This window comes from Micromonospora sp. NPDC047527, from assembly GCF_040643015.1.
GTDB lineage: Bacteria > Actinomycetota > Actinomycetes > Mycobacteriales > Micromonosporaceae > Micromonospora.
In genome coordinates, this window is record NZ_JBEYTK010000006.1 from 1 (window position 1) to 56697 (window position 56697).

Sequence of the window (56697 nt, forward strand, 5' to 3'; positions counted from 1 at the left end):
CCGGTTACATTCCGAACCCGGAAGCTAAGCCCTCCAGCGCCGATGGTACTGCACTCGTGAGGGTGTGGGAGAGTAGGACACCGCCGGACAATCTTCCAGTTAAGGCCACCCCATATGGGGTGGCCTTAACTGCGTTCACCGGTATGCCTGCGGGCGGGAACGCGGGCGGCGGCCTGCCTGCGGCGCCCGACGCACAATCCCGCTCACGCCCGCCCAGCCGGCGATAACCCCCCAGGTCCAAACGTTGCTGGACCAGATTCGAGTCAACGAGACCAGATCCGGGTCAACGAGCTCGGACCTGGTCAGGCTCGTGCACGCCCCGGCGTGCTTGATCGCGGATAAGGGCTACGCCCACGACTCCATTGCAGCGGCACCGAGCGGTGGCGGTGCCGAGGTCGCTCACGCGCCCAAGGACAGCGCGACGCACGGCCCGGAGCGCCCAGCCGGGGAGATGCATTCGCACGATCGACACGACCTGCAGGCGGCGGCGGACGAGGCGAAGCAGGAGGCCGAACGCCCAGGCGAAGTGGCTTCGGTGAAAGAGTTCCCGAGACGTCCGGGCCCCTTATCCGTTGAGGACCGCCGGGCCGGTGGCCATGGCGGTCCTCAACGTTCGGGTCGGGCGGCGGATAGCCGCGGCTCAGGAGGGCTTCGGCCCGCAGACGTAGCGGGGCTCGGCGTCGTAGCGCCAGGTGAACTTCTCCCGCTTGACCACCTTGCCGTCCTTCTTGATGACCCGGAAGGCGTCCTGGGTGAAGCCGTTGATGCCGTTCGTCGCGATGCACGTGGGCCCAGGCTCCAGATGGATCAGCTTCGGCGTGGTGATGTTGCGGCGCGGCCCGTACTCCGTCTTCACGCTGTCGTAGATCTTGGTGCTCCAGATCGACACGGTGATCGTGCTCGACGTGTACGAGGTGTCGATGAGCACGCCGTACTCGGTGTTGTTGCGGAACTTGAAGTCCAGGTTCGGCCAGAAGATGGTCGACTCGATGACCGCCGGGTACCGGTCGAACCAGTACGAGTGCGGCTTGTGCTCGACGTCCTCCAACCCGGCGTAGTAGGTGGCGTTGAACAGCGTGGTGGTGAACTGCGAGGTGCCACCGCCCACGCCCGGCACCAGCTTGCCGTCGAGGATGACCGGCGCGTCCCGGTAGCCCTGTTTGTAGCTGCGCTCCCCGGTGTGCCCGTTCAGCGAGAACGTCTTGCCGGGAAGCACGACTGTGCCGTCCACCTTCTTCGCGATGGTGACGATGTTCTGGCTGCGCGAGGAGGCCAGGCCCCCGGTGAACTTGGTGGTGAAGGTGGACACCCGCTCCTTGATGCCCAGGCCGGCGAGCTTCTCCGCGGTCAGTTCCGGCGGCGTCGCCTTCACCTCGCCGGTCACCTCACGGCCGTCCGACTTCGGCAGCACGGCCAGCAGGTCGCGGCTCAGGGCGGCGCTGTCCAGCTGCTGGCCGTCGCGTCCGTCGCTGACCGTGGGCCGCCCTCCGGCGATGGTCATCGTCGCGTCCTTCGGCGGCACCTCGATCGCGTTCAGGCTGTCGCCGAGGGCCGTGCGCAGCCGCTTCACGTCCACCGTCGGCGTGAGCTTGCCGGCGTCGTCGGCGGTGAACCGCAGGCTCTTCGCGATGGCGGCGGGAGGTACCTTCACCGAACCCTTGTCAGTGCGCAGGGTGACCGGTGCGGCGACGGCCGGCTTCGCCAGGTCGGCGACCAGCCGGTCCAACTCCTCGGCGGTGGTCGCGGGGTGGCTCTCCACCAGCGGCACGGTGACCGGGGCGCCGGCCAGCCAACCGGCGCGCACGGCGTCGGCGGAGCGCTCCGGGTCGAACGCCAGCCCCGGCTTGGGCTGCACCACCTTCGGCGTGGTGCCCTGATAGGTGATCGCCGGCTTGGTCATCGGGCGGGCCTGGTCGCCGAGCACCTTGCGGAGCGCGCCGTCCAGCCGGTCGGCGTCGACGGTGACCACCGGATCGACGGTGCGGGAGCCGACCAACCGGCTGACCGCGTGCGCGTCGGCGTCGGCCGCCGCCGCCACGGTCGCCGCCACGTCGACGGTCAACCCGACGTCGGCGGGGTTGATCTCGGCGGTGCGCTCCCCGACGGTGACCTTCAGCGGTGCGGCGAGGGCCGCCGCACGCCGGTCCAGTTCGGCCCGCAGCTCACGGTCGGCGGCGGTGAGGCTCCGGCCGCCCAGTTCGGTGCCGAGCACGCTGGTGCCCCGGGGTACGTCCCCGGCGTACGCCCAGGCGCCGGCACCCGCACCGGCCGCGAGCACGCCTCCGGTGATGCCGGCCGCGAGCAGCATCCGCACCCGCCGGGGGCGGCGCCCACCGCCCGCCGGCTCACCGGCCGGGGTGGGGACGGGCGGTGTGACCGCCGTCGGCCCGTCGTCCGGCCAGGTGACCGCGGTGACCTGCACGGTGGGCCGGTCGTCGGCGGGTGGACGTTTTTCGCCGTACAGCGTCACTACAACCTCGATCGCCAGGTGCCACGGGAGGTCTCCCCTCCCGGAGACCACCTACGGTAACGAATGGTCGGCCGTACCTGCGGGCTGCGCCCACCCGCGTCGCCGCCGCGTGTCGCACCGGCGTGTCGCGGGAGCCGGGTCGGTGTGGGTCCTTGTCCGCCGCCGTGGCACGGTGGCGGAGTGGACGCTGAGGAGCGGGTGCTGGCGTACGGCGGCGGCTGGTTGGACCGGGCAGGGCCCCTGCGCACCGACCCCCATCGACTGGACGCGCTGCTGACCGAGCCGACCACGGTCGTGCTGCCGCTGTGGCGGGACCGCTGCCTGGTCGACGGGGACGGCCCGGTGCGGCTCACGGCGGACCGGGCGGCCCTCGTCCGGTCCGCCGCCGACGAAACCGTCTTTCTGGGGCTCGACGGGGACGTCGCCGTGTTCGCCGTGGACCTCTCCGCGCTCAGCGAGCGGTCGGCCGTCGAGATGACCGGTGCGGCACGGGCCGTCGACGTGCGGGCCCTGGTGGGGCGGCTCGACCCGTCCGGCGCGGCCGTCCAGGCGTACGCCCGGGGGTTGCTGCACTGGCACCGGCAGTCACGGTACTGCGGCGGATGCGGTTCGCCGGCCGTCGCCGGCGGTGGCGGGCACGTCCGGACCTGCGGCGGCGGGGACTGCGGGCGGCTCCTGTTCCCCCGCATCGAGCCGGCGATCATCGTGCTGGTGGAGGCGCCCGGCTCGCCGGAGCGCTGCCTGCTGGCCCGGCACGCCGGCGCTCCCGAGGGGGCGTACTCGACGTTGGCCGGCTTCGTCGAGGTCGGCGAGAGCCTGGAGGACGCGGTCCGTCGGGAGATGGCCGAGGAGGCGGGCGTGACAGTCACCGACGTGACCTACCAGGGGTCGCAGGGGTGGCCGTTCCCCGCCGGCCTGATGGTGGGCTTCCGGGCCACCGCCACGTCCGAGGAGGTACGCGTCGACGGCGTGGAGTTGCTGGAGGCACGCTGGTTCACCCGGGCTGAGTTGCGGGAGAGGGTCGCGGCCGGTCGTCCGCTCGGTCGGGTGGACTCGATCGATCACCAGTTGCTCGATCGGTGGCTGACGGCAGGCTGAGGACCATCACCAGCGCGGTCGCCGCAGCGGTGGCGAGAGCACACCACATGATTCCCTGGAACGTCCGTGGCGCGACGGCCATGGTCAGGATGGCCAGGACGCCCGCGGCCACCCAGAGCGGCGCGGAGGGCCAGCGCGCCCCCGCCGCGATCTTGGCGTTGACGGCCGCGAAGACCAGCGCGTAGAGCGCGCCGGTGGCGGCGAAGAACGGGGCGTACTCACCCAGGGACGCGTAGTCCTCGCCGCCCACCAGCCGGAACGCGAAACCGCCGGCCAGGGCCGAGGCGGCGACGAGCACGGCACCGCAGCCGGCGACGATCGCGAGCACGACGGTGCGGACCCGGTTGTCCCCCACGGCCAGTCGGGGCAGTGCCAGCACCACGATCACCTGGGGTGCCCAGAGCGCACCCTTGGTGAGCACGGTTCCGACGGCGTACGCCCCGGAGTCCGCAGGTGACAGCAGTTGGCGGGCGAAGATCAGGTCGGCGTACGACACGGCGAGCATCGCCAGCGCGGCCGTGCCGGCACTCGTCACCTGCCGGATGCGCAGGGCGGCGCTCTCCCGGCCCGAGGTGGCCCGGCGGGCCGGTCGGGCGACCCAGGCCAGCACGGGCAGCACCAGGTACGAGGTCACCATGCCGGCCACGAGGGTGTCGACGACGTCGGCGCCGAGGACGAGCGCGACGATCATGCCGCCGTACCGTCCGACCGCGACCACCCCCATCGCCCAGGCGAGGCGGAGGAAGCGCTGCTCACCCTGCAACTCGCCGAGCCACCGGGCGGCCAGGACGACCGCGACGGTGGTGGCGGCGACCAGCGCCGCGACCGTCAACGACAGCCGTAGCGCGGTCATCATCAGCGGCGCGGCCACGACGACGGCGCCACCGGCGACGGCTGTGGTGACGAGGGTGACCCGGTTGGTCGGTGCGCCCGGGTGCCGGGCCCGGTGCACGGCGATCGCCATCTGCAGGCCCACACCGGCGACGCCGGCTATCGCGACGAGGGCCAGCACCGTGGCCAGCACACTCAACTCCTCCACCGCGAGGTGCCGGGCACCGAGCATCGGGAGCAGGTAGGCCAGCCCGTTCGTCACCATCGCGGCGCCCGCCACCGCCGCGCCCGCCGCTCCCATGCGGCCCGCGCCAGGCCCAGCCGTCGTCTCTGTCATCGCGCCTCATGTCGGTTCGCCGGGGGAAACGGGTTCGTCCCGAAGCCTCGCGTCGTCGTCGCGGGCCGCTCGTCGATGTCGTCTGGCAAGCTACCGTCCGCGCTTCCCCTGTGCCTAGAGTGCTGTCCGGAGCCCCGGGCGCGATGTCGGGCCCGCGTCCCGTCCAGGTCCATGGGGGTCCGTGTGCGTCGACCGTCACCGGAGATCGGTCCGGCGCTGCTGCGGGCTGCCGTCGTACTCCGTCGGTGGTGGCCGGAGGCCGCGCTCGGATTCGGCGTGGTCATCGCGATTCTCGGCCCGGTGCTCCGTCGTGGCTACGTCCTCCGTTACGACCTGGTGTTCGTGCCGGACCCGCCGTTCGGCGCCACGGTCTGGGGCAGCGGCTCCGAGCTGCCCCGTGCGGTGCCCAGCGAACTGCTCGCGGTCGGCCTGTCCCAGCTGATCCCCGCCGACATGGCCCAGAAGGTGCTCCTCGCCGGCTGCCTCGCCCTGGCCGCGGTGGGTGCCGCCCGGTTGGCTCCCGTCGGCCACCCGATGGCGCGGATCGCGGCCGGGCTCGCGTACGTCTGGAATCCCTGGGTGTACGGCCGGCTGCACCTCGGGCAGTGGGCGGTCATCGCGGGGTACGCCGCGTTGCCCTGGGCGTACGCCTGGGTGCTGGGCGTGGTGCGGCCACCGTCCGACGGCACCGGTCCGGGTCGGCGTTCCGCCGTGGCAGGTGGGGTCACGGTGGTGCTGGGCGGCCCGGCGATGGTGTTGGCGGCCGTCCTCGCCTGCGCTCCGGCGTTGGCCCTGGCGCGGCGGTGGCGGGCGTTGGTAGCAGGTGCCGCGGCGCTGGTCGGCCTCACCGCACCGTGGTGGTTGGCGTTGATGAGCCGGGGTGGTGCCGTCGATCTCGACGAGCGGGGGGTCGCCGCCTTCGCTGTCCGCCCGGACACTCCGCTGGGCGTGCTCGGCAGCGTCGGCACGCTCGGTGGCATCTGGAGCCGCCATGCCGTACCGGTCGGCCGGGACCAGTGGCCGGTCGCCCTGCTCGCGCTGGTGCTCGCCGCGGCGGCGTTCTGGGGGTACGTGCTGATCCGTCGTCGCTGGCCGTCGACGGCGTGGTGGGGCCTGCTCGTCAGCGCGGTCCTGGGCACCGTGATCGCCGTACTGCCGGCCTGGTCGGTGGGTGCGCAGTGGATGGTCGCGCTCGTCGAGCACGTTCCGCTGGCCGGCGCGGTCCGGGACGGCACCCGGCTGCTCGCACCGCTGGCGTTGGTGCAGGCGGTGGGTCTCGGGATGCTGGTGGAGTCGCTGACGACGGCGAGGGCCCGGGCGTGGGCACCGCTGGTGGTGGCCGCTCCGGTGTTGCTGCTGCCTGGCCTGGCGTGGGGTCTCAGCGGTCAGCTCGACACGGTGCGGTACCCGGCGGAGTGGTCGGCGGTGCGCGCCGAGGTGAACCGGGATCCGGCCGGCGGCAGCCTCGTCTCACTGCCCTGGTCCTCGTTCCGGGCCTACCGGTGGGCGGGCAACGTGCCGGTGCTCGATCCGGCGTCGCGGGCGTTCCGGCGGCCGGTGATCGGCGACCAGGACGTGTTGGTCGGTCGGGACCGGATTCGGGGGGAGAGCCGTGAGGCCGATCGGGTGGCGGCAGCGCTGGCCGTGCCCGGCGACCCTGGGCCGGCCCTGCGTCGGCTCGGCGTGCGGTATGTGCTCATTCAGACCGATCAACCCGACGGTGCCCAGGCGGAGAGCCGTTTCGCGGACGCCGAGCTGGTGCGGCGAGACGGGTCGTTAACCCTGTTACGCCTGCCTGGTGCCGATTTCTCCGAGTCGGCAGGGCGTATCGGCATAGTTCCGTTGCTGGGGTATTCGGTACTCGGGGCCACCCTGTTGATCGCCCTTTTGCACCGGCCCGCACAGCAGTGACGCATGTTACTCTTCGGTACCTTTCCCCGAAGGGATCATCAATGAAGGCATCCTTCAATCCCCTCCTGACCGCGGTCGTCGCCGCGGCGGTGGGTGCTGTGCTCGGAATCCTGGCCGTCTCGATCGGGACGTCCACTATCACCAACACCAACAGCAAGCCTGCGAACGTGGAGCAGCCCATCATCGTGTACGGCGAGCGTTGACGGCCCTCCATGGAGGTCCTTCCTCCTGACGTGTCGTCAGATGTGGTCGTACTCGACGTCGTGGTGCCCGCGTTCAACGAGGCACTCCGGCTGCCCGACACCCTGATCCTGCTCCGGGCGGCGCTGGCCGACCTCGGTGTGCCCTGCCGGGTCACCGTGGTGGACAACGCCAGCACCGACGGGACCGCTGAGGTGGTGACGGGCGCACCCGCCGGTCCGGTTCCCGTTCGACTGCTCTGGTGCGGCAAACCGGGCAAGGGTTTCGCGGTGCGTACCGGCGTGCTGGCAAGCGACGCGCGCTACGTCGGCTTCTGTGACGCGGACCTGGCCACCGCGCCAGCCATTCTCGGGCGGGTGCTCAGTCTCCTGACCGAGGGGGCCGACGCGGTGGTCGGGTCGCGGGCCCACCCCGAGTCGGTTGTCCAGGAGCGGCACAGCTTGCTGCGACGGTGGGGCGCGGTGGCGTTCCGTGGCGCTGTCCGGCAGGTGGTGCGCGGCGTGAGTGAGACGCAGTGCGGGTTCAAGTTCTTCGGCAACGACGTCGCACGGCGGGCCTTCGCGCCACTTCGGTGCGGTGGGTTCGCGTTCGACGTCGAGGTGCTGGGCCGCGCCGAGCGGGCCGGTGCCCGTTTGGTGGAGGTCCCGGTGAACTGGGTGGATATGCCCGGCTCCCGCTTCTCACCGCTCCGACACGGCTGGCAGAGTTTCGTTGACGTCGCGAAGATCCAGTGGCGGCTCCGTGGCGCCGGCGTCGCCCCGGCGATGCCGATGCCGATGCCGGTCGTCACCCTTCCGGTCGCCCCGGACGTGACAAGTGGCACCGCCACCGTTGGAATGCGGCCGTGAGTGTCAGATCATCCCGGACCACCGCGGCGCCCACCACCGACGCCACGGTCGTGGGCCGCCGGGTCGCGGTGCTCAACTGGAAGGACCTCTGGCATCCGGACGCCGGGGGAGCCGAGGTCTACGCCTGGCAGGTCGCCCGCGACCTGGTGAGCGCCGGGGCGGAGGTCACCTTCGTCACCGCGCGCCCGCCGGGTCAGCGCGGCGACGAGGTCCGGGACGGCATCAGGATCGTCCGTGTCGGCGGCCGGTGGAGCATCTACCCCCGGGTGCTGGGCTGGCTGGCGCGACGACGGCGTCAGTTCGACGCGGTCGTGGACTGTCAGAACGGCATCCCGTTCTTCAGCCCGGCGGTCCTGCCGGCGGACGTGCCGGTGATCTGCGTGATCCACCACGTGCACGACCGCCAGTTCCGGCTGTACTTCGGCCCGGTCGTGGGTCGCTTCGGGGCGTGGCTGGAAGGGCCGGTCGCCCGACGGGTCTACCGCCGTGCGGTGACCCTCGCGGTCTCACCCTCGACGGCCGTGGCCATCCGGGACCGGCTGCGCTGGGCCGGTCCGGTGGTCGTGGTGCCCAACGGCGCGGACGCGACGTCGCCGCCGGCAGCCGCTGGCGTGGCCCGGGACAGCCGACCCCGTGTCGTCTGCGTCGGCCGGGTGACCCGGCACAAGCGGGTGGATCTGGTGCTCGACGCCGTCCACCAGCTCCGAGCGGATCGGCCCGACCTGCGCCTGGACATCGTCGGTGGCGGGCCGGACGTGACGACCATCCGCCGGCTGGTCGACGAGCGTGGGCTGAGCGACACGGTCACGGTCCACGGGCACCTGCCCTCCGCCGAGCGGGACGCACTGCTGGCCGCCGCCTGGTTGCACGTCTCCGGCTCGTGGGGTGAGGGCTGGGGTCTCGTGGTGGTGGAGGCCGCCGCCGCCGGGCTGCCCACTGTCGCGTTCGACGTGGACGGGCTGCGCGACGCCGTCCGACCGGGCCGCACCGGGTGGCTGGTCAGCGAGGGCGAGAACCCCGCGCAGAGTCTCGCCGCCGGTCTCGACCGCGCGTTGGACTCCCTCGCGGTGCCGGCCGAGGCGGACCGGATGGCCGCTGAGTGTCGACAGTGGAGCGATTCGTTCGGCTGGGCCGACACCGGCCGGCGGGTCCGAGCGGTCCTCGGTGATCTGCTCGAGCCACGTGCGGTGCCGTGGGCTGCGGGGAACGCGTCTCTCGTGGTCCGGACCGACCAGCCGGAGAGCCTCCTCGCCCGGCTGGCCCCACTCCTCCCGTACACCCGACATGTCGCGGTCGACGAACACGGTCTGTGGATCCTGGTGCCGGGCGCGGACCCAGCCGCGATCCGGCAGGTGCTGCTCGGGGCGGGCATCGGCGCCGAAGACATCAGCGAGCGGAACGCCAGTGGGGACGAACTGCTCACCGGAGTTCCGGTACGGCAGTGCTGACCGCCTGGTCGACCGCTCGTCGCGCCCCCGGAATACCGACCGCCACGGTGTCCCTGGCGGTGTGGCGCCTGCGTGAGCTGCTGGTCTGCCTCGCGCTGATCGGTCTCTGCATCACCCAGGAGCCCGGGCTCATCGTGCCCGACACGAAGCTGGACATGGCCCTGGACCCGGGCGGGTTCCTCGCCCGGGCCACCCACCTGTGGACCGCGGACTGGCAGTTCGGCACCCTCCAGAACCAGGCCGTCGGCTACTTCTTCCCGATGGGGCCGTTCTTCCTGCTCGGTGAGGCGGTGGGGCTGCCGGCCTGGCTCGTCCAGCGGCTCTGGATGGCGGCCCTGCTCTGTGTGGCCCTCACCGGTGTGGTGCGGCTGGCTCGCGCCCTCGACCTGGGTGGACCGGCGTCACGCCTGGTGGCCGGCGCGGTGTTCGCGCTCTCGCCCCGAGCCCTCTCCCTGGTCGGCACCGTGTCGCTGGAACTGCTGCCGTACTGCGTCGCCCCGTGGGTGCTGCTGCCCCTGGTCAAGGGAGCTGCGGGTGGCTCGCTGCGGCGGGCGGCCGCGCTCAGCGGCTTGGCGGTGGTCTGCATGGGCGGAGCGAACGGGGCCGCCGCCGCGTGCGCCGTACTCCCGGCGTTCCTCTTCGTGGTGACCCGCGCGCCGGGCTGGCGACGGATCCGCCTGCTGGCCTGGTGGACGGTGGCGATGGTCGTGGCCACCTTCTGGTGGCTGGTGCCGCTGCTGCTCCTACAGCGGTACGGGTTCCCGTTCCTGCCGTACACCGAGAGTGCGGCGGTCACGACGAGCGTGACGTCGCTCCCGTCGGCCGTGCGGGGCGCCACCCACTGGGTGGGTTACCTGGCCGTCGACGGTGTGCCCTGGTGGCGCTCGGGATGGGCGTTGGTCACGACGCTCTGGATGATCGTGCTCACCGGCCTTATCGCGTGCATCGGCCTGGCCGGACTGGCCCGTCGGGATCTGCCGGAGCGGCGGTTCCTGTTCATCGGGGCCCTGGTCGGGTTGCTGACCCTGACCGCGGGAAACCTGTCGGACGGGGGCGCCGCCTTCGCCTCGACGGTGCGCGAGGCCCTCGACGGCCCGCTCGCCGCGCTGCGCAACCTGCACAAGTTCGACGTCGTACTTCGCCTGCCGCTGGCCCTGGCCACCGCGCACATGCTGCACACCGCCGGCCGGATCGCTGTCATCCGCCGGGTCACGCGTCCCACCAACATGGCACCCCGGCGGGTCGCGTTGGGCGTCACCGCCGTCGCGCTCCTCGCGGTCACCAGCGGCGCGGGGAATGCGGGGCTCGCGGCGGGCGGCGGATTCTGGACGGTGCCCGACCACTGGCGGCAGGCGACCGGATGGCTCGACCGGAACGCCGGCCCGGGCACCACGCTGCTGGTCCCCGGTTCCAACTTCGCCGAGTACAACTGGGGGCGATCGTTGGACGAGCCGGTCCAGCCCTTGCTGGACTCGCCGTGGGCGGTGCGGTCGCTGGTGCCGGCCGGGTCGGCGGGCAACGCCCGGCTGCTCTCCGCGATCGACGATCGACTCGCCTCCGGCACCGCCTCGCCAGGGCTGGCCGACGTGCTCGGTCGACTCGGCGTGCGATACCTGCTCGTCCGCAACGACCTCCGCCAGCCTGTCGGCGGCATCGCGTGGCCGGTTCTCGTGCACCGCACGCTGGACAGCGCTCCGGGGTTGTTCCGGGTCGCCGCGTTCGGCCCGAACAGCGGGGCGACGCCGGACTTCACCGGAGCGTGGGACTACGGGCTGCACGTGCCGTATCCGGCGGTGGAGATCTACGAGGTGGACCGGCCGACCCCTCGGGCCACGCTGACCGACGCGACGCAGCCGCTCAACCTGGTCGGCGCACCGGAGACGTTGCTGGACCTCAGCGACGCCGGTGTGCTCGGCAACCGGCCGGTGATCCTCGACGGCGACGCCCCGTCGACGACCGGCGGGGGCACGGTGCTCGCCGACAGCCTGCGCAACCGGGAGATCGACTTCGGCCTCGTCCGTGGCAACACCTCGCGGACACTGACCCCCGAGGAGCGGCCCCGGCTGTCGCGCATGGAACACGACATCATCGATCCCGCGTGGACCTCGTCGGTCACCTCGTCGGGACATGCCGGGGTGACCAGCGTCGAGGCGTCCTCCAGCGCGGCCGACGTCGCGGGGCCGGCCGGGTTGCGCGACCCCTCGGCCACCCCGTTCGCGGCCATCGACGGCGACAGCGGCACCTCGTGGCTGTCGGACGGTGCGCGTAAACCCGTGGGCCAGTGGGTGGAGATCCGGTTCCAGGACAAGGTCCAAGCCGGGTCGGTGGAGTTGCAGGTGGTCGGCGACGAGGTTGTCGGCGCACCGGTCACCCGGGTCGAGGTCAGCACCGAGGGCGGCTCGTACGTGCACTCGGTGGTCGACGCCGGGTCGGCGCCGCTGCGACTGTCGCTGCCGTCGGGGCGTACCACCTGGCTTCGGGTGACGATCGACGGTGTCGCGGGTGCCGACGTGCCGGGTCGCCGCGCGGGCATCCGGGAGGTACGCGTTGCCGGGGTGAGCCCACAGCGGTACCTGCAACTGCCGGCGATGCCCGATGCCACCAGCGCGCCGGAGGTCGTCGCGCTGACCCGCAAGGCCGTGGACCGGCCGGCCTGCGCGGTCGCCGGTGTCCACTACCTGTGCTCTCCCGACCTCATCCGGCAGGGCGAGGAGACGGGACTGGTGCCCCGCCGCTTCGACCTGCCGGCGTCCACCAACTACCACCTCACCGGCCTGGCCCGCGCCACACCCGCCACCGCGCGAGCGGTGTACGACGACATGACGGGCGGCGAAACCTTCACCACGTCGAGCTCGTGGTTCGACGATCCGGTCGCCTCATCGAGGTCGCTGGGCGACGGGGACGACGGCACGGCCTGGTGGGCGGACCCGTACGACCCGCAGCCGACCGTGAAGGTGCGCTGGGCCAAGCTTCGGACGGTGAGCTGGGTGCGCCTGCGGTTCGCGGAGAGCCTGGTCGCGGCTCCGCCCAGGACGGTCCGGATCACCGGCGACGACGGCATCCGGGAGGTGACGGTCGACCTGGACGGTGTTGCCCGCTTCCCGGCCCTGCGTACCCGCGGCCTCGCCGTGGCCGTGACCTCGACGGTGCCAAGGATCAACCAGTCGACCGCGCTGTTCGAGCCGCAACCGCTGCCCGTCGGCCTCAGCGGCATGGACGTGCAGGGCGTGCCCGAAGCCAACCAGCCCCGTGGCCTCGACCGTGAGGTGACGTTGCCGTGCGGCGCGGGCCCGACGATCGTGATCAACGGGGCGCCAATGCCGACGACTGCCTCGGGCACGTTGCGGGACCTGAGGGATCTGCGGCCACTGCGGTACCGCGCGTGCCTCCCCGAAACCAAGCCGGCGGGCCGAGCCAAGGCCACCCCGAAGGCGGATGCCGACGAGGTCTCGCTGCGGGGCGGCCCGAACGAGGTCTCCGCGCCGCCGGATCGGTTCGTCGTGGACAGCGTGATTCTGACCGGTGAGCCGGCGGTGCGACCCGCTGTGGCAGCGGGCGCCGAGTCGCCCCGCCAGGCCGTTGCGGTCCTCGACTGGGACGACCAGCGTCGGTCGGTCGAGGTCGGGGCGGGTGGCGGCAGCTACCTGGTCGTCCCGGAGAACGCCAACCCCGGCTGGCGGGCAACCCTCGACGGTGTCCAGCTCGTACCGACGCGCCTGGACGGGTGGAAGCAGGCGTGGTTCGTGCCGGCCGGGGCCGCCGGCCGCGTCGACCTGGTCTTCACGCCCGGGGAGCAGTACGTCCTCATTCTGCGCGTCGGCGTGGGTCTGCTGCTGCTGTTGGTCGTCGCAGCGCTGATCCCCGCGCGTCGCCATCGGCCGTCGTACCCGGTGGTGCCGTCGACGATGCCGACGGCGCCGCTGCTCGCGGTGGGTGTGCCGGCGCTGCTCGGGGGCTGGATCGGGCTCGGCTGCGCCGCCGTGGTCCTGGCCCTGCACCGGCGACGGACGCCCAGCCCTGGCTGGATCTGGGTGCCGGCCGCCCTGGGGCTCGCGGCCTACGGGACCCAGCGGTGGTGGCTGCCGCGGGTCGGCTCGGAACGGCTGGCGGATCTACTGGTCGTGCTTCCGACCGGGCTGCTCCTCGTCGCGATCGCCGCTCTGGTGCTGCGTTTCCGCCGGGTGCGCGGGCGGTACGAGTTGCGCCGCGAGGGTCGGGTGCCCGCCGGGGACCGACGACGCGGCCTGCAGCGCTGGCACCGGCGTCGGCACCTGGACCAGGGAGCCGGGTTCGACGACCTCGGGCCCGGGGCGGTCGCGCCGCCGCTGCCCGACCCGCCGGAATCGCCGCGACGGCCGCTCGATGAGGTAGTAGCTGGCCGTCGCGACCGGGATCGTGAGGGCCAGCGTGAGCGCGAGGAGAACCCAGAAGGAGCTGTCCATCCGGGTGAATCCGAGCAGGCGGAAGCAGGCCTCGAGGGCGAGGAGGTGCCACAGGAAGATGCCGTAGGAGATCCGGCCGAGAAACAGGACCACCCGATGGCCGAGGAGCGCTCGCGGCACCCCGCCGGAGCCCGGGCCAACGAGCGGGGCGATCACGCACCAGGCGATGAGCAGGAACACCAGGTGCTCGACGATCGACTCGATCGCCTTGGCGGGTTCGACCCCGCGCGGGCCGGCGATCGGGGTGCTGGCGATCCACAGCAGCGCGCCGGCGATGAGCCACGACGTTCCCGGGGCGAACGTGAAGACGCGCAGACCGCGCGGCGTGGCGGACCACAGGTCGTCGTCGCCTCGGCCGGACCCGCTGCCGGCCAGGCCCGCGAGGAACGGGGACGAGGTCGTGCTGGCGGGCCACGAGGCGAGCACGGCCAGCATGATGCCGATGCCGAACCAGTCCAGAAAGGCGGGCAGCCAGAGCACCCCAAGTCCCGGTAGTGGCGAGTCGGGACCGTGCGCGTACGCATTCCAGGTTAGGCCGGCAAGGACGAGTATGGCGCCGAGTGCCAGTTGGCGTCGGGCTCGGCCCAGCGGAGTTCGACCGCCCATTCGGCGGCCGAGCATCGCTATCACCGGCAGTGCCAGGTAGAAAGTCGCCTCCGTAGCCAGGCTCCAGGTCTGCTCCATGCCGACCGGTAGTCGCAATGGCTCATAAATCTGTGCCAGCAGAAGGGGAATTGCCCAGTCCCAGACTGACCTGAGGTAATCGATGTTGAGCCAGACGAGTCCAACGGCAGCCATTGCCCAGTACCCGGGCAAAATGCGCAGCGCACGATGCCAGAGGTATCTCCGAACAGACGGTCCGGACTGCCCGTGAATGGTGGCGAGCGCGAATGGTCGGTAGAGGAGGAAGCCGGACAGCGCGAAGAAGATTGCCACCCCCACATCCAGCCTGGCCAGCACACCTCCGAGGCGGGCGAACGAGTTTGTGAGTCCGCTGAGGAAGGCGACATGGTGGACGACAACGCCGATCACCGCTATGGCGCGGAGTCCTTCCAAAGCGGGAAGCCAGCTATCCGAACGGCCAGTATTAGGAGCGGACAGGCCCGCCTGTCCGCTGATCGAGCCCGATTTGACAGGTCGGCTCACAGTTCCCTCAACATCCATTTTGATGTCGCAGCCGCGCGGCTGCGTTCCACCGGAGTCGGTACGCCTCGAAGGTCGCCTCGGACCATATCCGAAATCGGCCTCGTCATGTACTGTCAGCCGACTAGTCGAGTCTTTACAAGGGGAGGAGTTACATGCGATCCACGTCGGGTGCCATCTTGGTGGCGGCAGGCGCTTTCCTGATCGTCGGGGCCGTGGCGACGCCGCTGATCGTCGCGCCCGCTCTCGTCAAGGTGCCCCTTGACCAGAGTTCGGTAACGGTTTCAGAAGCCCAGAACGCGACAGTCCTTGACTTCAGCACCCTGTCGGAGCGGAGCGGCGTCAACCTGACCGCCCACCGCGCCGTGCGGGGCGACGTCGACGACGGCAACGCCGACCGGACGGTCTTCAACGTCGGTGTCCGGGTGATCGACGACGCCGGCAAGGAGATCACGGTCAGCACGGACCGGGTTGCCCTCGATCGGCGAACCGCAGAGGCGGTCGCCTGCTGTGCCGAGGACATCAACGGTGCGCCCTTCAAGCACGAGGGCCTGACCTACACCTTCCCGTTCGGCACCGAGAAGAAGACCTACCAGTACTTCGACAACACCGCTCGGAAGGCGTACCCCGCCAAGTACCTGGGCACCGAGCAGCTCCAGGGTTTGACCGTCTACAAGTTCGAGATGACGGCCGAGCCGGTCAAGATCAGCGAGATCGACGTTCCGGGCAACCTGATCGGTTCGACGGAGGCCACGGTGACCGCGGGCCGCTTCTACGCCAACACCCGTACCCTCTGGGTGGAGCCGGACAGCGGTGTGATCGTCAAGGGTCAGGAGAAGCAGCTCCAGACCCTCCGCGACGAAACCGGCGCGGACAAGATCAAGATCATCGACGCTACTCTCGTCTTCAATGAGGAGACCCAGAAGCAGCAGGCCAAGGCTGCCGAGGACGCGCGTGGTCAGATCAACCTGCTGACCACGGTGGTGCCGATCGTGCTCGGTCTCCTCGGCCTCGCTCTGGTCCTGCTCGGTCTGTTCCTCATCATCCGCGCGGGTCGCCGTGGGCCTGACGCGGCGCCGGTGCACGCCGGCGACCAGCCGACGACCGAGCTGCCCTCGCAGAGGGCCTCGGAGCCGGACGAGGACTCCCCGGCACCCGCTGGCGGGCGCCACGCTGTGGAGCGCAGCGAGCCGTAACCAACCCACCATCACACCACCGCACGCCGACCTGACCGGGCCGGCCGACCCCGAGGGTCGGCCGGCCCGATCGTTAGCCAGGCTGCCGGGCGGTGGGTCAGGCGCGCCGCACCGCGTACCGGGTGCACACCCAGTCCTCGGTGTACGGCAGGTCGGGTCGCTGCCCGACGATCTCCCCGCCGTGTGCCGCCACCAGCCGCACCATGTCGGCGTGCGGTACCGCGGTCATGCTCATCGGCGCCGGGTAGTTGAGCAGCCGACGCTGTGCCCAGCTGATCAGGCGGAACGGCGCGACCTTCCAGATCATGCCCTTGGCCGTACGCGCCGGCTCGGTCGGCAGGCCCACGACGGCGATCCCGCCGGGCCGTAGGACACGCAGGAACTCGGCGAGGTACCGGTCGATCGCCGGGCGGGGCAGGTGCTGCAACACCAGCGCGCTGTAGACCAGATCGAAATGGCCGTCGGGGAACTGGCTCAGGTCCGGTGCGTCGTTAAGGACGAAACGGATGTTCCCGGCGCTCCGGTCAAGTTGCCGGGCGGTCTCCAGCATGGATGGAGCGATGTCGACGCCGACGACCTCGTCGGCGTGCGGGGCGAGGCCCTGCGAGAGTCGCCCGGCCCCACAGCCGAAGTCCAGCACCCGTTCCCACCGGGTTGGCAGGCCGAGTTGCCCCAGCCAAGCGGCCGTCTCCTCGACGTCGGCGCGGCCGGTGGCGAGGAACTCGTCGACGTCCCACCGCCCGCCGCGCTTGCCGGGCTGGACAAGCACGGCCCACAGCGGATCCTCGGCGCCCAGCTTGGTCCAGTCGCGCCGTACGTCGTTCAGATTCACGCCGAAACCCTAGGGCATCCGGGGGCCGCCGGGATCGACCGGACGCTCGGATGTTCGGTCGGGGGCGACGACCTGAGCAGGCGGTCTGGCCCGCGCGCTTTACATCCGTTACCTGATTGTAATCCCTCGATGTTTAGTCGCCCTCGGTAGTAGTCGTGAGAATCAGTGCCGGTATTTGTCATTTTTTTTGGCCTATGTGCCTCCAGCGAGTTCAACGCTTCGTGGTGATCTCCTGTCGATTGGCCACCCTCGTGTTACCGCCCGGTAATCGGGGGGTTGTGAGCCGCGTCGCAACGGGTGCACCATCAAGCCCGATCGTTACCTGCCGGTAACAGCGACGGGCCCGGCGCGGCCTCCGGTTCGGGACCGGCCCCGCGCACATCCACTCGAGGAGGAACCGGTGCAGGACAATCAGGGTCGTACCCGGTGGCGTCGGTTCGCCGCCATGATGGTGCCCGCCACGGCTGCCGTCGGCGTCATCCTGTTCGGCATGTCGAGCGGCGCGATCGCGTCCGACATCACCGTGTCCGGGCAGACGTTCAAGATCGGCGCGGACCGCCTGGAGGGCGACGGCTTCAAGCAGTACGGCGGGATCGTCCGCGAGAAGGGCAAGGACGGCCAGGTGCACCCGGTCGCGCTCTCCGAGATCAGCAGCGCAGAGCTGTACAACCTCTGCCAGTCCGTCCGCGCCGACCTGCCCGGCCTGCCGGTGGTGCTCACCATCAACGCCGGTGAGGGCAAGGAGCCCGTACGCGCCAAGAACCTGATGATCGCGATGGACTCGCTGAACGGCAACGCGACCTTCTCCAACATCCAGATCGGCCGCGACGCCACCGACCTGAACCCGACGGCGCAGAAGGGTTCGTTCGGCCAGAACTCCGAACACGTCAGCATCCGCAACCTGCAGCAGGTGTCCCGGTACACCACCGCGGCCACCTTCAACCTGGTCGGCCTCCGACTCAAGGTCAACGTGGGCGAGGACGCCAAGGGCAAGGAGTGCTTCTGAGCTGAGCGCCGGCCCGCGATGTCTGCCATCGCGGGCCGCCACCCCCGTCCCCGCTCCGCCAGGAGGAGTACGTGACAACCGCCAACCCGTCCCACGCCCGTCCCAGCAGTGCGGCCCAGGCGTGGCGAAGCTTCCGCCGTTGGCAGCGGAGCCGACCGTTCTGGGGCGGCCTCTTCACCATCCTGGCCGGTGTGGAGATGTTCGCCTCCACGCGCATGACCATCAACGGCCTGAGCTTCCACAGCGGAGCCAGCGGTCTGCTCTCGCTGCTGATCCCGGTCATCCTGGTGACCTGCGGCCTGCTGATCTGGCTCAGCCCCGCGCAGCGGCTGTTCTACTCGATCGTCGCGGCGGTCACGGCGGTCTACTCACTGATCGGGCTCAACCTCGGCGGCTTCTTCGTCGGCCTGTTGCTCGGCATCGTCGGCAGCGCGCTCGCCTTCGCGTGGACGCCCTCCCGCACGGCGGCACCCCCAGCCGACCAGGCCGACGCGGAGGAGCCGACCGCTGAGCAGCCGACCGCTGAGCAGCCGGTCATGGATCCGGCCGACGCGAGCCCTCAGCCCGCGTGGCCCAAGCGATCCGCCGATCCGCGTGCCTTTGGCATCGTGCTGGTGGTGCTCGGTCTCGCCACCGCCGGCCTGGCAACCCAGCCCCGAGCGGTGCAGGCCGCACCGACCCGGCCTGCCGCGAGCGCCTGCCCCACCCCGTCCCAGTCGGTCAGGCCGTCGCCCAGTTCCAGCGCCGCGACGCCGACCCCGAGCGCGAGCCCCGAGCGGAACGGCAACATCATCACGGACATCCTGGACGGGATCGGCGACCTGTTCACCGGTGGACGCCGTAAGGCCACCCCGACGCCGTCGGCGAGCCCGACCGTCACGCCGACCAGCACACCGACGGCCCGGCCCAAGCCCACGGCCTGCCCGTCGCCGGCCCAGCCCGGTAAGCCGGGCACGACGACTCCCGAGAAGCCGGACAAGGTGGAGCCGGGCAAGCCGCTGCCGCGCATCGCCGCCGACCCGGGTCTGCCCAGGGTGGCCCAGAGGCCGTCGAAGCTCACCGGATCCAAGGTCACCATGACCGGGCTCCGGTTCGAGGGGATCACCGACCTGCAGACCGAGAAGGGCGCCCTGAAGGTGCTGAAGTTCAGCATGAAGGAGGCCGTGACCGACGACTTCCTGCTGACCGCGGACGGTCCCCGGGGGCGCACCCAGCGGTACGCGACCGATCGCCTGACGGTCCGCGGCGACGTGGCCTTCTACTCCACCCGATTCGTCGGCAAGCTGGCCGGCATCAAGATCACTCTGACTCCGGACCTGCCGTTCCCCGACGGTCTCCCGGTCACGTTGCCCATCCCGGTCTCGTTCACCGACCCGGTCATCGACCTGGCGTTCGTCACGAGCAACACGCTCACCGCCCGGCCGGCGTTGGCGCTGACCCTCGGCTGAGCGGCACGTCCGCCGACCCGGCCCGGCCGCCGCGCCCCGCTGCGTCGACAACGGACCGCCGTCTCCCGCCGCACCGAAGCGTGACCGCGCTGGTTCCGGGGCGCCGACGGACGTACCGCCGGTGCCCGGGACCGTCGCCGGCTCAGAGCCGGGCCAGCGCCTTGCGTAGCGGGTCGAGGCCCAGCGCGCCCAGGTCCAACGCCTGGCGGTGGAACTCCCGCAGGTCGAACTCAGCGCCCTTGCGGGCCTTCGCGTCCTCGCGCGCCTGCAGCCAGATCCGCTCACCGACCTTGTACGACGGCGCCTGCCCCGGCCAGCCCAGGTAGCGGTTCAGCTCGAAGCGCAGGTTCTCGTCCGGAACCCGGCAGTGCGCCCGCATGAACTCCCAGCCCAGCTCGGGCGTCCACCGCTCACCCGGGTGGAAGTCGAACGGATTGTCCTTCGGGATCTCCAACTCCAGGTGCATGCCGATGTCGACGATGACCCGGGCGGCGCGCATCGCCTGGCCGTCGAGCATTCCCAGCTTGTCGCCCGGGTCCTCCAGGTAGCCGAGCTCGTCCATCAGCCGCTCCGAGTAGAGCGCCCAACCCTCGCCGTGACCGGAGACCCAGCAGAGCAGCCGCTGCCAACGGTTGAGCAGGTCGGCGCGGACGGCGGTCTGCGCCACCTGGAGGTGGTGACCCGGCACGCCCTCGTGGTAGACCGTCGTCACCTCCCGCCAGGTGGAGAAGTCGGTGATCCCCTGCGGCACCGCCCACCACATGCGGCCAGGACGGGAGAAGTCCTCGCTCGGCCCGGTGTAGTAGATGGCGCCGTCGCTGGTCGGGGCGAGGCAGCACTCGATCCGGTGGACCTGCTCGGGGATGTCGAAGTGCGTCCCGTTCAGCTCGGTGATCGCCTTGTCGGCGAGCGCCTGCATCCAGTCGCGGAACGCCTCCTTGCCCCGGATGGTCCGCGCCGGGTCGGCGTCCAGCTTGGCCACGGCCTCGGCGACGGTGGCGCCCGAGCCGGCGATACGTCCGGCGACGACCCGCATCTCCGCCTCCAGGCGGGCCAACTCCGCGAACCCCCAGGCGTACGTCTCGTCCAGGTCGACCTTCGCGCCGAGGAAGTACTGCGAGGCCAGCTCGTAGCGTTCACGGCCGGCGGCCTGCTTGTCCCGCCCGTGCGGCGCCAACTCGGCGCGCAGGAACTGGCCGAACTCGGCGGTCGCCGCAGTGGCCGCCGCCGCGCCCCGACGCAGTTCCGCGCCGAGCGTGCCGTCCGCTCCCAGTCGCTCGACGAGCCCGTGGAAGAAGTTGTCCCCGTTCGGGTCGGTCCAGATGTCGCACTGCTTGGCCACCTCGACCAGCTGCACCTTCGAGCTGACGTGGCCGGCGGAGAGCGCCTCGCGCAGGGTGGTCTTGTAGCCCTCCAGCGCACCGGCGAGGCCGTTGAGCCGGGCGGCGATGTTGGCCTGCGCGTCGGCCGTCGCGGTCGGCATCAGGTCGAACACCATGCGGATCTCGTGCAGCCCACTCGTGATGACGCTGATCTCGCTGGTCGCCTCACCAGCGTCGTACCGGGCCAGGTCGAGGCCGAGTCGTTCCTGCATGGCCTCCTTGGCGGTGCGCTCCGCCTCGGTGTCCGGCTCGGTGACCTCAAGCTCGGTGAGCGTCCGGCGGGTCAGGTCGGCGCGTGCCCGGTAACCCTCGGGGGAGAGGTCGTCGAGCTGGTCGTCATGGCCGGCGATGCCGACATGGGTCGCGCCGGTGGGGCTCAACGGCGCCCACTCGGCTACGTAGCGGTTGGCGAGTTCATCAATTTGTCCCACGCTGCGACACTACGTGACCACCCCTCCCCGCTGTCGATGGCGTTTGGCGTGTTCAAGCGGCAGATCCGGGGTTCGAAAGTCCCGCGACTTTGTCACACCCTTCCGGCAGAGTGTCAGGGGTGACCACCGATATCGCCCCTGACAAGGCGCCACTGCGGACGTGGCTGCCGGGCTTCCTCGCACTCGCCGCCATCTGGGGTTCCAGCTTTCTTTTCATCAAGATCGGGGTGGCCGAGCTGCACCCGGTCCAGCTCACCCTCTATCGGGTCGTCGCGGGCGCGCTGACCCTGTTGGTCGTCCTCGCGGTGCTGCGCGACCGGCTCCCGCACGAGCCTCGGGTGTGGGCACACCTGTTCGTCGTCGCCGCGTTCGGCGTGGCCGTGCCGTTCACCCTCTTCGGCTACGGCGAGCAACGGGTCGAGTCGATGCTGGCCGGCATCTGGAACGCCACCACTCCGCTGATCGTGCTGCCGCTGGCGGTGCTGGTCTTTCGCACCGAGCGGCTGACCGTGCGCCGTGCGGTCGGGCTCGGGTTGGGCTTCCTCGGCGTACTCGTGGTGCTCGGGGTCTGGGAAGGCATCGGCGGCGCGCACTTCGTCGGGCAGTTGATGTGCTTCGGCGCGGCGGCCTGCTACGGCGTCGCCATCCCGTACCAGAAGCGGTTCGTCGCCGGCAGCGCACACTCCGGCCTGTCGCTCTCCACGGCGCAGTTGCTGCTCGCCGCCGGGCAACTGGCCGTCGTCACCCCGTTCGTGGCGGGTGCCCCGCCGCTGCCCACCGACCTGTCGGCGAAGGTGGTGGCCAGCGTGTTGGCTCTCGGTGCCCTCGGCACCGGGCTCGCCTTCGTGATCAACATCCGCAACATCCGGGTGGCGGGCGCGAGCACCGCGTCCACGGTCACCTACCTGATCCCGATCTTCGCGGTGCTGATCGGCGCCGTCGTGCTCGACGAGCGGCTCAACTGGCACCAACCGGTCGGCGCGCTCATCGTGCTGCTGGGTGTCGCGGTCGCGCAGGGTGTCCTCGGCCGCCGGAAGCCCCGCCCGGTGGTCGGTCTCGGTGCGCCCGCCGCGCCCGCCGTTGAGCCCGCCCGCAACTGAGCCCGCCTGCGTCCGGCGGCGCGTCGCCCGGCCGTCCCGAGCGTGATCGACTCGGCTTCATGGAAATCGGGGTGTCCGGCGTACTTGGACACCCCGATTTCAAGGAAAGCGAGTCGATCACGGCCCGAGACCGCGCTGTTGGTCAGGCCCGGTTGTGCGTCCACTCCACGAGTTGCTCGGCCGACCAGGTGTTGACCACCCGGTCGGCCGGGACGCCGCAGCGGGCGGCCCGCTCGCAGCCGAACCGCTGCCAGTCGAGCTGACCGGGCGCGTGCGCGTCCGTGTCGATCGCGAATCGGCAGCCGGCCTCCAGGGCGCGGCGGATCAGCCGCTTCGGCGGGTCCTGCCGCTCCGGCCGGGAGTTGATCTCGACGGCGGTGTCATGCTCCGCGCAGGCGGCGAAGACCGCGTCCGCGTCGAAGTCGCTCTCGCCGCGGGTCCGGGCCCGATGCCCCCGATCACCCGGCCCGGTCACCCCGGCCGGTCGGGACGACACCATCCGCCCGGTGCAGTGACCGAGAATGTCCAGGTGCGGGTTGGCGACCGCGGTCAGCATCCGCCGGGTCATCTTCGCCCGCTCGTCGTTCAGGCCGCTGTGCACCGACCCCACCACCACGTCCAACCGGGCGAGCAACTCGTCATCCTGATCCAACGAGCCGTCGGCGAGGATGTCCACCTCGATCCCGGTCAGGATCCGGAAACCCTCCGGCAGGGCCGCGTTGACCTGCGCCACGTGGTCCAACTGACGACGCAGCCGGTCGGCGGTCAACCCGCGCGCCACCTTCAGCCGGGGCGAATGGTCGGTCAACACCAGGTATTCGTGGCCCAACTCCACCGCGGCCAGCGCCATCTCCTCGATGGGTGAGCCGCCGTCGGACCAGTCGGAGTGCGTGTGGCAGTCGCCGCGCAGGGCGGCGCGCAGCGCCGTGGCCTCGGCATCCAGGTCGCTGCCCTCGGTCGCCACCAGCCGGCGCAGATAGACCGGCTCCTCACCGGCCAGGGACTCCGCCACGCACCGGGCCGTCACGTCGCCCACCCCGGCCAACTCGGTGAGCGTGCCGTTGCCGGCCCGCTCGGCAACCTCGGCCGACGGCAGGCCGGCGAGCGCCTTCGCCGCCGACCGAAACGCCCGCACCCGGTACGTGGCCTCGTTCGCCCGCTCCAACAGGAACGCGATCCGGCGTAGGTCGGCGATGGGGTCCCGGGCGTTCATCCCACCGAACCTAGCGGGTGCGGGGCTCGTCAGGGAGCCTTCGGACAGCCGTGTTCGCGCTGCCACGCGGTCACCTCGGCGGCCGGTTCCCGATTGCCGCCGCGTCGCCACGAGTCCAGGTAGCGCGCCGGCCACAGCACGCCGCGCCGGATCCACCAGCCGTCCTTGCCGGGACACGGCGGTGAGATGCCGAAGTGCACGTGACAGACGTTGTTCGCGTTGCCGGTGCGGCCCACCTTGCCGAGCTGCTGCCCGGCGCGGACCCGCACCCCGGCGTCGATGCCCGTGGCCACGACGCTCAGGTGCGAGCCGTAGTAGCGCACCCCGTCGTCACCGAGCAGGGCCACCGAAAGGCCGCCGTTGTCCGGACCCTGCGGCCCACGCTTGCGGTACTTGTCGACGCGACTCACCTCCAGCACCGTCCCGTCGGTCACCGCGACGAACGGCTCACCGCAGTCGGCGAAGATGTCCGTCGCCGGGTACGCCCCGTGCGTCGGGTGATAGGCGACGTCGTCGGCGCGTACCGGAAAGACGTGCCGCAGCCCCGCGCGGGGCGCGGTCGACGACGGCCCGGCCGACGACGGCGCCGGGCTGGTCGGCCCGCTCGACGACGGCGCCGCCGGCTGCTCGCCGGTCTCCCAGACCGACGGTGCCGTCGGCCCGGCGCCCTCCGGAGGCACTCCCGGCCGGGTGGTTGCGCAGCCGGCGGCCAGCACCGGGGCGAGCAGCAGCAGAATCGGGTACGCCGAACGCACGCGGCGGATCGTCGGCGAGGACATCCGGTCATCCTGGCAGACCGGTACGGTGGGCACGAATGACGAGCGGAGGGGAGGGCAGCGACGGTGACCATCGCCCAGCCCGGCCCCGACCCGGGTCCCGGCTTCGCCGCACCCCCGATGACGCGTACCCCCTCGGGGCTCTTTCCGGCCGGGCCACCGACCAGGCCCACCTACCGCGAACCGCACCCGGTGACCGGCGGCGGTGTCGCGATCGGCGGCGGCGCGGCGGCCAGTTGGCTGGTGCTGTTCGGCCTGCTCGGCACCGACGTGGCCAGCTACGCGTGGTGGACGCTGATCGCCGGTCTGCTGGCCTGGCTGACCGCCCTGGTGTTGGTCCGCCACGGCGATCGGGGGGTGGGCACCGGCGTAGCCATCGTCACCGCCGGTGGCTGGAGCATCGCCGCCGCCGTGGTGGCGGTCCGCTGGGCGGGCACCGGCGACTGGCCGCTGTGGTGAATGGGCCGCACAGACACCCGTAACGGGCGTGGATGACTGCGTCGCGTGCCCGGTTGGCTGCGTAGCGAACGCCGTCTTGACGTGGCCGCCGAGACTCGGCACGCTCGGCGGTATGGCCTGGACCAATCCGCGGCAGGACCCGGATCGAAACCGCCGTCGCCTCCAGTTGCTCGCCGAGTTGGCGGGCGCCCGGTCGGTACGACAGCGCACCCGGCCGCAGCGTTTGCGCACGGAGCGTCTACGCCAGCTCATCGCCACCCGCCGTCGGGTTGCCGGCTGATCCCGATTTTGTCAGGTTTGGCCGGCCTGTCGGGGCGTTGACCGGTCGCCTGCCGACCCGACCGGCTAACGTGCACGCGTAACGAGTCGGCGCTGTGCCGAGGGCTATTGGGGGGACCGTGTCGTACTTCGCTGCGGCCGTGGTGCGCGACGACAGTGGCTGGACCGCCGCTGAGGTCAACCTGCGGGGCGCCACTGACATCGACGAGGTCGCCGACCGGCTGCGCGATGTCGACCAGGAAGCCGACGTGTCGCTGCTCTTCGTCGAGGCCGATGACGCCTATCTGGTGATCCTGCGTCTCGACGAGGGCGAGGACCTGCGGGTCTTCGGGTCGGATTCCGCGTTCGCCGAGGAGTCCCGGCTGGGTCAGTTGCTGGTCGGTGACCTGAAGACCTCGGTCACCGGGCTCGACGGCGACGACGAGCCGCGACCGGCGACCAGCGGCGACGAGGAGAGCGAACAACCCGCCGTCGACCCGGAGGCCGACCCGGTGGGTGAGGCCGACCTGCTGGCCAACCTGGGCATCTCGGCGCAGAAGCTGCTGAACCTCTGCACCCACGAGGGGATGCTGCCGGCGGACGTCACCGCCGAGATCTGCGAGGTGCTCGGCTGCTCCGACGAGGTCGAGGAGCTGCGTGAGGTCTGATCCGCTCGGGTCGGTGCCGACCGGCGGCGCGGAGCCGGCCGACGCCACGGATCCTTTGCTGGAGACGACTGGCGTGCTTGGCCATGCCGGGCCGGGTGCTCACGAAGGGCTGGCCGAGCCGGGGCAGATTGGCCGGCGGCAGCGACACGAACTGTGGATGCGCCGGGCCCTGGAGGTCGCCGTCACCGGCCCCGCCGTCGACGACGTGGGCGCAGTCGACGTCGACGACGTGCCGGTGGGTGCGGTGCTCTACGGGCCGGACGGCACCGAACTCGCGATCGGACGCAACGAGCGGGAGTTGACCGGCGACCCGACCGCCCACGCCGAGGTGCTGGCCCTGCGCCGGGGTGCCGAACGCGCCGGCCGGTGGCGGCTCGACGGCTGCACCCTGGTGGTCACCCTGGAGCCGTGCACCATGTGCGCGGGGGCGCTGGTGCTGGCCAGGATCTCCACCGTCGTCTTCGGTGCCTGGGAACCCAAGACCGGCGCGGCCGGCTCCCTCTGGGACGTGCTGCGCGACCGCCGGCTCAACCACCGACCCGAGGTGTACGGCGGCGTGCTGGAGGCCGAAACCGCCGCCGTCCTGCGGGCGTTCTTCCGCTGATCCCTCCCCCTTGGGACGGGACGCTGCTCAGGTCAGGCCACGGCGTCGGGGCGGAGCAGGGTGGCGGCCACGGCCCGCGCGGCCTCGGTCCACGGCGCCGGCCGCAGCGTCGCCGGGTCGAGGCGAACGATCACCCGTCGTCCCTCGGCGTGCACCGTGCCGCCGTCGACCGAGCGGAACTGGAAGCCGTACTCGGCGCTGCTGGTGCCGAAGTTCTCAAGCCAGAAGTGCACTGCCACCGGCCCGGTGGTGACGATCGGCGCCCGGTAGCTGATGGTGAACTCGCGGACCGCGTGGAACAGGTCCGGCGGGGTGGCGCTGCCCCGGTAGGCCAGCCCTCGCTCGGTCCAGTACGGCGTCAGGGCCCGTTCCAGCAGCACCGCGTACCGGGCGTTGTGCAGGATGCCCATCGCGTCGAGGTCGTCGAAGTGCACCGTGACGTGCTCGACGTGCCCGAAGTCGACGGCGGGTTGGTCGGCGACGGCGTTGCTCATGAGGGGCCTTCCGTTAGCAGGTTCGGGTCGGGGCAGAGCGCCCGCAGGCGGTTCAGCAGGCCGGCGCGGGCGTGCCGGTAGGCGGCGTCCGGGTCGAGCATCCGGGAGTTCATCGCGGCTGCCATCCCGAGCGCGTCGATTTCGTACGCCAGCTGCGGGACGTCCAGGTCGGCGGGGAGTTCGCCGGCGTCGACCGCCTGCTGGACGAGGCGTTCGAGGTACGCCGTCCACTGGCGGTACGTCTCGGCGAGCCGGTCGCGGACCGGGCCGGGACGGGCGTTGAATTCGAACTGGGTGTTGGCGAAGAAGCAGCCACCGGGGAGCACGCCGGTGGCGTAGAAGTCCAGGCGGGCGTCGTGCAGGGCGTGGAGCCGCCGTACGCCCGGTGGGGCGAGCAGCGCCGGTGCGATGACCCGCTCCTGCCAGAGCGTCACCGCGCGGTCGATCGCGGCGAGCTGGAGCGCCTCCTTCGACCGCCAGTGCGCGAAGAGGCCAGACTTGCTCACCCCGAGCGTGTCGGCGAGTTGGGCGAGGCTGAGCCCATCCAGGCCGGCCTCGGTGGCGAGCACCACGGCCGCGTCCAGCGCGGCGTTGCGGCTGCGCTCTCCCCGGGCGAGGCGTCCGTCGGCGGTCATGTCGACACCGTACTCAATAAGCACGACCGGTCGTGTTGTTTTCCTCAGTGACTGTCGTCACCCGTTGGCACGCAGCACGCCGCCCCGCCGTCCGGACGGGACGACGGGGCGGCGGGTAGGGCGAAGGGTCAGGCGATGATCGTGTCGAGGGCGATCTCGACCATCTGGCTGAAGGTCTGCTCCCGCTCCTCCGACGTGGTCTTCTCGCCGGTCTTGATGTGGTCGCTGACGGTCAACACGGTCAGCGCGCGAGCCTTGAACCGGGCGGCGATCGTGTAGAGCGCCGCCGACTCCATCTCCACCGCCAGCACGCCGTAGTCGGCGAGCGTGTCGTAAAGGTCCGGCCGGTCGGTGTAGAAGGCATCCGCCGCCAGGATCGGCCCGACGCGCATGGCGATGCCGCGCCGCTCGGCAACCTCGACCGAGGTACGCAGCAGCCCGAAATCGGCCACCGGCGCGTAGTCGATCAACCCGTCGAAACGCATCCGGTTCATGTTCGAGTCGGTCGACGACCCGATCGCCGCGACCACGTCCCGCAGTTGCAGGTCGGTGCTGAGAGCACCGCAGGAGCCGACCCGGATCAGCGTCTTCACGCCGTACTCGTTGATCAGCTCGTGGGCGTAGATGGAGGCCGACGGCATGCCCATGCCGGAGCCCTGGACGGACACCTCGACGCCGTTCCAGCGGCCGGTGAAGCCCAACATGCCCCGGACCGTCGAGTAGCAGGTGGCACCCTCGAGGTAGGTCTCCGCGATCCACTTGGCCCGCAGCGGGTCGCCCGGCATCAGGACCCGCTCGGCGATCTCGCCCGGCTTCGCGCCGATGTGCGTACTCATGGCAAAGATCCTGCCAGGCCGACTCCGGTGATACCGGTTCGGCGTCGGAACCAGCGGTCCTGTACCCTCGTCGGCGGTGGCGTGTCCGAGCGGCCTAAGGAGCACGCCTCGAAAGCGTGTGAGGGTTTACGCCCTCCGAGGGTTCAAATCCCTCCGCCACCGCTCTGAACAGCTCGAACGCCCGGCAGGTCCGCGAGGATCGGCCGGGCGTTCGAGCTTGTCTGGTCGGGTCAGCAGGGGCCCGCGCCCTCGTCGAAGAGGCGGCGGGCCCAGTCGGCGTACCCGGCGATGGTTTTCCGGACGGTGCGCCCGTCGTGCAGGAAGAGGTACGCGCGGTCGCCGGTGCGGGCGAGCAGCCCGTCGAGCCGGTGCGTCCCCCGTGGAGCGGGCAGTCGGGTGACCCACGGATAGCGGGCCCAGACCTGGTCGACGGGTGAGCCGGCCGTGATGCCCTCGGGTGTCCGCATCGGGTCGCCGGCCCACAGCAGCACCAGTTTGGCCTCGACGAAGACCGGGCTCACCGTGTCGTGGCCGGTCAGCAGCGGGCCGCAGCCGTCCAGGTCGGTACGCAGGATGCCCCGCCGGGTCAGCTCGTCCTCGGTGTCGCCGAACTCGATGTTGCGCAGGCCGTTCAGGTCGACGATCTCGTTGCCGGCGGGCCGGTTCGCCGGGATTGGCCCGGGTGGTGGCGCGCCGCTGCCGGCGATCGAGGCAGCAGCCATCAGCGTGGCAATAAACGTGAATTGTCGCAATTTCATGGAATCCCCCTGGTCCACAACGGGACCAGGGCGTTCAGGTTGCTGCCCGTCGCCGGATTACTGGTTTTCCCACTGCTCGACCAGCTCGTCCCAGTAGTCGGCGCTGAGCCGCCGCCGCCCGTGCGCCAGCCAGCCGTCGGTGTTTCGCTCCAGGTGCAGGCCCACCTCGGCGAACGGGTCGATCCACGTGCCCCGCTCGACGCCGAGCCGAATCAGCGCCGCGTTGATCGGCCACTGCTCGCGCGGCGCGTCCAACACGTCGTCGAACTGCGGACCCCACGACACCGCGCCACCGAGCCACACCGCCGCCGACTGGTAGCCGGCGCCACCGCCAAACTCCGCTTCGACGTACGCCACCGGCCCCGACTGCGACCAGCCGGTCAGCAGCTCGGTCAGCGTTGGCGACAGCACCAGGTCGAACGGGTGCTCGGCGCTGCGGTCCTCGACCGCGAAGTCCGGCAGTGACCCGGTCAGCTCCACCACCAACTGCGGGGTCACCGGCAGCAGCGCGAAGTCCTGGCGCAGCCCTCCGAGGACTGCGTGATCCAGCTCGGCGGTGTGCTCGCGGAGCAGTTCGACGTCCGCGACGACCGCGCTGAGCTGGTAAGCCATCGATCCCTCCGCCGTCCACAGGCTGTGGATAGAACATGTGTACGACGGATTCCGGCCGGCCGGCGTCGATCCCCGGACCGTACCCGTCGAGCGGGTCCCGCTGTACCGTTCTAGCGTGGCTGATCAACTGACCGTCCCCGGTATGCCGTCCCCACTCACGCCCTCGTCCGCGGCGCTCTGGCGGGTCGACGAGGCGAACGGTGCCGTGACGGTGTCGGCGCAGCCGCGTACGGACATCTTCATCGACCCGAGTGGCAGCGTCGAGCCCGTCCTCAACGCGGCGACGCTGCTCGGCGACCTGCCGCCGGAGGGCGACTTCCAGTTCAGCGCACGGGTCACCGTGGCCTTCGGCGCGACCTTCGACGCCGGGGTGCTCATGCTCTGGCGTGACGAGCGCTGCTGGGGCAAGTTGTGCTTCGAGTTCTCGCCCGAGGCAGAGCCCATGATCGTGTCCGTCATCTGCCGGGGCGTTGCCGACGACGCGAACGCCTTCGTCGTGGCCGACCGGTCGGTGTGGCTGCGGGTCTCGCGAATCGGGCGGGTCTACGCGTACCACGCCTCACTCGACGGTCGGACCTGGCAGTTGATCCGCGTGTTCGGCTTCGACGGCGAGACGTCCCGCGACCGGATCGGGTTCGCGGGCCAGTCACCGACCGGCGAGGGGTGCGGCGTGACCTTCGACGAGATCCGCTTCCGGGCCGAACGCCTCGCCGACCTCCGCGACGGCTCCTGACCCAGGCCGCCGCTGTCCACAGCCTGTGGATAGAACATGTGTACGACGGAATCCGCGCGGCGTCAGCGCCGATCCCCGGCTAGCTCGACCTGCGGGTCGGCGGGGACGGTGAACTGACGCGAATCTTGGACAGTTTCCGTCCACCGGTTGAGCCCGCCCACCTGACGGAAACTGTCCAAGATCTCGTGTTGGGCCGCCCGCAGTCAGGCGCGATGGGCGATGTGCGCGACGAACGCGCGCCAGGCCGTCGGCGCGACGGCGAGCACCGGCCCGCTCGGGTCCTTCGAATCCCGTACGCCGATCACGCCGGGCAGATTGTCGGCGACCTCGACACACGCGCCGCCGTTGCCGCTGCTGCGGCTGCTCTTGCGCCACCTCGCGCCGTTCAGTTCCATGTCTCCGCCACTTCCATCATCAGATCGACCGACTGCCAGTGGGACAACGCCTCGCCGCGCACGTTCTCCCATGCCGCGGTCATGGCCGTTGCGGCGGCGGTTTGAGCTGGCACTGCTCTCGGTCTAAGCGCTGTCTCGCGGCCGGCCGTTTGTGAGGTACCTGGGTGCTCCGGTCAACGCGGCAGCTACGGCCTGGTCGAGTCGATCCCACAGATACGGCCGGAGCATGCTGCGTGCTTGCGTGAGGGGGGTGAACTGGCACGCGAGCAGTTCGCCGTCCAATGGCTGTGGAGTTGGTGAGCCCTCAGCGATCGTGCCGCCGTTGAAGACGAACATGAGGCTGTCGTCCCACGGGCCGTGTGGCGCCACCCAGTCGATCACGAGTAACGCCCCCACCCGCAGGTGGAGACCGAGTTCCTCCCGCACTTCTCGTTCGGCTGCATGATCGGGTGGCTCGTTCGCCTCCACCATGCCGCCGGGCAGATCCCAGTCGGGCTTGTAGCGGGGATTGACCAGTAGCACGTCCCCCAGGGCGTTGCGGATCAGGACGTCCGCGCCGACTCTCTTTCGAGCCTGCTTCGCGTTGCCCTCCGCGAGGTGCGCTCGCCAGGCCACCGGATCCCGCTCGTAGAGCGGACGTTCATCCGTCATGCGTGCCATTGTTGACGCCCCCTATTGCTAGGGCGCGGGCACGCCGATCCACGCCCGCTCTCGGATCGCGCACTGAAGCCGGTCGAGTAGCGGTGGAGCTTCGACCACCGTTGCCCCTCTCGGCCGGAGCAACACAGCCACATGCCGTAGGTGATCTACGACGACGAGCGAGCCGAGGCCGGCCGTTTCGTCCAGAGCCTCGTGGGTCAGCGCACACGCCTCCTCGATCTGTCCCTTGCCGATCAGCGCCGTAGCCAGTAGGAGCTGCGCAAACGCCCTACTCCTCACCCGTCGCCCCGGTGGATCGGTCAGTACTTCCCGGAGCCTCGCCTGGGTCTCATCGAGGTCACCCATGCGCAGGAAGCAACGCGCCGCCTCGATCGCGAATGACGTCGTGTCGAAGGGACTCAGCCACGCCGGTGTATGGCCGCTCTCGGCCCCAAGCACAGCCTCTGCCGCAGTCAGGGCGTCGTGTGCCTCAAGCGCCTTGCCTGTGCTGACGAGGCCGCGGGCGTGTAACGCGAGGAGCCGGGCAGTGAGTCGGCCATGTGGTGGACCCGTCTGGAGAAGACCCAGGCCTTCTCTGGCGTGCGATATTGCGGCGACCGCATCGCCACGGTGAGAAGCGAGATGGCTCAGACTCGCTCGTACCTGTGCGCCGATGTGCGTGTCTCCGCTCGCCCGCGCGAATCGGAGGGCATCCCCCAGATGTTTGCGGGCCAGCGAGTCTGCGCCGGAATCATGGGCCATCCAGCCCGCCATCTCGTGTAGGGCAGCGACCGCGGCCAGCGTCGGTTTCGGGACTGGCTCTTCTGCCATCTCCAGCCGAGGCAAGCGACCCGAGGCGAGGCGAGCGGCTACAGCCGGGTACAGGCAGCTGCCGCCGATCATCCGATCCGCAACCCGCATCGATCGCAGGAGGTGAGGATCAGGTTCCTGGAGCCGATCCGTCACCTCTGCCCCGCCCTCATGACCGCTCGGGAGCCGGAACCACAGGTACTGGGCAGGGATGTGCAGAAGCTGCGCCCAGTGCGTAAGGCGGTCGAGGTGGACAATGGGCGGCCCAGTTTCGAGCCTGCTCAGTTGGGCTTGGGTGAGGCCGAGCCATCGGGCGACGACGGTCTGAGCCAAAGGGCTGCGGCCGTGGTAGGGGTGGCAGCGGTAGGCGCGGAACGCCTGCCCAAGGTGCCGCCCGGCCAGCGCCTGCCGCAGCGGCGGATGGTCCCAGAAGCCTGCCGGCACCGTTGGCGGGGCGCCGACGCGATCCCGCTCTGCCGCTCGGCAGGGCGCGCAGCGTCCGGTGTCATTGTCACGAGCGAGCCGGCCGCCGCACCGGGGGCAGTGCGAGCGCGTTCCCGTCATGGTCGGCGGCTCCCTCGGGTAGCGCGGCCCGGATCACGCTCATTCAATCCTCCGTAGGCCGGAACCGGTATACGTGTCGCGCATATCGGGCCGGTGTCAGAGACGCCAGATCGACACGGCGACCTCGCGCCGTCGCTCGGCGAACAGGCCATCGCGTGCCGCCGTCATCAGGAGGTGACGTAGGTCCGCCTCGAACGCGGGGAACTGTTCGCCGAACAGGTGCGGCGCCGAGCTGGACAGCGAGAACACCGCCGACATGACCTCGTCGACGGAGCGTTCCACGACCATCGCGGGGTCGACCTCGATGCGGGTCGGGTCGGTGAAGCCCGCCTGCCGCATGATCTCGTCTTCGCCGCCCGGGGTGCCGGCGGGCAGCCAACCCTGGCCGGCTCGGCGTACCGGCCCCAGGTAACTCGCAACGAGCTCGTCGATCTGCTGCCACGGCGGCCGGGGGTGCGGCAGCAGGTCGTCCCCGGTCACGCCCTGGTGGGTGTTGGCGTGGACGTGGACCCAGGCCCCGTCGGGCGCGAGCATGTCGCGGACCCGCCGGGCCACGAGCGGCCGGTCCATCCAGTGGAACGACTGGGCGAACGTGACCACCCGGAACGTACCCAAATCGGCCGGCAGCGACTCGGCGCGCAGGTGCCGCCACTCGACGGTGGTGGCCCCGGCCTCGGCTGCCCTGCGCCGCGCCTCGTCGATCATGCCCCGGTCGGCGTCGACGCCCACCGCCGCCTCGAACCGGGGCGCGAACAGGAGCGTCAACGACCCCGGCCCGCAGCCGACGTCCAGGAGCCGGCCGGTGCCGTCGAGGTCGAGTTCCTTGCCGACCGCTTCCACGAGGCTGGGCGGGTAGGGCATGCGCCCGACGCTGTAGTGGCTCGCGCTGCCCGCGTACAACGTCTCGTCCCACTGCCACACCGCGTCCGTCACGGCATCGATGAGACCACAAGACCAACGCCCGGCCGACCGATAATGGTCTGCCGGGCGTTGGTGCTGCTCAGATGAGCGGAGGATACGAGATTCGAACTCGTGAGGGTGTAAACCCAACACGCTTTCCAAGCGTGCGCCCTAGGCCTCTAGGCGAATCCTCCGCGAGCCAGGATACAGGCCTTCGCCGGCCGGGCCACCCCACCACCCCCTGAAGATCGACGGGTCGTCGGGTAGGCTGGGCGTCACCTCCCGTGCGGCGGTATCTCGTGAACCTCCCCAGGGCCGGAAGGCAGCAAGGATAAGCGAGCTCTGCCGGGTGCACGGGAGGCCTTTTTGTCTCCGGGGCCCTCGATCCACTCCAGGTCGCCGATGTGGGGCTGTCCCGGGCCGTGGACACCGCCATATCGCCGATATGGAGTCGATCAACCCGCCACAACCCGCCGCAACCAATGCCGGGGCCGGCGGGGTGGGTGGTCACCCGCGCCTGAGCGGCGCAGAATGGCTCGGTCGAGAGGAGGCGGGACGAGTGACGCTGGCGCTCTACCGCAAGTACCGGCCGCGTACCTTCGCCGAGGTCATCGGGCAGGAGCACGTCACCGAGCCGTTGTCGCAGGCGCTGCGCAGCGGCCGGCTCAACCACGCCTACCTCTTCTCCGGCCCACGTGGCTGTGGCAAGACCTCCAGCGCTCGGATCCTGGCCCGCTCGCTCAACTGTGAGCAGGGCCCCACCCCCGAGCCGTGCGGCAAGTGCGAGTCCTGCCGCTCGCTGGCCACCGACGGCGCCGGCTCGATCGACGTGATCGAGATCGACGCGGCCAGCCACGGCGGTGTCGACGACGCCCGTGAGCTGCGCGAACGCGCCTTCTTCGCGCCGGCCAGCAGCCGCTTCAAGATCTACGTGATCGACGAGGCGCACATGGTCTCGACCCAGGGCTTCAACGCCCTGCTCAAGCTGGTCGAGGAGCCTCCGGAGTTCGTCAAGTTCATCTTCGCCACCACCGAGCCGGAGAAGGTCCTCGGCACGATCAGGTCGCGGACCCACCACTACCCGTTCCGGCTGATCCCGCCGAAGGTGCTCCGCCCGTACCTGGAGCAACTCACTCAGGCCGAGGGCGTCTCCGTCGAGCCGGCGGTGTTCCCGCTGGTGGTCCGCGCCGGTGGCGGCAGCGCCCGGGACAGCCTCTCGGTGCTCGACCAGCTCATCGCGGGCGCCGGCCCGGAGGGCGTCAGCTACGCCCGCGCCGCAGCCCTTCTCGGGGTCACCGACGCCGCGCTGATCGACGAGATGTGCGACGCGCTGGCCGCCGGGGACGGCGCCGCCGCGTACGCCACCGTCGACCGGGTGGCCGAGGCCGGGCACGACCCCCGCCGGTTCGCGTCGGATCTGCTGGAGCGGCTGCGCGACCTGATCGTGCTTCAGCAGGTGCCGGACGCCGCCGCGAAGGGCCTCATCGACGGCCCCGCCGACCAGATCGAGCGGATGGCCGCGCAGGCCGCACAGCTCGGCCCGGGCACGCTGTCCCGCTGCGCCGACATCGTCCACGACGGCCTGGTGGAGATGCGCGGCACCACCGCGCCCCGCCTGCTGCTGGAGTTGATCTGCGCCCGGATGCTGCTGCCCGGCGCGGACGACTCCACCCGCGGCCTGCTCCAGCGCCTGGAACGCATGGAACGCCGGCTCACCCTGAGCGGCACCGACGCCGCCACCAACCCAGGGGTACGCCCACAGCACGCCCCACCGGTTCCGGCTGCCGCCACCCCGGCACCCGCGAACGCCCCGACCTCCGCACCGCCGTGGGCGGTCGATCCGGCGGAGCCCGCACCGCACAACACTCCCGCCTCGGGCGCTGCCGGCTCGGGCGCTGCCGCCGCGCGCGCGGCTGCCGCTGCCGCCGCCGGGGTGTCGCAGGCGCCGGCCGTGCACACCTCGGGCTCTGCCGGTGCTGGGGTGCCGCACGCGGCTGCCGCCGTCGGTGCTGACTCGTCGCATGCGGCGGCCTCGGGCGCATCGGCCTCGCGTCCCTCGGCCGTCGACGCGTCGATCCCGGTGCCGCCCGCCGCCGGCCAGGCATCCGCCGACCGGGACGCACCCGTCTCGCCCGCCGGACCAGGCGCCGGCTCCCCGGCCCCGCGTCGCGTGGTGCCGCCGTCGGCGGTGCTTCCCGACCCGGCCACGCCAGCGCCGCCCCGACCGGGTGCCCCCGCCGCAGCGCTGGACGCGGTCGCGGTCCGCCGGGTCTGGCCCGACGTGGTCGGCAAGGTCAACCGCACCAACAAGCGGATCGCCGCACTGATGCGCGACGCGGTGGTACGCGAACTCGACGGCGACATGCTGGTGCTGACGGTGAAGTCCACCGTGCTGGCCAAGATGATGGCCGACCATGCGGCGGTGCTCACCGACGCGCTCTACGAGGAGTTGGGCGGCCGCTGGCAGATCCGCTGCGAGGTAGCTGGCGAGCGCGGTGGCGTGTCGCTGTCCGGTCCGCCCCGCTCGCAGTCCGCCGCGCCGGCCCGCGCTGCCGCGCCGCCCGAGCCGCCCCGCGCCGCCGCACCGCACTCCGACCCGCCCCGCGCCGCCGCACCGCCCTCCGCGCCGGCCGAGTCGTCCCCCGCGAATCCGAGCGCCGCAGCCGGCCCGTCGAATGTGCAGGCCGCTACTGCCGCGTCGGGCTCGCCGTCGGCCGCGTCGAACGCGCAGGCCGCTGCTGCTCCGACGAGCGTGCAGCCCGCCCCGACGAGCATGAACACCGCTGCTGCTCAGACGGGCGTGCCGTCTGCTGCGCGGACCCCAGCCGCCACTTCCGGCCCGACCAACGCGCCGCCTGCCCCAGCGAATCCGACCGGTGCTGCCGGCTCGGGCGCCCGTGGTGGTCTGCCCGACGGAACGGGCGGGGATGGCTCCGGTGGCCACGATGCGGGCCGGGAGGGTGGAGCACCGCCCACCGCGCTGGCAGATGACGACGACTGGCCGGAAGCGGCCCGCCCCGGCGGTGGTGCTCCCGCTGCCGAGGCGACGGATGACGAGGACTGGCCGGAGGCCGCTCGTCCGGGTGGCGCGTCGGCCGCAAACGGCGCGGGCTCCGGGGTCGCACTGGACGGCTCCGGCTCGGCACCTGCACCGACCGGCGGGCACGCCACAGGCACCAACGGCACCGGAGGGCACGGCACGGGCACCAACGGCACCGCCGGGCACGGCACGGGCACGCACGGCACGGGCACCAACGGCGCGGGCGGGCATGGCACCGGAGCAGGCGGTTCAGGTGGTTCCGGCCCTGCTGCCGGCGGCGGTAAGCCGGGTGTGCGGGGTAACCCGACACCGGCGGCCCGGCAGCCGGCGACAGCCGGTGGTGCCCCGGTGAGCAGCGCCATCGCCGCAGCTCGCGCGGCGGCGGCGGGGCGCGGTGCGCGTACCGCAGCGGCAGCCCGGCCCGTCGCCGACGCCGAATGGGCCGGCGAGCCGCCCTACGATCCGGACTTCGACGGCCCGTCGCGCGGTGGCAGGCCGGGTGGCGCGGCGCCGGCTGCGCCTGTCTACGAGGGGTTCGACCCGGGCGACGAGCCGTTGGACGAGGTCATCGACGAGAAGACCGCCCGGGAGTCCAGCGAGGAGCAGGCGGTACGGCTGCTTCGGGAGACGTTCGGCGCCGAAAAGATCGACGAGGTAGACGCCCGCTGATCCACCACCCCCCGACCCACAGTCGATCTCGGAGTTGTGGTGGGTGACAAACCACCCGTTGCAGGTCCAACCCGGGCACCACAACTCCATGATCGACCGGGGCGGTTGGGGGCGGGTGGGGGCGGCGGGGCGGCGGGGTTGGGGCTGGGGGGACGGCTTGGCTGGTTAGGGGGCCGGGGGTTGCGTTGCTGGGGTTGGGTTTTCGGCTAGCAGGACGCCTAGGCAGCACGCCCAGAGTGGGAAGGGCAGCACGGCTACGCGTTCCATGCCGCCCACCCCGATCCCGACGCCGTGCTGGGCGATGAACAGCACCGTGCCGACCAGCGCGGTGAGCCCGGCGGCGAGGGTGAGCCGTCGCCACCGGCCGAGCAGCGTGCTGTTCGGTGCGAGCACGGCGACGAGCAGGCCGACGTTGCCCGCTCCCATGATCAGGAATGCGCCGAGGACGTGCAGGTTCTCGTCGACGTCCGCCGGATAGAGGGCGGCGAGGACGTACCCGGTGGTGGCCAGCAGCAGGAGCGTCTGGGCGGAGCGCACCACGCCGCCGCGACCGACGATCCGCCAGGTCAGCAGGAGGCCGGCGGCGAGCAGTACGGCGGTGGCCAACATCCCGGCGTTCATCAGCGGATACCAGGGTGAGCACACGTAGCGGGGCCGGGTGGTGTCCCAGACCCCGCAGCCGACGTTGCCGAGGTCGCTGATGTTGTTGGTGGCCCAACTGTAGGTCGGATGCTGCCAGCGCACGCCGGTGATCAGGTTGGCGACCAGGAAGACCGGTGCTGCCGCCACCCAGCACAGCGCTCCGACGCGGCCGGTGCGGCTGAGGTTCATGCCGTCGAGCAGACCAGCGCGGGGGTGCCCGGCGCACTACCGGTAGATGGCCCGTTGCGGGTAGGGGTAGCCGTACCCGGCGGCTCGGCGTGGGCGTACGCACCGGACGGGGCGGGGGCGGTCACAGCGGTTAGGCTGGGCGGCGGCCGAGCAGACGAGTGCGAGAAGGAGCCATCCGTGCGCCCAGGTGGACAGCCGAACATGCAGCAGATGCTGAAGCAGGCGCAGAAGATGCAGCAGCAGATCGCCGCCGCCCAGGCCGAGCTGGCCGAGGCCGAGCTGACTGGCACTGCCGGTGGTGGGCTGGTCACCGCGACCGTCTCCGGTTCCGGCGAGCTCAAGGCGATCAAGATCGACCCGAAGGCCGTCGACCCGGACGACGTGGAGACGCTGGAGGACCTGGTGGTTGCGGCCATGCACAACGCCGCCGAGGCCGCGCGGGAGCTGACCGAGCGCAAGATGGGCCCGGTCGCCGGTGGCATGGGCGGCCTCGGCCTGCCCGGTTTCTGAGCCGGCAGATGTACGAAGGTGCCATCCAGGATCTGATCGACGAGCTCGGTCGGCTGCCGGGTGTGGGTCCGAAGAGTGCCCAGCGGATCGCGTTCCACGTCCTGTCGGCGGATCCGGCCGACGTCAACCGGCTGGCCGGCGCGCTGCGCAAGGTCAAGGAGCTGGTGCGGTTCTGCACGACCTGCTACAACGTGGCCGAGTCGGAGCAGTGCCGGATCTGCCGCGACCCACGCCGCACCAACGAGGTGCTGTGCGTGGTCGAGGAGCCCAAGGACGTGGTGGCCATCGAGCGGACCGGTGAGTTCCGCGGCCGGTACCACGTGCTCGGCGGCGCGATCAATCCGCTGGAGGGGATCGGTCCGGACAATCTGCGTATCCGGGAGCTGCTGATCCGGCTTGGTGAGGGCACGGTGCGGGAGCTGATCCTTGCCACCGACCCGAACACCGAGGGCGAGGCGACCGCCACCTACCTGGCGTTGATGGTGAAGCCGATGGGCATCGCGGTGACCCGGCTGGCCAGCGGGCTGCCGGTCGGCGGCGACCTGGAGTACGCCGACGAGATCACCCTCGGGAGGGCCTTCGAGGGGCGCCGAGCCGTCTGAATCCCTGTCGTATGCGCCGATGGTCGGCACCCGGTCCGGGTGCCGACCATCGGCGTCTCGGCCCGGCCACTGCCCGGAAACGATCTGACACCTGCTTGCCCCTGCGGCCGCATCGACGTAACAGTTTGGCATCGCGGGTACCGATTATTCGGTTCTGGACGCCGATTACCTTCGATTCGAATGTCAAGCGACGATTGAGGCACGATCCGATACCAACCGTCCACCCGGCAGTTTCCGGCTGGACGCCACGGGAGCTATGGTCACCGCCATCGGTGACCCCTGTCACCACGTTGTCCGTACCCCCAAGGACGAGGTGAAGCACGATGCGTGCACCCAGGCCGAAGGTCGCGATAGCGGCCGTCGCGGTCGCGGCCCTCGCGGTAGCAGGCTGCGCCGAGAGCAACCGCGATGACAATTCCGGCGGTAGCAAGAAGGACACCCTCGTCTTCGGCGTTGCCGGAGACCCGAAGGTGCTCGACCCGAGTTTCGCCAGCGACGGTGAGTCGCTGCGTGTGGCCCGTCAGGTCTTCGAGACCCTGGTCCGGCCGGAGGAGGGCGGCACCAAGGTCACCCCCGGCCTGGCCGAGTCCTGGACTCCGGACGCCGCCGGCACCACCTGGACCTTCAAGCTCCGGTCCGGCGTGAAGTTCCACGATGGCACCGACTTCAACGCCGAGGCCGTCTGCGTCAACTTCAACCGGTGGTACAACGCCAAGGGCCTCATGCAGAGCCCCGACGTGACCGCCTACTGGCAGGACGTCATGGGTGGCTTCGCCGCGAACGAGAACGCGGACCTGCCGCCGAGCCTCTTCAAGTCGTGCGCCGCCAAGGACGCGACCACTGTGGACCTGTCGTTCACCCGGGTCTCCAGCAAGATCCCGGCCGCGCTGATGCTCCCCTCGTTCTCCATCCACAGCCCGAAGGCGCTGCAGGAGTTCGACGCCAGCAACGTGGGCGGCACCTCCGAGGACATCAAGTACCCGTCGTACGCGACGGAGCACCCGACCGGCACCGGCCCGTTCAAGTTCAAGGCCTGGGACGTCGCGAACAAGACGCTGACCCTTGAGCGCAACGAGGACTACGCCGGCCCCAAGGCCAAGCTGAAGACCCTGATCTTCAAGACGATCTCGGACGAGAACGCCCGCAAGCAGGCGCTGCGCTCCGGTGACATCCAGGGCTACGACCTGGTCGGCCCGGCCGACGTCGAGCCGCTGAAGGGCGAGGGCTTCAACGTCCTCACCCGTCCGGCGTTCAACGTGCTCTACCTGGCGATCAACCAGAAGGGCAACCCGAAGCTCGCCGACCTGAAGGTCCGGCAGGCCATCGCGTACGCGCTGAACCGTCAGCAGCTCGTCGACTCGAAGCTGCCCCCGGGCGCCAAGGTCGCCGACAACTTCATGCCGGACACCGTCGAGGGTTGGAACGGCGACGTCACCAAGTACACGTACGACCCGGCCAAGGCGAAGGCGCTGCTGGCCGAGGCGGGCGCGTCCAACCTGACGCTGCGGTTCCACTACCCGACCGAGGTCACCCGGCCGTACATGCCGAACCCGAAGGACATCTTCGAGCTGCTCTCGGCGGACCTGAAGGCTGTTGGCATCACCGTCGAGGCGATCCCGCTCAAGTGGAGCCCGGACTACCTCAACGCCACCACCTCCGGGAACAAGCACGACATCCACTTCCTCGGCTGGACCGGCGACTACGGCGACGCCTACAACTTCATCGGCACCTTCTTCGACCGGCCGAAGGACGAGTGGGGCTTCACCAACCAGGCCCTGTTCGACCAGTTCAAGGACGCGGACAGCACCGCCGACATCGCGGCCCGGACCGAGAAGTACAAGGCCCTGAACAAGTCCGTGATGGACTTCCTGCCCGGTGTGCCGATCTCGCACTCGCCGCCGGCGATCGTGTTCGGCAAGGACGTGACCGGCGTCAAGGCGAGCCCGCTCACCGACGAGCGGTACGCCAGCGCCGAGTTCAAGTAAGTCTGATCTGACGCAAGGAACGCGGGCGGGCGCTGTCGCACAGCGCCCGCCCGCAACCCTCCGCACCCCTTCGAGGCCGCCGTGTTCCGGTTCATCGTCAGACGCCTGCTTCAGCTGATACCCACGCTGTTCGGGCTCTCCCTCCTGCTCTTCATCTGGCTACGTCGGCTTCCCGGCGGCCCCGAGACCGCCATCCTGGGCGAGCGCGGCACGCCCGAGATGCGTGCCGCCATCCGCCACAACATGGGCCTCGACGAGCCCATCCTGGTGCAGTACGGCCGGTTCGTACGCCGGATGATCAAGCTCGACCTGGGCACCTCGACCTCCACCAAGCGGGCGGTCACCACGGAGTTCATCGAGCGCTTCCCCGGCACCGTCGAGCTGACCATCACCGCCATGGTGATCGCGATCGGTGTCGGCATCCCGCTCGGCTATCTGGCCGCCCGACGTCGTGGCCGGTTCCTGGACCACGCGTCCGTGGGCGGTTCGCTGATCGGCATCTGCATCCCGGTGTTCTTCCTGGGCTACGTGCTCAAGGCGATCTTCTCGGAGAACCTGCACTGGTTCCCGTCCAGCGGCCGGCAGGACCCGACGCTCGGGGCGACCCGCGTCACCAACTTCTTCGTCCTCGACGGGCTGATGACCCGCGAGTGGGACGCGGCCGCCGACGCCCTCTGGCATCTGGTGCTGCCCGCCATCGCGCTGGCCAGCATCCCGCTGGCGATCATCGTCCGGATAACCCGGGCGAGCGTGCTGGAGGTTCTCAACGAGGACTTCGTTCGGACCGCCGAGGCCAAGGGCCTGACCGAGCGGACGGTCCGTGGCCGGCACGTGCTGCGCAACGCGATGCTGCCGGTGGCCACCTCGATCGGCCTGCTCGCCGGCGGTCTGCTCTCCGGTGCCGTACTGACCGAGACCGTCTTCGCCTTCAGTGGCATCGGAGCATTCGTCGCCGAGGCCATCGGCCAGCGCGACTATCCGGTGCTGATGGGCTTCATTCTGATCATCGCGGTGGTGTACGTGCTGGTGAACCTCCTGGTCGATCTCTCCTACAGCTTCATCGACCCGAGGGTGAGGGTCCGATGACCCTCAGCCCGGGCAAGAAGCGCGAAAAGATCGACCGGCTCTCGGAGTTGGCCGCCCGCGACGACGAGCGTGGCGTCAGCCTCTGGCAGGAGGCGTTCCGACGGCTGCGCGGCAACCCGGCGGCGATCGTCGGTGCGATCATCCTGGCGATCTTCGTGCTGGTCGCGGTGATCGGGCCGTTCCTCGTGCCGTACGCGCCGACCGACACGATCGGCATCCGCGAGGGTCTGATCAAGCCGGGCGTCATTCCGGGCCCCGACGGCGATCACTGGTTCGGCTACGACCACCAGGGCCGGGACGAGTTCAGCCGGATGATCGTGGGTGCCCGGCAGACCCTGCTGGTCGGCGTGGTCTCCACCCTCATCGGCTTGGCGGTCGGCGCGCTGATCGGCGGCATCTCCGGTGCCGCGGCCGGCCTCGGTGGCCGGTGGGGGCGGTGGATCGACACCACCCTGATGCGGTTCGTCGACATGCTGCTGGCGATGCCGAGCCTGCTGCTGGCGGTCAGCATCGCCGCCCTGCTCGGCGCCAGCCTGACGACGGTGATGATCGCCGTCGGTGTGGTCTCGGTGCCGGTCTTCGCGCGGCTGCTGCGCGGCTCGATGATCTCCCAGGCCAACAGCGACTACGTGCTGGCGGCCACCTCGCTCGGCGTGAAGAAGTCGAAGATCGCGCTGACCCACGTGGTGCCGAACTCGCTCGCCCCGGTGATCGTGCAGGCCACCCTGACCCTGGCGACCGCGATCATCGAGGCCGCGGCGCTCTCCTTCCTGGGCCTGGGTAACCCCGACACCGCCGTACCGGAGTGGGGGGTCATGCTCGCCGACGCGCAGCAGTACCTCGGCATCCGGCCGTCGCTGGCGATCTACCCGGCGGTCGCGATCATCATCACCGCGCTCGGCTTCACCCTGCTGGGAGAGGCGATGCGCGAGGCCCTCGACCCGAAGCTGCGGAAGTAGGCCCGGTATGTGTGAAGCGCGAGGAGTGAGCTTGCGAGCCCCGCAGTCGCGAACGGAAGACCGCTTGTGTGAAGCGCGAGGAGTGAGCTTGCGAGCCCCGCAGTCGCGAACGGAAGGCCAGTAATGGCACTGCTCGAAGTGGACGATCTCTCCGTCACGTTCGCCCGGCGCGGCCAGCGGGCCGTGCACGCGGTCGACGGTGTGTCCTTCTCCGTCGACGCCGGTGAGGTGGTCGGCCTGGTCGGCGAGTCCGGCTGCGGCAAGAGCGTCACCTCGCTGGCGCTCATGGGTCTGCTGCCGAAGCAGCCCGGCCTGCGGGTCGGTGGCAAGGCCGTCTTCGACGGCACCGACCTGCTCCAGCTCGACGACCGGTCTCGGCGGGACATCCGGGGTCGCGACATCGCGATGATCTTCCAGGACCCACTCTCCTCACTGAACCCGGTGATCCCGATCGGGTTGCAGGTGACCGAGGTGCTCACCCGGCACCGGGGGATGAAGGGCGACGCCGCAGCCAAGGAGGCGGCGTCGCTGCTGGACCGGGTCGGCATCCCGGACCCGAAGCGCCGGCTGAAGGAGTACCCGCACCAGCTCTCCGGCGGGATGCGGCAGCGGGCGTTGATCGCGATGGCGGTGGCATGCCAGCCTCGGCTGCTGATCGCCGACGAGCCGACCACCGCGCTGGACGTCACCATCCAGGCCCAGATCCTGGAGCTGCTCAAGGACCTGGTGCGGGACTCCGGCACGGCGTTGCTGATGATCACGCACGATCTCGGTGTGGTGGCCGGGATGGTCGACACGGTCAACGTGCTCTACGCCGGCCGCGTGGTGGAGACGGCCCGCCGTCGTCCACTGTTCCGCGAGCCGCGGCACCCGTACACCGTGGGTCTGCTCGGCTCGGTGCCGCGCCTGGACGCCGGACGGGGCGAGAAGCTCACCCCGATTCCCGGTTCGGTCCGTGACCTGCTGCCCTGGCCGGACGGTTGCGCCTTCGCCCCGCGATGCGCCCGCCGGACCGACGAGTGCGTGGGGCAGCCGCCGGAGCTGGCGCACACCTACGACGGGCGCAGCTACCGGTGCGTCAACCCGGAGCCGGTGCCCGGCACGGTGCCCGCTCCCCGCGAGGAGGAATCAGCGTGAGCGAGCGTAGCGAGCGAACCATCAGGCACAGCAGCGTGGCGTCTCGCGCCGGCGCGGAGCGAAGCGGAGCGCTGGCGTGAGCGAGAACGACATCCTCGTCGAGGTACGCGACCTGAAGGTGCACTTCCCGATCAAGCGGGGAGTGCTCTTCGACCGGGTGGTCGGGCACGTGAAGGCGGTCGACGGGGTTGACCTGAGCATCCCGCGCGGCAAGACGTACGGCCTGGTCGGCGAGTCGGGCTGCGGAAAGTCCACGCTCGGCCGGGCACTGCTCCAGCTCACCCCGCCGACCGCGGGCGAGGTCAGCTTCGACGGCGTCGAGCTGACGACGCTGCCGCCGGGCAAGCTGCGCACCATGCGGCGTCGGATGCAGATGATCTTCCAGGATCCGATGTCCAGCCTCGACCCGCGGCAGAACGTCGAGTCGATCCTGACCGAGGGGTTGCAGACCCACGGGATCGGCACCGACCGCACCGACCGTCGGCGGATCATCGGCGAGACGCTGGACGCGGTGGGGTTGCCCCGCTGGGCGTTGTCCCGCTATCCGCACGAGTTCTCCGGCGGGCAGCGCCAGCGCATCGGTATCGCCCGCGCGGTGGTGCTCGGGCCGGAGCTGATCGTCGCCGACGAGCCGGTCTCGGCGCTCGACGTCTCGATCCAGGCTCAGGTCGTGAACCTGCTGGACGAGCTACAGGACAGCCTGGGGCTGACCTACCTGGTGATCGCGCACGACCTCGCGGTCGTCCGGCACATCTCCGACACCGTCGGCGTGATGTACCTGGGCGCGCTGGTCGAGGAGGCGCCGAGCGACCGGCTCTACACCGAGCCGCTGCACCCGTACACCCGGGCACTGATGTCCGCGGTGCCGGTGCCGGACCCGGACGTGGAGGACCGGCGGGAGCGGATCCTGCTCGCGGGCGACCTGCCCTCGCCGTCGAACCCGCCGTCCGGGTGTCGTTTCCACACCCGCTGCCCGTGGGCGCAGCCCACCCGCTGCAAGGACGAGCGGCCGGTGCTGCGGGAGATCGGCACCAGCCGGGTCGCCTGCCACTTCGCCGAGCAGATCGCCAGCGGGGAACTGCGCCCGCACAAGGTCAGCGTGCAGATCGTCCGCCCCGAGAGCGAGGGCGACTCGCCGGGCGTGGTCTCCGCCCCCAGCGAGCCCGGCTCGTACGTCTGAGACGTGACGCACCGTCCGGAGGTCGTCAGCCCTCCGGGCGGTGCAGCAGGGCCACCGCGACACCGTGCACCGCGTCCAGCCCGGCCGGGTCGCCCAGCGGGACCGACCCGCCGGTCACCACGTACCACTCGTCCGCGTCCTTGTACTGCACCCGCAGCGTGACGGTGCCGTCCGCGTACTCGGTGCGCAGCGTCAGTTCGCCGGTGACCACACCGACCTCGTCGGTCATCACCCCACCCGGACCCGGCACGATGTCGGCGGTGCGGCTCTGCGCCCCGCCGGCACCATCGGAATCCGCGACCATGCCGGCCCCCGGCACGGCGGTCGGGGTTTCGGCGGCGCCGTCCGCGGTCATGCCGGCTGTGGCCGGGCCCTTGTCACCGGTCTCCTCGGCCTCTGTCACGAATTACTCCCCACCGTGCAGCCCTCCAACATGTCGGCCAGAGTGGACTTCTCGGCACTTGTCACAGTCAACCGCCAGTAGTGCTTGACGGCTACCCAGTCTTCCGCGTACTGGCACCAGTACGACCGGTTCGCCGGCTTCCACTGGGACGGGTCCTGGTCACCCTTTGACCGGTTCGACGACGCCGAAACCGCGAAGAGTTGCGGTCGGGTCGTGTCGTTGGCGAAGTCGCCACGCTTCGTGTCGTCCCACTCGTCGGCGCCCGAACGCCACGCGTTGGCCAACGGCACCATGTGGTCGATGTCCACCTCAGAGGGGTCGGCGGCGCTGCGGCCGTCGTACACGCTCTCCCAGCGACCACCGACCACGTTGCAGCCGGACAGCTTCACGTCCTCGCCGTCGCGCTGCAGGATGGTGTCCCGCACGTCGCAGTTCTTGCCGGTGTTCCGCCAGTGCGGAAAGCGACTCCGGCTGTAGCCCTTCATCGAGCCGGCCTCGGCGACGGTCAGCTCACCCAACTGCTGCGCCGCGTTACCGCCGCCACCCGACGGGGACGCCTCCGGTTCGTCCGGAGGGACACAACCGGCAACACCAAGCGCCAGCGCCGCGACGAGCGCGGTCACCGCCGCGCGCGATCCTGATCTGGTACGCACAGACGACACCTCTCCAGCTTGCGGGCTCTCGGCGATTGCGCACAGTACCCGGGCACGGTTTCGGCGTTTCGTGGCGTCTCCCACAATCTGCAAGGCAGATTGGTGAGATGACCACCTCCGTTCCCTCGCCCGCTCTGCGGATGGGCACCGCCGCCGGTCGGGGGACGCTGCTCGCCGCAGTGCTCGCCTCCGGAATGGTCTTCCTCGACGGCACCGTCGTCAACGTGGCGCTGCCGAAACTCGGTCAGGATCTCGGTGCCAATGTGGCCGATCTCCAATGGACCGTCAATGGCTACCTGCTGACGCTGGCGGCGTTCGTGCTGCTCGGCGGGGCGCTCGGGGACCGCTTCGGCCGGCGGCGGGTCTTCCTGATCGGGGTGGTGTGGTTCACTGCCGCCTCGGTGCTGTGCGGGCTGGCCCAGGGCACCGGCACGCTGATCGCGGCCCGGTTCCTCCAGGGCGTCGGCGGCGCGCTGCTCACCCCCGGCTCCCTGTCGGTGCTCCAGGCCAGCTTCCACCCCGACGACCGGGGGCGGGCCATCGGTGGCTGGGCCGGCCTGTCCGGAGTGTCCACGGCGTTGGGGCCGTTCATCGGTGGCTGGCTGATCGACGCGCTGTCCTGGCGGTGGATCTTCTTCCTGAACGTGCCGCTCGCCGTACTGGTGTTGCTGGCCACCGCGCGATGGGTGCCGGAGAGCCGCGACGAGAACGTCTCGCGGACCCAGGGGCCGGGCCACACCCGACGTCGGTTCGACGTGGCCGGTGCGTTGCTCGGCGCGCTCGCGCTCGCCGGCGTCACGTACGCCCTGATCGACGCGCCCGCACGCGGCTACGCCTCGGCCCCGGTGCTGGTCGCGGTGCTCGTCGGGGTGGTGGCGGCGGTGGTCTTCGTCGTGCTGGAACGGCGGCGCGGCGACACCGCGATGCTGCCGACCGGGTTGTTCGGCAGCCGGCTCTTCTCGGTGCTGAACATCTTCACCGTGGTGGTCTACGCGGCGCTCGGCGGCTTCACCTTCTTCTTCGCCGTCTACCTGCAGAACGTCGTCGAGTGGTCGGCCCTCCGCACCGGGATCGCGCTGCTGCCGATGACGGTGCTGCTGCTCATCGGGTCGGCCCGGGCCGGGGCGCTGTCGGCGCGGATCGGCCCGCGGCTGCCGTTGGCCGTCGGGCCGGTGGTGGCCGCCGTCGGTCTGCTGCTGTTGCGGGGCGTCGGGCCGGGCGCGTCGTACTGGCGGGACGTGCTGCCCGGGGTGCTGCTCTTCGGCCTCGGGCTGACCCTGGTGGTCGCGCCGTTGACCGCGTCGGTGCTGGCGGCGGTGCAGGACCGCTTCTCGGGGGTGGCCAGCGGCTTCAACAACGCCGCGGCCCGGGCCGGCGGTCTGCTCGCGGTGGCCGCGTTGCCGCTGCTGGTCGGCCTCTCCGGCAGCGGGTACGAGCAGAAGACCGAGCTGACCGACGCGTACCGGGGTGCGCTGCTCTGGTGTGCGGGGCTGCTGCTGGCCGGCGCGGTGCTGGCCCTCGTGCTGGTGCACCGACCGCCCCGCGCGGCCCCACCGTCGCAGCCCTGCCACTCGCTGCCCGCCGCCACACCCCCGAAGTAGGGCACCACCTCGGGGGTGCGGCGCGTGTCGTCTACTGGCGGGCGCGGTTGACGGCGCTGGTGACCGCCTTGATCGAGGCGGTCACGATGTTGGCGTCGGTGCCGACGCCCCAGACCGTGCGGCCGTCCACCTCGCACTCCACGTACGCGGCGGCCTGCGCGTCACCACCGGAGGAGAGCGCGTGCTCGTGGTAGTCGAGCACCCGCACGCCCACCCCCACCGACTGGAGCGCGTTGACGTACGCGTCGATCGGGCCGTTACCGATCGCCGTGAGTGACCGCTGCTCGGTGCCCACGCCGACCTGGGCTTCGATCTCGACCTTGCCGTCGGTGGTGCCGATCGTGTAGCCGGCCAGACGGACCGCCGGGTCGGGCTGGTGGTCGAGCAGGTAGTGCGTCGCGAAGATCTCCCACATGGCGCGCGGGTCGACCTCTCCGCCGTCGTGATCGGTGACCTGCTGCACCACCCCGGAGAACTCGATCTGGAGCCGGCGGGGCAGGTCCAGTTGGTATTCGCTCTTCATGATGTACGCGACGCCGCCCTTGCCGGACTGCGAGTTGACCCGGATGACCGCCTCGTAGGTGCGGCCCAGGTCTTTCGGGTCGATCGGCAGGTAGGGCACCGCCCAGGTGTGCTCGTCGACCGGTACGCCGGCCGCCTTCGCGTCGGCGTTGAGGGCGTCGAAGCCCTTCTTGATGGCGTCCTGGTGCGAGCCGGAGAAGGCGGTGTAGACCAGGTCGCCCGCGTACGGGTGGCGCTCGTGCACCGGCAGCTGGTTGCAGTACTCGACGGCTCGCCGGATCTCGTCGATGTTGGAGAAGTCGATCATCGGGTCGATGCCCTGCGAGAACAGGTTGAGGCCCAGCGTCACCAGGTCCACGTTGCCGGTGCGCTCACCGTTGCCGAACAGGCAGCCCTCGATCCGGTCGGCGCCGGCGAGCAGGCCCAGCTCGGCGGCGGCCACCCCGGTGCCCCGGTCGTTGTGCGGGTGCAGGCTCAGCACCACGCTGTCCCGGCGCGGCAGGTGCCGGTGCATCCACTCGATCGAGTCGGCGTACACGTTCGGCGTCGCCATCTCGACGGTGGCCGGCAGGTTGATGATCAGGGGCCGGGCGGGCGTCGGGTCGATCACGTCGATCACCCGGGAGCAGACCTCCAGCGCGTACTCCAGCTCGGTGCCCGTGTAGGACTCCGGCGAGTACTCGTAGAAGATCTCGGTGTCCGGGGTGTGGATCTCCGCGTACTTCTGGCAGAGCCGGGCACCGGTGGTGGCGATGTCGGCGATGCCGTCCTTGTCCAGGCCGAAGACGACCCGGCGCTGGAGCGTGGAGGTCGAGTTGTAGAAGTGCACGATCGCCCGCTTCGCACCGCGCAGCGACTCGAACGTCCGGTCGATCAGGTGCTCCCGGCACTGGGTGAGCACCTGGATGGTGACGTCGTCCGGGATCATGTCCTGTTCGATGAGTTGCCGGACGAAGTCGTAGTCGGTCTGGCTGGCCGACGGGAAGCCGACCTCGATCTCCTTGTAGCCCATCTGCACCAGCAGCTGGAACATCCGGCGCTTGCGCTCGGGCGACATCGGGTCGATCAGCGCCTGGTTGCCGTCGCGCAGGTCCACCGCGCACCAGCGCGGCGCGGCCTCGACAGTGCGGGTGGGCCAGGTGCGGTCCGGCAGCTCCACCCGGACCTGCTCCTGGTAGGGCTGGTAGCGGTGGTACGGCATCCCACTCGGGCGTTGCCGAGCGATCGGATCGGTGTCAGCGTCGGTGACAGGTTGAGCCATCTCAGAGTGCTCCCTGGAACATGTGGCGTCAGCAGATCGGAAGGTGTCGGCACGGTGCCGCGCGACGGTGCACGCGCAACTGCCGATAAGAAGATCGGATGTGCTGGACGGCGCGATGCGACTCCGCGACGAGGTGCCGGCCGGTTAGGCCTCGTCGCGGCGGCTAAGGAGAAGAAGCGCACGCCACATGACCAGGTAACCCTACGTGGTGGAGCGGGAGGCGCAAAGGTAGGTCCGGACTATGGGACCGACGTCATGCTCTCCTCCGGGGCCGCGGCACCCAGCCTCGGAGTCCGTCCGGCCCAGGCCACCACGGGCACGATCGCCAGCCCGACCAGGACGAAGATCGCCGCCGTCGGGTACCACCCCCAGCCGCCGGTGGTCACCCCGAGCGCGGTCAGCCCCGCCGGGGCGATCAGGTACTGCACCTGCTCGCCGAGCCGCAGCGCCCCCACGTACGCGCCGCGCTGGTCGTCCGGCGGAAGGGTGGCGGTGAGCCCCCAGGCACCCGCCGACTGGATCAACTCGGCCAGGATCAGCAGCGTCGCGGCGGCCACCAACACCGCGATGGTGAGCCCACCCCGGGTGACCCCGGAGATCGGCAGGACCAGGCAGAACAGGGCGACCAGCAGGCCGCCCCGGCGCGAGGCCCGGGCCGCGCCCGACGCGGTGTCGGCACCCCGGCTGACGCGTACCTGGAGCAGCACGATCAGGACCGTGTTGAGCAGCACCAGGGCGGCGATCACCGTCTTCGGGGCGTCGGTGTGGGTGAGGATCCACAGCGGCAGCACCGTCAGGTAGAGCACCCCGTGCGCGGTGAGCAGCCCGGACAGCAGGGACACCGCCATGAACGGGCGGTCCCGGAGCACGGTGAGCCGACTCATCGGCTCCACGGGCCGGGCCACGTGGGGCAGCCGGGGCAGTCGCCGTACGAAGAGAGCCGTCACCAGGATCACCGTCGCGATGAACCAGACCATCCCCCGGTACGCCTCGATCGTGTCCACCGCCAGCACCACGCCGCTGATCACCGCGCCGAGCCCGAAGCCGACGTTCAGCGACGAACGCTGGTACGCCATCGCGGTGACCCGTTCGGCCGGGGGGAGCGCGTTGATCGAGTAGACCTGGCGGGCCACGCCGGTGGCGGCGTCCACCGTGGCGAGCGCCACCACCACGGCGAGGAACCCGGCGAAGCCGCCGACGAACGGGTAGGTCGCGAACAGCGCCGCGTCCAGCACCAGCCCGACGATCCAGACCCGCTGCGGGCCGTACCGGTCGGTGAGCCCGCCCAGCGGCACCGTACCCAGCAGCGACACCCCCGCCGCGATGGACAGCCCCAGCCCGACCTGTGCGGCGCTGAGCCCGAGCGCCCGGGTGAAGAAGACGGCGCTGCCGGCGTGGAACAGGCCGCTGCCGATGGCGTAGACCATGGCCTGCATGGCCAGGGCGCGGGTCAGCCCGGCCGGCGGTACGACGTTTCGGACGACGGTGCGGATGGTTTCTCTGGCCCCCATGGCCGGTGAGTGAACCGTGCCCCCATGGCCCCGGTCGAACCTTTTAGGCTGGACCGAATCGTGCGGGGGTGCGTGTGTCCGAGTTGCGGTTCAGCCTGGCCGACGTGGCGGGGGTGCGGCTCGCCGTGTCGCCGGCCAACGAGACGGTCATGAGCATGTTTGCGCTGGCCAATCCGACCCGCTACGCCGTGCACCTGCCCTGGATCGACCGGGCCCGCGTGACCCTGCGTCGGCCCGAGGTGGCCGACCGGGTCCGACCGCTGGTGGAGCTGACCCGGCCGCGTTGCTGGCTGCCCGACTTCCTCACCCCGGCGGCCCGGCCGAACCTGGAGATGGTCGAGCAGCTCGACCAGATCGCGGCGACGCCGCCGGACGTGGTTGTCCGGGACCTGTGGGCGACCACCACGAGTCGACCGTTGAGCCCGTTCGGGCAGGCGCTGCTCGCCGATCCCCGCGGCCTGCTGCCGCAGCTCGTCGACGCGATGCGGGTCTGGTACGACGAGGCGATCGCCCCGGACTGGCCACGGATGCGCGCGCTGCTCGACGCCGACGTGGCGTACCGCGCCGCCCAACTCGCCGAGGGCGGTGCCGAGCGGCTGTTCGAGCAACTCCACCCGAGCCTGCGCTGGCTCGGTGACCGGGTCGTCACCGACGACCCGTTCGAGCGGGACTTCGACCTCCGCGGTCGCGGGCTGGCGCTGAACCCGGGCGTGTTCACCGACCGGCGGGTGCTGTGGAACCTGCTGGAGGAATCGCTGCCCGTCGGGGTGTACCCGGTCCGGGCGGTCGGAACGCTCTGGGAGGCGACCCCGAGGCCGCCCGGTGACTCGCTGGCGCGGGTGGTCGGCCCCGGCCGGGCCGCGCTGCTGCACCTGCTCGACGCGGCGTCCACCACCACCGACCTGGCCCGACTCACCGGGATGTCCGCCGGGAACGTCTCCCAGCACCTGGCCGCGCTGCACGCCGCCGGCCTGGCCTCCCGGTCTCGACAGGGTCGGCACGTCCTCTATCGCAACACCGATGCCGCGAGGATTCTGCTCCGTGCCAGCCGTGGCGGGTGACCTGATCGGGCGATCAGCACAGCAGCAGGTCGGCGACCGGGCGGCGGTGACGCAGGTCGGTTTCCCGGGCGCGTAGGTCGGCCGGGAGAGCGAACGGGTCCCCGAGTCGGCCGATGGCGGCGACCACCAGCGGGCGGACGCCGCCGGGCAGGTTGAGCTCGGTGGCGAGGCCGGCCTGATCGAAGCGGGTGAGCTGGCGCACGTGCAGGCCGAGCGCGGTGGCCTGCAAGGTCAGGTGGGCGATCGCCTGACCGAGGTCGTACGCGGCCCGCTCGGTGTCGCCGCCGGTGTGCGCGCCGACCACCAGGGTCGCGGCGTGCCTGGCCCAGCCCTGGTCGCTGTCCGGGAGGCTGCTCATGATCCGCTTCCAGTTCTCGTCGTCCCGGTGGCCGAGGGCGAACCGCCAGGGCTGCCCGTTCTCCTCCGACGGCGCCCAGCGCGCGGCCTCGAGCAGCGAGGCCGCTTCGTCCGGGGTCAGTGCGGCGCTCGGGTCGAAGGCGCGAGGGCTCCAGCGGAAGGCGAGCAGCGGGGTGAGGTCAACCATGGTGAGAATCGTCCTGTACGGGTGATTCGTGACTCAGGGCAGCCTCGCCAAATGTGGCCAAACGCACCCGTAACGGGATGAAGATCAGGGCGTTCCCGCGCCCGGGCTGTCCGACGGGTCAGGGGTTGGGGGTGCCGCGGTGTCGAGGGGTTCCGCATCCACCACCGGCCCGGCCAACTGCACGGTCGCCGGTGCGGGGGCGGGCGGGGCAGCCAGCCGCAGCGTCCCGGCAGCGGTCCGGACACCGGTCGGCGTGCCGTCGGGGTCGTAGCAGTAGATGCCGACGTCCAGCGGGGCGTTGAGTGAGGCCGAGGTGGACTCCACCGAGTAGCAGGCGCCGGTCAGTCCCTTGGGTGTGGCGGCCAGGGCGACCGCGAGCGGCGCGCGTCGGTCGGTCAACACGTCCAGCCAGTCGGTGAGCGCATGCTGGATCCGAGGGTCGAGCCGGCGCGGGAGTGTGTCGTCGCGCTCACCGAGGCGTACGCAACGCGCCGGCTCCGGTCGAGCGCTGGACGGAAGGGCGCACTGGAACAGCCCGTCGGCCGTGGCGGCCAGCGAGATGTCTGCGGTGCCGCCGAGCGCCCCACCCGGCACGTCGACCCGCCAACTGCCGTCGTTCGCGCTGGTGAAGACGATGCTGCGGTCGGGTTGACCGGGTTGGCTGAACACGTACTGCGCCACGAGATGGCGATCCTGCGCGGCGGCGGCCAGGGCGGCCAACTCGTCGCGGGCGGCGTCCACCCTGACCGGCCCGGGATCGGCCGGGGGTGGGGGTGCGGGCTGCTCAGTGGTGCAGGAGAGCAGGGCAGTCGGCAGGGCGAACACGAGCGACCCGAGCACGCGGCCGGCCGAGCGGTTGAGGACGGGCACCGGCTCATTCTGGTGGGTGCGGCCGGCTCGCGGGGAGCAGCGCGCGACCGGGCCGCCCCGGCGTGTCGGGCGCGACTTTTTGGGCGTACCCGACGGGCTTGCGGACCTGGCCACCCACGCTGACTGACGGGTCACGCGGGCCGGATGGTGGGATCACACGACCCGGCGTCGTGGCCCGCCGGATACCCTCATGGGGTCTGACATGCGCCGCCGGCCCCGGTTCCGGCGGCGTCGGCACGCTCAGGGACTCCGGGAGGGAGTGCACCGTCGTGGCACTCGTGGTGCAGAAGTACGGCGGGTCCTCCGTCGCGAACGCGGAGCGGATCAAGCGGGTGGCCGAGCGCATCGTCGCCGCCCGCAAGGCCGGCGACGACGTCGTGGTGGTGGTCTCCGCGATGGGGGACACCACCGACGAGTTGCTCGACCTGGCCAACCAGGTCAGCCCGTTGCCGCCGGGCCGCGAGCTGGACATGCTGCTCACCGCCGGGGAGCGGATCTCGATGGCCCTGCTGGCCATGGCGATCCACAACCTGGGGTACGAAGCCCGCTCGTTCACCGGCTCGCAGGCCGGCGTGATCACCACCTCGGTGCACGGCCGCGCACGGATCATCGACGTCACCCCGGGGCGCCTCAAGGGCGCGCTCGACGAGGGGTCGGTGGTGATCGTGGCCGGTTTCCAGGGCGTCTCGCAGGACACCAAGGATGTCACCACGCTGGGCCGGGGCGGTTCGGACACCACGGCCGTGGCGCTCGCCGCCGCCCTGCACGCCGACGTGTGCGAGATCTACACCGACGTCGACGGCATCTTCACGGCCGACCCGCGGATCGTGCCCAACGCGCGGCACATCCAGCAGATCACCTACGAGGAGATGCTGGAACTGGCCGCGTGCGGCGCCAAGGTGCTGCACCTTCGTAGCGTGGAGTACGCCCGCCGGGCGGGGTTGCCGATCCACGTCCGTTCGTCATACTCGACCAACACCGGCACGATGGTCACCGGATCGATGGAGGACCTTTCCGTGGAGCAGGCACTGATCACCGGGGTCGCGCACGACCGCAGCGAGGCCAAGATCACGATCGTCGGCGTGCCCGACGAGCCGGGCGCCGCCGCGCGGATCTTCGACACCGTCGCCGGTGCCGAGATCAACCTCGACATGATCGTGCAGAACGTCTCCACCGAGGGCACCGGCCGGACGGACATCTCGTTCACCCTGCCCAAGGCCGACGGCCCGACCGCGATGACCGCGCTCAGCAAGATCCAGGAGTCGGTCAAGTTCAAGGGCCTGCTCTACGACGACCACGTCGGCAAGGTCTCGCTGATCGGCGCGGGTATGCGCTCGCACCCCGGCGTGGCCGCCGGCTTCTTCGCCGCGCTCGGCGCGGCCGGGGTCAACATCGAGATGATCTCCACCTCCGAGATCCGGGTCTCCGTCGTCTGCCGGGACACCGACCTCGACGCCGCGGTGCGCGCCATCCACGACGCGTTCGAGTTGGGCGGCGACAGCGAAGCCGTGGTCTATGCGGGGACGGGTAGGTAGCGCCGATGACGGCGCTGCCCACCCTCGCCGTGGTCGGAGCGACAGGTGCCGTCGGCACCGTGATGTGTGAGCTGCTCACCGGGCGTCGCAACGTCTGGGGTGAGATCCGGCTCATCGCCTCCGAACGTTCGGTGGGCAAGCGGGTGCGCTGCCGGGGCGAGGAGATGGTCGTCCAGGCTCTGACACCAGAGGCCTTCGACGGGGTCGACGTGGCGATGTTCGACGTGCCCGACGAGGTCTCCGCCGAGTGGGCGCCCATCGCCGTCGCCCGCGGCGCGATCGCGGTGGACAACTCGGGCGCCTTCCGGATGGAGCGGGACGTCCCGCTGGTGGTTCCGGAGATCAACCCCGAGCAGGTCCGCGATCGGCCCCGGGGCATCATCGCCAACGCCAACTGCACCACCCTCGCGATGATCGTCGCGGTCGCGCCGCTGCACCGCGAGTACGGCCTGCGGGAGTTGGTGCTCGCCTCCTACCAGGCGGTTTCCGGGTCCGGCAAGGCCGGCGTGGACATCCTGCACGACCAACTCGCCAAGGTCGCCGGGGATCGCGCGCTCGGCTCGCGCACGGGTGACGTCCGCCAGGCCGTCGGCGACGACCTCGGCCCGTTCCCGGCCCCGCTGGCGCTCAACGTGGTGCCCTGGGCCGGCTCACCCGCCGACGACGGCTGGTCGTCGGAGGAGATGAAGATCCGCAACGAGTCGCGGAAGATCCTCGGCCTGCCCGACCTCAAGGTCAGCGCCACCTGCGTCCGGGTGCCGGTGGTGACCGCCCACTCGGTGGCCGTGCACGCCGTCTTCGCCACCGAGGTGGACGCCGAGGGCGCCCGCGAGGCGCTGCGCAACGCCCCCGGCGTGATCCTGGTCGACGACCCGGCCTCCGGGGAGTTCCCGATGCCGATCGACGCGGTCGGCACCGACCCGTCCTGGGTCGGCCGGATCCGCCGCGCCCTGGACGACCCGCGCGCCCTCGACTTCTTCGTGACCGGCGACAACCTCCGCAAGGGCGCCGCCCTCAACACAGCCCAGATCGCCGAACTCCTAGCCAAAGAGCTAAAAACCCCGTAACCCCGCTGCCTCTCTTCACCCGCGATCTTGCAGTTTCTGCCCCGACATTATGGGGTGAATGCGGCAAAGAGGCGACCGAAAGTGCAAGATCGCGGGGGTGGGGTGGGGTGGGGTGGCGGGGATTAGGCCGCTGCTAGGTGGACTCCGTCTCGGCCTTGGCGTTTCACCGCGTAGAGGGCCTGGTCGGCTCTC

At 70.9% G+C, this 56697-nt stretch carries 49 protein-coding genes, 2 tRNA genes, 1 rRNA gene, 1 other RNA gene and 2 pseudogenes (1 of these 55 only partly in view); 29 read left to right on the forward strand and 26 right to left on the reverse strand.

Annotation, left to right across the window (positions count from 1 at the left end; translation table 11 throughout):
* Window positions 1–89 (forward strand): 5S ribosomal RNA (gene rrf, locus ABZ808_RS22165); the annotation flags it as partial.
* A gap of 551 nt (window positions 90–640) precedes the next feature.
* Here rrf and ABZ808_RS22170 read toward each other — a convergent pair.
* Window positions 641–2470 (reverse strand): VanW family protein, encoded by a 1830-nt coding sequence (locus tag ABZ808_RS22170; RefSeq protein WP_357009603.1) that lies wholly within the window; start codon window positions 2468–2470, stop codon window positions 641–643.
* 180 nt (window positions 2471–2650) lie between these two features.
* Between ABZ808_RS22170 and nudC the strand changes: the two genes are divergently transcribed.
* Window positions 2651–3568, forward strand: coding sequence for an NAD(+) diphosphatase (gene nudC / locus ABZ808_RS22175; protein WP_357009606.1), 918 nt, complete (start codon window positions 2651–2653; stop codon window positions 3566–3568).
* On the opposite strand, the gene ABZ808_RS22180 is transcribed toward nudC, so the two are convergent.
* Entirely contained in the window at window positions 3465–4736 is a 1272-nt protein-coding gene (locus ABZ808_RS22180; RefSeq protein WP_357009608.1) for a polysaccharide biosynthesis protein, read from the reverse strand. The two genes, nudC and ABZ808_RS22180, sit on opposite strands and share 104 nt — an antisense overlap.
* Window positions 4737–4907: 171 nt before the next feature.
* Between ABZ808_RS22180 and ABZ808_RS22185 the strand changes: the two genes are divergently transcribed.
* From ABZ808_RS22185 to ABZ808_RS22205, 5 genes and pseudogenes are all read left to right on the forward strand, one after another.
* A complete protein-coding gene (locus tag ABZ808_RS22185; RefSeq protein WP_357009610.1) occupies window positions 4908–6647 on the forward strand; it encodes a hypothetical protein in 1740 nt (579 codons plus the stop codon).
* Window positions 6648–6688: 41 nt separating this feature from the next.
* On the forward strand, window positions 6689–6850 hold the full coding sequence (locus tag ABZ808_RS22190) for a hypothetical protein (protein ID WP_357009612.1): 162 nt from the start codon (window positions 6689–6691) through the stop codon (window positions 6848–6850).
* A 30-nt stretch (window positions 6851–6880) separates the two neighbouring features.
* Complete coding sequence (locus ABZ808_RS22195) at window positions 6881–7696, forward strand: glycosyltransferase (protein WP_357009614.1); 816 nt, start codon at window positions 6881–6883, stop codon at window positions 7694–7696.
* A complete protein-coding gene (locus tag ABZ808_RS22200; protein WP_357009617.1) occupies window positions 7693–9144 on the forward strand; it encodes a glycosyltransferase family 4 protein in 1452 nt (483 codons plus the stop codon). Before ABZ808_RS22195 ends, ABZ808_RS22200 begins: the two co-directional genes overlap by 4 nt.
* Before the next feature lie 59 nt (window positions 9145–9203).
* Window positions 9204–11201, forward strand: a pseudogene (locus tag ABZ808_RS22205) (alpha-(1->3)-arabinofuranosyltransferase family protein); the annotation flags it as partial.
* A 2055-nt stretch (window positions 11202–13256) separates the two neighbouring features.
* Here the strand turns inward: ABZ808_RS22205 and ABZ808_RS22210 are convergent.
* On the reverse strand, window positions 13257–14750 hold the full coding sequence (locus ABZ808_RS22210; RefSeq protein ID WP_357010698.1) for an acyltransferase: 1494 nt from the start codon (window positions 14748–14750) through the stop codon (window positions 13257–13259).
* 134 nt (window positions 14751–14884) lie between these two features.
* Here ABZ808_RS22210 and ABZ808_RS22215 point away from each other — a divergent pair, with 134 nt between their 5' ends.
* Window positions 14885–15925: a DUF3068 domain-containing protein gene (locus ABZ808_RS22215; protein ID WP_357009619.1), complete on the forward strand. Its 1041-nt coding sequence runs from the start codon at window positions 14885–14887 to the stop codon at window positions 15923–15925.
* 97 nt (window positions 15926–16022) lie between these two features.
* Here ABZ808_RS22215 and ABZ808_RS22220 read toward each other — a convergent pair whose 3' ends face one another.
* Entirely contained in the window at window positions 16023–16757 is a 735-nt protein-coding gene (locus ABZ808_RS22220) for a class I SAM-dependent methyltransferase (RefSeq protein WP_357009621.1), read from the reverse strand.
* Between the two features lie 445 nt (window positions 16758–17202).
* Here ABZ808_RS22220 and ABZ808_RS22225 point away from each other — a divergent pair, with 445 nt between their 5' ends.
* Entirely contained in the window at window positions 17203–17763 is a 561-nt protein-coding gene (locus ABZ808_RS22225; RefSeq protein ID WP_357010700.1) for a DUF6230 family protein, read from the forward strand.
* Between the two features lie 71 nt (window positions 17764–17834).
* Window positions 17835–19211 carry a DUF6114 domain-containing protein gene (locus ABZ808_RS22230; protein ID WP_357009623.1) on the forward strand — a complete coding sequence of 459 codons (1377 nt, stop codon included), beginning with the start codon at window positions 17835–17837 and terminating at the stop codon, window positions 19209–19211.
* Window positions 19212–19353: 142 nt separating this feature from the next.
* Here ABZ808_RS22230 and ABZ808_RS22235 read toward each other — a convergent pair whose 3' ends face one another.
* A complete protein-coding gene (locus ABZ808_RS22235) occupies window positions 19354–21024 on the reverse strand; it encodes a DUF885 domain-containing protein (RefSeq protein WP_357009625.1) in 1671 nt (556 codons plus the stop codon).
* Window positions 21025–21143: 119 nt separating this feature from the next.
* Here ABZ808_RS22235 and ABZ808_RS22240 point away from each other — a divergent pair, with 119 nt between their 5' ends.
* Window positions 21144–22124 (forward strand): DMT family transporter, encoded by a 981-nt coding sequence (locus ABZ808_RS22240; RefSeq protein WP_357009628.1) that lies wholly within the window; start codon window positions 21144–21146, stop codon window positions 22122–22124.
* A gap of 142 nt (window positions 22125–22266) precedes the next feature.
* Here the strand turns inward: ABZ808_RS22240 and ABZ808_RS22245 are convergent, their stop codons facing one another.
* Window positions 22267–23337: a PHP domain-containing protein gene (locus tag ABZ808_RS22245; RefSeq protein WP_357009631.1), complete on the reverse strand. Its 1071-nt coding sequence runs from the start codon at window positions 23335–23337 to the stop codon at window positions 22267–22269.
* Between the two features lie 29 nt (window positions 23338–23366).
* Entirely contained in the window at window positions 23367–24116 is a 750-nt protein-coding gene (locus ABZ808_RS22250; protein ID WP_357009634.1) for a M23 family metallopeptidase, read from the reverse strand.
* 117 nt (window positions 24117–24233) lie between these two features.
* Between ABZ808_RS22250 and ABZ808_RS22255 the strand changes: the two genes are divergently transcribed.
* From ABZ808_RS22255 to ABZ808_RS22265, 3 genes are all read left to right on the forward strand, one after another.
* Window positions 24234–24572, forward strand: a complete 339-nt coding sequence (locus tag ABZ808_RS22255) for a hypothetical protein (RefSeq protein WP_357010702.1) — start codon at window positions 24234–24236, stop codon at window positions 24570–24572.
* Window positions 24573–24970: 398 nt separating this feature from the next.
* On the forward strand, window positions 24971–25498 hold the full coding sequence (locus tag ABZ808_RS22260; RefSeq protein ID WP_357009637.1) for a tRNA adenosine deaminase-associated protein: 528 nt from the start codon (window positions 24971–24973) through the stop codon (window positions 25496–25498).
* A gap of 157 nt (window positions 25499–25655) precedes the next feature.
* Window positions 25656–26102 carry a nucleoside deaminase gene (locus ABZ808_RS22265; RefSeq protein ID WP_357010704.1) on the forward strand — a complete coding sequence of 149 codons (447 nt, stop codon included), beginning with the start codon at window positions 25656–25658 and terminating at the stop codon, window positions 26100–26102.
* 32 nt (window positions 26103–26134) lie between these two features.
* Here ABZ808_RS22265 and ABZ808_RS22270 read toward each other — a convergent pair whose 3' ends face one another.
* The 3 genes from ABZ808_RS22270 to deoD all read right to left on the reverse strand — a co-directional run bounded on the left by ABZ808_RS22270 (window position 26135) and on the right by deoD (window position 28067).
* Window positions 26135–26596 (reverse strand): thioesterase family protein, encoded by a 462-nt coding sequence (locus tag ABZ808_RS22270; RefSeq protein WP_357009640.1) that lies wholly within the window; start codon window positions 26594–26596, stop codon window positions 26135–26137.
* The gene (locus ABZ808_RS22275; protein WP_357009643.1) at window positions 26593–27231 is read right to left on the reverse strand and encodes a TetR/AcrR family transcriptional regulator; all 639 of its coding nucleotides are present in this window, start codon (window positions 27229–27231) and stop codon (window positions 26593–26595) included. Before ABZ808_RS22275 ends, ABZ808_RS22270 begins: the two co-directional genes overlap by 4 nt.
* A 128-nt stretch (window positions 27232–27359) precedes the next feature.
* A complete protein-coding gene (gene deoD / locus ABZ808_RS22280; RefSeq protein WP_252417441.1) occupies window positions 27360–28067 on the reverse strand; it encodes a purine-nucleoside phosphorylase in 708 nt (235 codons plus the stop codon).
* A gap of 75 nt (window positions 28068–28142) precedes the next feature.
* On the opposite strand from deoD, the gene ABZ808_RS22285 reads away from it, so the two are divergent.
* Window positions 28143–28229 (forward strand) — tRNA-Ser (locus tag ABZ808_RS22285).
* Between the two features lie 68 nt (window positions 28230–28297).
* Here ABZ808_RS22285 and ABZ808_RS22290 read toward each other — a convergent pair.
* Both ABZ808_RS22290 and ABZ808_RS22295 read right to left on the reverse strand, forming a co-directional pair.
* A complete protein-coding gene (locus ABZ808_RS22290) occupies window positions 28298–28789 on the reverse strand; it encodes a hypothetical protein (protein ID WP_357010706.1) in 492 nt (163 codons plus the stop codon).
* Between the two features lie 93 nt (window positions 28790–28882).
* Window positions 28883–29437: a hypothetical protein gene (locus ABZ808_RS22295; RefSeq protein ID WP_357009646.1), complete on the reverse strand. Its 555-nt coding sequence runs from the start codon at window positions 29435–29437 to the stop codon at window positions 28883–28885.
* A 115-nt stretch (window positions 29438–29552) separates the two neighbouring features.
* Between ABZ808_RS22295 and ABZ808_RS22300 the strand changes: the two genes are divergently transcribed.
* Window positions 29553–30170 (forward strand): DUF1349 domain-containing protein, encoded by a 618-nt coding sequence (locus tag ABZ808_RS22300; RefSeq protein ID WP_357009649.1) that lies wholly within the window; start codon window positions 29553–29555, stop codon window positions 30168–30170.
* A gap of 203 nt (window positions 30171–30373) precedes the next feature.
* Here ABZ808_RS22300 and ABZ808_RS22305 read toward each other — a convergent pair whose 3' ends face one another.
* The 6 genes and pseudogenes from ABZ808_RS22305 to ABZ808_RS22330 form a co-directional block, all read right to left on the reverse strand.
* Window positions 30374–30565 (reverse strand): DUF397 domain-containing protein, encoded by a 192-nt coding sequence (locus tag ABZ808_RS22305; protein WP_357009651.1) that lies wholly within the window; start codon window positions 30563–30565, stop codon window positions 30374–30376.
* Window positions 30556–30636 (reverse strand): annotated as a pseudogene (locus ABZ808_RS22310) (XRE family transcriptional regulator); the annotation flags it as partial. The pseudogene ABZ808_RS22310 and the gene ABZ808_RS22305, both read right to left, overlap by 10 nt.
* A gap of 52 nt (window positions 30637–30688) precedes the next feature.
* Window positions 30689–31216, reverse strand: a complete 528-nt coding sequence (locus tag ABZ808_RS22315) for an NUDIX hydrolase (protein ID WP_357009654.1) — start codon at window positions 31214–31216, stop codon at window positions 30689–30691.
* Between the two features lie 27 nt (window positions 31217–31243).
* Window positions 31244–32035 (reverse strand): hypothetical protein, encoded by a 792-nt coding sequence (locus ABZ808_RS22320; protein ID WP_357009657.1) that lies wholly within the window; start codon window positions 32033–32035, stop codon window positions 31244–31246.
* Window positions 32036–32674: 639 nt separating this feature from the next.
* Window positions 32675–33511 carry a class I SAM-dependent methyltransferase gene (locus tag ABZ808_RS22325; protein ID WP_357009660.1) on the reverse strand — a complete coding sequence of 279 codons (837 nt, stop codon included), beginning with the start codon at window positions 33509–33511 and terminating at the stop codon, window positions 32675–32677.
* Window positions 33512–33587: 76 nt separating this feature from the next.
* Window positions 33588–33672, reverse strand: a tRNA-Ser gene (locus ABZ808_RS22330).
* An 82-nt stretch (window positions 33673–33754) separates the two neighbouring features.
* Here ABZ808_RS22330 and ffs point away from each other — a divergent pair.
* Window positions 33755–33844: signal recognition particle sRNA small type (gene ffs / locus ABZ808_RS22335), an RNA gene on the forward strand.
* 193 nt (window positions 33845–34037) lie between these two features.
* Complete coding sequence (locus ABZ808_RS22340) at window positions 34038–37187, forward strand: DNA polymerase III subunit gamma and tau (protein WP_357009663.1); 3150 nt, start codon at window positions 34038–34040, stop codon at window positions 37185–37187.
* Window positions 37188–37352: 165 nt separating this feature from the next.
* Here the strand turns inward: ABZ808_RS22340 and ABZ808_RS22345 are convergent, their stop codons facing one another.
* Window positions 37353–38018 (reverse strand): DUF998 domain-containing protein, encoded by a 666-nt coding sequence (locus ABZ808_RS22345; RefSeq protein ID WP_357009667.1) that lies wholly within the window; start codon window positions 38016–38018, stop codon window positions 37353–37355.
* A 201-nt stretch (window positions 38019–38219) separates the two neighbouring features.
* Here ABZ808_RS22345 and ABZ808_RS22350 point away from each other — a divergent pair, with 201 nt between their 5' ends.
* The 7 genes from ABZ808_RS22350 (at window position 38220) to ABZ808_RS22380 (ending at window position 45477) form a co-directional block, all read left to right on the forward strand.
* The gene (locus ABZ808_RS22350) at window positions 38220–38528 is read left to right on the forward strand and encodes a YbaB/EbfC family nucleoid-associated protein (protein ID WP_357010708.1); all 309 of its coding nucleotides are present in this window, start codon (window positions 38220–38222) and stop codon (window positions 38526–38528) included.
* Between the two features lie 8 nt (window positions 38529–38536).
* A complete protein-coding gene (recR, locus tag ABZ808_RS22355) occupies window positions 38537–39130 on the forward strand; it encodes a recombination mediator RecR (protein ID WP_357009669.1) in 594 nt (197 codons plus the stop codon).
* Window positions 39131–39453: 323 nt separating this feature from the next.
* Complete coding sequence (locus tag ABZ808_RS22360; protein ID WP_357009672.1) at window positions 39454–41115, forward strand: ABC transporter substrate-binding protein; 1662 nt, start codon at window positions 39454–39456, stop codon at window positions 41113–41115.
* An 81-nt stretch (window positions 41116–41196) separates the two neighbouring features.
* Window positions 41197–42201 carry an ABC transporter permease gene (locus tag ABZ808_RS22365; RefSeq protein WP_357009675.1) on the forward strand — a complete coding sequence of 335 codons (1005 nt, stop codon included), beginning with the start codon at window positions 41197–41199 and terminating at the stop codon, window positions 42199–42201.
* Window positions 42198–43160: an ABC transporter permease gene (locus tag ABZ808_RS22370; protein WP_357009678.1), complete on the forward strand. Its 963-nt coding sequence runs from the start codon at window positions 42198–42200 to the stop codon at window positions 43158–43160. The genes ABZ808_RS22365 and ABZ808_RS22370 overlap by 4 nt, the downstream gene beginning before the upstream one ends.
* A gap of 123 nt (window positions 43161–43283) precedes the next feature.
* Window positions 43284–44297, forward strand: a complete 1014-nt coding sequence (locus ABZ808_RS22375; RefSeq protein ID WP_357009680.1) for an ABC transporter ATP-binding protein — start codon at window positions 43284–43286, stop codon at window positions 44295–44297.
* 76 nt (window positions 44298–44373) lie between these two features.
* Window positions 44374–45477, forward strand: coding sequence for an oligopeptide/dipeptide ABC transporter ATP-binding protein (locus ABZ808_RS22380; RefSeq protein WP_357009682.1), 1104 nt, complete (start codon window positions 44374–44376; stop codon window positions 45475–45477).
* Between the two features lie 25 nt (window positions 45478–45502).
* Here the strand turns inward: ABZ808_RS22380 and ABZ808_RS22385 are convergent, their stop codons facing one another.
* Window positions 45503–45880 carry a hypothetical protein gene (locus ABZ808_RS22385; RefSeq protein WP_357009685.1) on the reverse strand — a complete coding sequence of 126 codons (378 nt, stop codon included), beginning with the start codon at window positions 45878–45880 and terminating at the stop codon, window positions 45503–45505.
* Window positions 45877–46533 carry an HNH endonuclease family protein gene (locus tag ABZ808_RS22390; RefSeq protein ID WP_357009688.1) on the reverse strand — a complete coding sequence of 219 codons (657 nt, stop codon included), beginning with the start codon at window positions 46531–46533 and terminating at the stop codon, window positions 45877–45879. Before ABZ808_RS22390 ends, ABZ808_RS22385 begins: the two co-directional genes overlap by 4 nt.
* Before the next feature lie 107 nt (window positions 46534–46640).
* Between ABZ808_RS22390 and ABZ808_RS22395 the strand changes: the two genes are divergently transcribed.
* Complete coding sequence (locus ABZ808_RS22395; protein ID WP_357009691.1) at window positions 46641–48134, forward strand: MFS transporter; 1494 nt, start codon at window positions 46641–46643, stop codon at window positions 48132–48134.
* A gap of 31 nt (window positions 48135–48165) precedes the next feature.
* On the opposite strand, the gene leuA is transcribed toward ABZ808_RS22395, so the two are convergent.
* Window positions 48166–49917 (reverse strand): 2-isopropylmalate synthase, encoded by a 1752-nt coding sequence (leuA, locus tag ABZ808_RS22400; RefSeq protein WP_357009693.1) that lies wholly within the window; start codon window positions 49915–49917, stop codon window positions 48166–48168.
* 239 nt (window positions 49918–50156) lie between these two features.
* Complete coding sequence (locus ABZ808_RS22405) at window positions 50157–51428, reverse strand: MFS transporter (RefSeq protein ID WP_357009696.1); 1272 nt, start codon at window positions 51426–51428, stop codon at window positions 50157–50159.
* Window positions 51429–51496: 68 nt separating this feature from the next.
* On the opposite strand from ABZ808_RS22405, the gene ABZ808_RS22410 reads away from it, so the two are divergent.
* Window positions 51497–52489 (forward strand): ArsR family transcriptional regulator, encoded by a 993-nt coding sequence (locus ABZ808_RS22410; RefSeq protein WP_357009699.1) that lies wholly within the window; start codon window positions 51497–51499, stop codon window positions 52487–52489.
* Window positions 52490–52502: 13 nt separating this feature from the next.
* Here the strand turns inward: ABZ808_RS22410 and ABZ808_RS22415 are convergent, their stop codons facing one another.
* Both ABZ808_RS22415 and ABZ808_RS22420 read right to left on the reverse strand, forming a co-directional pair.
* The gene (locus ABZ808_RS22415; RefSeq protein ID WP_357009702.1) at window positions 52503–53033 is read right to left on the reverse strand and encodes a nitroreductase family protein; all 531 of its coding nucleotides are present in this window, start codon (window positions 53031–53033) and stop codon (window positions 52503–52505) included.
* Window positions 53034–53117: 84 nt separating this feature from the next.
* Window positions 53118–53903: a hypothetical protein gene (locus ABZ808_RS22420; protein WP_357009704.1), complete on the reverse strand. Its 786-nt coding sequence runs from the start codon at window positions 53901–53903 to the stop codon at window positions 53118–53120.
* Between the two features lie 269 nt (window positions 53904–54172).
* On the opposite strand from ABZ808_RS22420, the gene ABZ808_RS22425 reads away from it, so the two are divergent.
* Together ABZ808_RS22425 and ABZ808_RS22430 are read left to right on the forward strand one after the other, a co-directional pair.
* Window positions 54173–55438 (forward strand): aspartate kinase, encoded by a 1266-nt coding sequence (locus ABZ808_RS22425; protein WP_357009707.1) that lies wholly within the window; start codon window positions 54173–54175, stop codon window positions 55436–55438.
* Window positions 55439–55443: 5 nt separating this feature from the next.
* Window positions 55444–56505 (forward strand): aspartate-semialdehyde dehydrogenase, encoded by a 1062-nt coding sequence (locus tag ABZ808_RS22430; RefSeq protein WP_357009710.1) that lies wholly within the window; start codon window positions 55444–55446, stop codon window positions 56503–56505.
* Window positions 56506–56627: 122 nt separating this feature from the next.
* Here the strand turns inward: ABZ808_RS22430 and ABZ808_RS22435 are convergent, their stop codons facing one another.
* Window positions 56628–56697, reverse strand: the 3' end of a protein-coding gene (locus ABZ808_RS22435) for a diguanylate cyclase (protein WP_357009713.1). The gene runs 1352 nt beyond the window's last position; only the last 70 of its 1422 coding nucleotides appear in the window; its start codon lies off the right edge, out of view; it ends in the stop codon at window positions 56628–56630.

What these genes read in the sequence shown, in the direction of transcription:
- ABZ808_RS22270 (WP_357009640.1), bottom strand. Translation starts at nt 26,596, where the DNA reads ATGAGCAACGCCGTCGCCGACCAACCCGCCGTCGACTTCGGGCACGTC.
- ABZ808_RS22350 (WP_357010708.1), top strand. Translation starts at nt 38,220, where the DNA reads ATGCAGCAGATGCTGAAGCAGGCGCAGAAGATGCAGCAGCAGATCGCC.
- ABZ808_RS22255 (WP_357010702.1), top strand. Translation starts at nt 24,234, where the DNA reads ATGACGCGTACCCCCTCGGGGCTCTTTCCGGCCGGGCCACCGACCAGG.
- deoD (WP_252417441.1), bottom strand. Translation starts at nt 28,067, where the DNA reads ATGAGTACGCACATCGGCGCGAAGCCGGGCGAGATCGCCGAGCGGGTC.
- leuA (WP_357009693.1), bottom strand. Translation starts at nt 49,917, where the DNA reads ATGGCTCAACCTGTCACCGACGCTGACACCGATCCGATCGCTCGGCAA.
- ABZ808_RS22360 (WP_357009672.1), top strand. Translation starts at nt 39,454, where the DNA reads ATGCGTGCACCCAGGCCGAAGGTCGCGATAGCGGCCGTCGCGGTCGCG.
- ABZ808_RS22405 (WP_357009696.1), bottom strand. Translation starts at nt 51,428, where the DNA reads ATGGGGGCCAGAGAAACCATCCGCACCGTCGTCCGAAACGTCGTACCG.
- ABZ808_RS22430 (WP_357009710.1), top strand. Translation starts at nt 55,444, where the DNA reads ATGACGGCGCTGCCCACCCTCGCCGTGGTCGGAGCGACAGGTGCCGTC.
- ABZ808_RS22215 (WP_357009619.1), top strand. Translation starts at nt 14,885, where the DNA reads ATGCGATCCACGTCGGGTGCCATCTTGGTGGCGGCAGGCGCTTTCCTG.
- ABZ808_RS22190 (WP_357009612.1), top strand. Translation starts at nt 6,689, where the DNA reads ATGAAGGCATCCTTCAATCCCCTCCTGACCGCGGTCGTCGCCGCGGCG.
- ABZ808_RS22180 (WP_357009608.1), bottom strand. Translation starts at nt 4,736, where the DNA reads ATGACAGAGACGACGGCTGGGCCTGGCGCGGGCCGCATGGGAGCGGCG.
- ABZ808_RS22415 (WP_357009702.1), bottom strand. Translation starts at nt 53,033, where the DNA reads ATGGTTGACCTCACCCCGCTGCTCGCCTTCCGCTGGAGCCCTCGCGCC.
- ABZ808_RS22315 (WP_357009654.1), bottom strand. Translation starts at nt 31,216, where the DNA reads ATGACGGATGAACGTCCGCTCTACGAGCGGGATCCGGTGGCCTGGCGA.
- ABZ808_RS22225 (WP_357010700.1), top strand. Translation starts at nt 17,203, where the DNA reads ATGATGGTGCCCGCCACGGCTGCCGTCGGCGTCATCCTGTTCGGCATG.
- ABZ808_RS22375 (WP_357009680.1), top strand. Translation starts at nt 43,284, where the DNA reads ATGGCACTGCTCGAAGTGGACGATCTCTCCGTCACGTTCGCCCGGCGC.
- ABZ808_RS22295 (WP_357009646.1), bottom strand. Translation starts at nt 29,437, where the DNA reads ATGGCTTACCAGCTCAGCGCGGTCGTCGCGGACGTCGAACTGCTCCGC.
- ABZ808_RS22210 (WP_357010698.1), bottom strand. Translation starts at nt 14,750, where the DNA reads ATGGATGTTGAGGGAACTGTGAGCCGACCTGTCAAATCGGGCTCGATC.
- ABZ808_RS22250 (WP_357009634.1), bottom strand. Translation starts at nt 24,116, where the DNA reads ATGTCCTCGCCGACGATCCGCCGCGTGCGTTCGGCGTACCCGATTCTG.
- ABZ808_RS22305 (WP_357009651.1), bottom strand. Translation starts at nt 30,565, where the DNA reads ATGGAACTGAACGGCGCGAGGTGGCGCAAGAGCAGCCGCAGCAGCGGC.
- ABZ808_RS22275 (WP_357009643.1), bottom strand. Translation starts at nt 27,231, where the DNA reads ATGACCGCCGACGGACGCCTCGCCCGGGGAGAGCGCAGCCGCAACGCC.
- ABZ808_RS22265 (WP_357010704.1), top strand. Translation starts at nt 25,656, where the DNA reads ATGCGCCGGGCCCTGGAGGTCGCCGTCACCGGCCCCGCCGTCGACGAC.
- ABZ808_RS22245 (WP_357009631.1), bottom strand. Translation starts at nt 23,337, where the DNA reads ATGAACGCCCGGGACCCCATCGCCGACCTACGCCGGATCGCGTTCCTG.
- ABZ808_RS22320 (WP_357009657.1), bottom strand. Translation starts at nt 32,035, where the DNA reads ATGGCAGAAGAGCCAGTCCCGAAACCGACGCTGGCCGCGGTCGCTGCC.
- ABZ808_RS22395 (WP_357009691.1), top strand. Translation starts at nt 46,641, where the DNA reads ATGACCACCTCCGTTCCCTCGCCCGCTCTGCGGATGGGCACCGCCGCC.
- ABZ808_RS22185 (WP_357009610.1), top strand. Translation starts at nt 4,908, where the DNA reads ATGGGGGTCCGTGTGCGTCGACCGTCACCGGAGATCGGTCCGGCGCTG.
- ABZ808_RS22290 (WP_357010706.1), bottom strand. Translation starts at nt 28,789, where the DNA reads ATGGCTGCTGCCTCGATCGCCGGCAGCGGCGCGCCACCACCCGGGCCA.
- recR (WP_357009669.1), top strand. Translation starts at nt 38,537, where the DNA reads ATGTACGAAGGTGCCATCCAGGATCTGATCGACGAGCTCGGTCGGCTG.
- ABZ808_RS22370 (WP_357009678.1), top strand. Translation starts at nt 42,198, where the DNA reads ATGACCCTCAGCCCGGGCAAGAAGCGCGAAAAGATCGACCGGCTCTCG.
- ABZ808_RS22345 (WP_357009667.1), bottom strand. Translation starts at nt 38,018, where the DNA reads ATGAACCTCAGCCGCACCGGCCGCGTCGGAGCGCTGTGCTGGGTGGCG.